We start from the raw sequence: 56367 nt of genomic DNA on the forward strand, positions 1-56367 counted from the left end.
AGGTCCGGTTTCGCCTGCGAAACGACCGGGACTACCCGTTCGCTCAGGTCGGCTCCGTCGAAACCGCCCGCACACTCAGCTCTTCGCAGGCTTGGCCTTCGCTCGCGCCACCGCGGGGCCGACCCAGGCGTTGAGGGACTCGGGGTCGGGGAGGTCGTCGGCGGCGACGAGCACGACGCCGCCCATGGTCCGCTCGCCCATCGTGGCCGGGCGGGCGCCGTTCGCGAGCGCGTCCGCGACACCGTCCGTGCCGACGTGCACCATCAGGTCACCCTCGCCGGCACCGACGGCCATGTGGGTGTTCACGGTCCAGCAGAGACCGCCGAACATCTTGATCTCGCGGTAGCCGTCCGGCCCGGCAGCCTCGTCGACCGCTGCACGGATCCGCTCGGCCAGGCCCTCGTCGTACGCCATGGCTGGTCTCCAGTCGCTCGCGGCCAGCGTAGCCGCGCCCGGCCCCGGCGGGCGGGCCGGAGACTGGTCGGGCTCGTACCCGTGCAGGTGCTGGGTCGTTGCCCACGCATGAGCCTGCACCGTCGTACCGTCCCCGGCGCCGCGCCCGCAGGTGTTCGTGCCCTGTCACCACGACAACTGGGCCTCGCCGATCACGGCCAACGCCGCCACCTACGAGCGACCGCTACAGCGAGCCCTCGACCGGCTGGGCACGGCAAGGCCCCGACTGGTGATGCTGCACGATCCGGACGACTACGTCCGACCCGACCGCCTCACCTTCCGGCTCTGAGTCGAGCCCCGCGCGAGCTCGCGAATCTGCCGATCAGTGGTGGAACATGTGCGACGCCTGCTCACGCGGCAGCGGTCCCGGCAGGCTGTCGAGGTAGCTCACGCTGCTGCGCACGCTGTCGAGCAGCCGGTTCGCGAGGTCCATGGACAACCCGTTGCGGACCACGACACGTTGCACGATGCGCTCCTCGAGATCGGCCGGCAGCGGATAGGCCGGCACCAGCCACCCTCGCTGGCGCAGCTGGTCGGAGAGGTCGTAGAGGTCCCAGTTGGAGGTGTAGTCCTTCTTGATCTCCCAGGCGAAGACAGGGATGTCCGAGGCGTCGTTCCACAGCGTGAACGGCCCCATCTTCTCGATCTCCTTCGCCAGGTGCTGGGCGACGTTGAGGCTCTCCTGCTGCACCCCGGTGTAGCCCTTCCGGCCCAGTCGCATGAACATGTAGTACTGCAGCAGCACCTGGGCGCCGGGTCGGGAGAAGTTCAGCGCGAAGGTGGGCATCTTGCCGCCCAGGTAGGAGACGTAGAAGATCAGCTCCTCGGGCAGGAACTCCTTGTTCTTCCACACCACCCAGCCGATCCCGGGGTAGACCAGTCCGTACTTGTGGCCGCTGACGCTGATCGAGTGCACCCGGTCCTGGCGGAAGTCCCACTTCAGGTCGGGCTGGACGAACGGCGTGATGAATCCGCCGGAGGCCGCGTCGATGTGGATCGGGATGTCGAGACCCGTGTCCTTCTGGATCTGGTCCAGGGCGTCGCTGATCTTGCCGACCTCCTCGTACATCCCCGTGTAGGTCACGCCCATGATCGGGACCACGCCGATGGTGTTCTCGTCGACGTACTTGTCCAGCTCGAACCCGTCCATGACCTTGTGCTCGTCGCTGATCGGGACCGTCCGGGTCTCCACGTCGAAGTAGTTGCAGAACTTCAGCCAGCACACCTGCACCGCGGAGCTCATCACCAGGTTGGGTCGCTCGGTGGACTTCCCCTCGGCGCGCCGGGCCTGCTGCCAGCGCCGCTTTAGGGCTAGACCACCCAGCATGCAGGCCTCCGAGGACCCGATAGTGGACGTCCCGATGGACTGCGCCGGGTCGGGTGAGTTCCACACCTCCGCGAGGATCCGCCAGCAGCGCTCCTCGATCGCCGCGGTCTGCGGGTACTCGTCCTTGTCGATCATGTTCTTGTCGAAGGTCTCGGCATAGAGCTTCGAGGCCATCGGATCCATCCAGGTGCCGACGAACGTGGCCAGGTTGAGCCGGGCGTTCCCGTCGAGCATGGCCTCGTCATGCACGAACTGGTACGCCGTCTCCGGCAGCATGGGTTCCTCCGGCATGGAGAACTGAGGAACGTCCTGGGACTCTCCGGGGCGGGTGAACAAGGGGTTCAAATTAAGTCGCTCGGCGTCGCTCACGTCGGCGGTCCTTCCAGGTCCAGCCATTGCGCAGCCCGAGGGAGTGCGTCGACGGACAGACGGACTCGACGCAACGACGACGATCAGGAGCACTCCACCGTCAACTGTGACACCGGTCACCACGCCGGCCTGGCCGGAGATCTCCCACGCGGGACGTGCGCGGCAGTGCCGGGAGATCCGTCTTGAGTGCCCCGTCTATCATCCCGGCATGAGTGGAAGAGTCGTGCACTTCGAGATCCCCTTCGACGACGCCGAGCGAGCACACAAGTTCTACTCCGAGGCCTTCGGGTGGTCGATCGAGGAGATCCCCGGGCTGCACTACTCGATCGTGCAGACCGGGCCCACCGGTGACGGCGGGTTCCCGACCAAGGCCGGCTACATCGGCGGCGGGATGCTCAAGCGGGAGAGCCCGGCGGACCGCCCGGTGATCACCATCGACGTCGAGGACATCGACGCGGCGCTCAAGCAGATCGAGGCGCTGGGCGGGATGACCGTGCTCGGGCGCCAGGACGTCGGCGACATGGGCTGGGCGGCGTACTTCAAGGACGTCGAGGGCAACCTGATGGGGCTGTGGCAGGCCCGCGGCGAGTGAGGCTCGCCCAGCTGCCCTGGCCGCAGATCCTGCTGCTGATCAGTGCCTGCCTCAGCGCTGCCGCCGGCGTGGTCCTGGTCGCGGGCGGGGAGTCCGCCGGGTACATCGTGGTCGCGGGCAGCGTGGTGCTCGCGGGTTTCGTGGTGGTCGAGCTCACCCGCGGGGCCGGTCGCCGAGAGTGAGCGACCGGACTGTCGGACCCCTGCGTTAGGTTGACCGGGTTCTGACAGCTTGGCGGGGGAGGCACGTGCGGTGAGCCTGATCGTCCACCGTGCTGCCCGGGCCGACCAGCTCGTCGAGGGCCTCGCCGGGCTCCTCCAGGACCCGTTGCCCGACCCGTTCGCCCAGGAGCTCGTCCTGGTCCCGGCCAAGGGGATCGAGCGCTGGCTCAGCCAGCGGCTCTCCCACCGGCTCGGCGGCGGCCCGGGCCGCGACGACGGCGTCTGCGCGGGCGTGCAGTTCCGCTCCCCGGGCAACCTGATGGCCCAGGTCCTCGGCACCACCGACCGCGACGTGTGGGCCCCCGACCAGCTGGTGTGGCCGCTGCTGCGGGTGATCGACGCGGTCGCCGCCGAGCCGTGGGCGAGGGTGCTCAGCGAGCACCTCGGCCACGGGATCGAGGACGAGGAGGAGTGCCGGCTGCGCCGAGGACGGCGGTACGCCGTGGCCCGTCGCCTTGCCGGGCTGTTCGCCGGATACGCCCTCCAGCGCCCCCAGCTGCTCATCGACTGGGAGAGCGGCGGGTCCGGCGACGGCACCGGCGGAGCGCTCGAGCACGACCTGGAGTGGCAGCCGCCGCTGTGGCGGGCGCTGCTCCAGGAGGTCGGCGAACCCAGCCCCGTCGTCAGGCACGCCCGTGCCGTGGAGGCCCTGCGGGCCGGGACCCTGGAGCTGCCGCTGCCCGAGCGGCTGTCGCTGTTCGGGCACACCTGGCTCAGCGTGACCGAGGCCGAGACGCTCAGCGCGCTCGGTGCCCACCGCGACGTCCACCTCTGGATGCCGCACCCCTCCGAGGCGCTGTGGCAGTCGCTGAAGGACGCCACCCCGACGCCGCGGCGCAGCGACGACCACTCCCACCTCGGGATCGAGCACCCGCTGCTGGCCGCGATGGGTCGCGACGTGCGCGAGACCGAGGCGGTGCTGCTGGGAGCCGGCGCCGTCGACGGCGGGGCGCTGCCCGCCCCCGAGCTGCCGACCACGGTGCTGGGCCACCTCCAGGCCGACCTCGCCGCCAACCGGGCACCGCGCCCCAGCGGCGTCGAGGACGACACCGTCCAGGTGCACGCCTGCCACGGGCCCTCGCGGCAGGTGGAGGTGCTCCGCGAGGTGATCCTCGGCCTGCTCGCCGACCACCCCGACCTCGAGCCCCGCGACATCCTCGTGATGTGCCCCGACATCGAGACTTACGCCCCGCTGATCACCGGGGCCTTCGGGCTCGGTGAGGCCGTCGCCGGCAGCCACCCCGGCCACCGGCTGCGGGTGATGCTCGCCGACCGGTCACCGACCCAGACCAACCCGCTGCTCGGGGTGCTCGCCAAGCTGCTCGACCTCGCCGACGGCCGTGCGGAGGCCAGCCGGGTGCTGGACCTGCTCGCCTCGGACGCCGTGCGCCGCCGGTTCGGGTTCAGCGAGGACAACCTGGAGACGATCACCCGGTGGATCACCCGGGCCGGAGTCCGTTGGGCCTGGGACCAGACCGGACGGGAGCGGTTCGGGCTCGCGGCCTTCCAGCAGAACACCTGGCGCTTCGGCCTCGACCGGGTCCTGGCCGGGGTCGCCCTCTCCGACGACTCCCACCTGTGGCTCGGCCCGACCCTGCCCCTCGATGACGTCTCCACCACCGACATCGCCCTGGCCGGGCGTCTGGCCGAGGCCGTGGACCGGTTGCAGGCGCTCACCGCCGAGCTCTCCGGGACCCACCCCGTCGACCACTGGCTCCAGGTGCTCCGCGACGGCGTCGAGCAGCTGGCTGACGTCCCCCGGGGCGAGGAGTGGCAGGTTGCCCAGCTCCACCGCGAGCTGGCCGCGCTCACCGGCTCCGCCCAGGGACCCACGCCGCTCGAGCTGCGGCTGCCCGATATCCGGGTGATGCTCGACTCCAAGCTGGCCGGGCGACCCACCCGCGCCAACTTCCGCACCGGCACCCTGACCGTCTGCACGATGACCCCGATGCGCTCGGTGCCGCACCGGGTGGTGTGCCTGCTCGGCGTCGACGACGGGGTGTTCCCCCGCGGCGGCTCCGTCGACGGCGACGACGTGCTCGCCCGCGCCCCGATGGTCGGCGAGCGCGACGTCCGCAGCCAGGACCGCCAGCTGTTCCTCGACGCGGTCCTCGCCGCGCGCGAGCACCTCGTCGTCACCTACACCGGGTTCCACGAGGCGACCGGCCAGCGCCGGCCCCCCGCGGTCCCCGTGCGCGAGTTCCTCGACGTGGTCGCCGAGACGACCACGGCCGTGGTCGAGCACGAGCACCGCTCCCAGGCGTTCCACCCCGACTACCTCGCCGCCCCGACACCGTTCTCCTTCGACCCCGACGCCGCCTCGGCGGCCCGTGCCGCGGCCGGGACCCGGGTGCGGCCGCAGCCGCTGCACGAGCTCGACCTCGGACCCGCCCCCGCCAGCGACACCATCGAGCTCAGCGACCTGATCGACACGGTGACCAGCCCGGTGCGCGCGTTCCTGCGCCGACGCCTCGAGCTGGACCTGCCGCGCGAGCAGGACGAGGTCGCCGACTCGATGCCGGTGTCCCTGGACGGGCTGGAGACCTGGCAGGTCGGCGACCGGATCCTGCAGGAGTTCCTCCGCGGCCGCGCCCTCGACGACGCCCTCCAGATGGAGTGGCGGCGCGGCACGATGCCCCCGGGCCGGTTCGGCTGGGAGCAGACCAAGACCGTCGCGCGGGCTGCCGGCCCGCTCGCGGAGATGTTCGAGACCTCCACCCAGGGCGCGCCGGCCCGGGTCCGCGAGATCAGCGTCGACCTCGGCGACGGCCGACGGCTGATCGGCGGCGTGCCAGGCCTCTACGACACCCGGCTGGTCCGGGTCGGCTACTCCCGGCTCAGGGCCAAGCAGCGCCTCGAGGCCTGGGTGTCCCTGGTCGCGCTCGCCGCGGCGGGGCCGGGCCCGTGGGTCTCGCGCGCCATCGGCCGGGCGGCCAAGGGCGACGCCCCGTCCCGCGCGACGTACTCCGCCCCGGCGGACCCGCACGCCGTGCTGCGCGAGCTCGTCGCGATCCACGACCAGGCGCTGACCCGGGTGCTGCCGCTGATGCCGGACACCGGTCGCCTGTGCGCGCAGACCAACAGCTCCTCGCGTCCGGGCTGGATGGTCGAGCGCGATCTGCAGGACTCCTGGCGCCAGGAGAACCGCGCCGTGGAGCTCCAGGTCGCCTGGGGCCGCCGCCCCAGCTGGCAGGACCTCACCGCCGCCCCCGCCGAGGGGTCCTGGCCGCACCTGTTCGGCGAGCTCTCCGAGCGACTGTGGCGCCCCGCGCTCACGGCGGAGGTGGAGTGATGGACACCTTCGACCTGCGGGCGGCGCTGCCCGCGCGCGGCGTCACCGTCCTGGAGGCGAGCGCCGGGACGGGCAAGACGTACGCCGTCGCCGCACTCGCCGCTCGCTTCGTCGCCGAAGGCGTGGCACCGCTGGACCGATTGCTGGTGATCACGTTCAGCCGGGCCGCCACCCAGGAGCTGCGCGACCGGGTCCGGGCGCTCCTGGTGGAGGCCGCGGAGGCGCTGCGCACCGGCAACCCCGGCCCGCACCCGACCCTCTACGAGGCGCTCACCACCCTCGACGGAGCGCCGGTCGACGACTCCGAGCGGGCCACCCGGCGGCAGCGGCTGCTCGACGCCGTCGCCAACTACGACGCCGCGACGATCGCCACCACCCACGAGTTCTGCCACGCGGTGCTGCGCTCGCTGGGCGTGGCCGGCAACTCCGACCCCGCGGAGCGGCTCCAGGACGACATCTCCGCGCTGGCCGGCGAGGTCATCGACGACCGCTACCTCGCGTCGTACGCCGACGTGCCGACCGCCGTCGTGGAGTTCAAGGAGGCCCGCCGGGCCGCGACCGCCGCCCTGGACAACCCGCACGCCCAGCTGCGCCCGGTCGGCGAGCCGGCCGACTCGCCCGCCGGGGCGCTGGCCGGGTTCGCGGCCGGCGTACGCACCGAGGTCGAGGTGCGCAAGCGCCGCACGGGCGTGTTCACCTTCGACGACGTGCTCTCCCGGCTGGCCACCGCCGTGGACCCGGACCGGTCGTCGGGTGGCCGCTCGTTCGCCGCCGAGCGGATGCGCGCGCGGTGGGACGTGGTGCTCGTCGACGAGTTCCAGGACACCGACCCGGTGCAGTGGGACGTGCTGCGCGGCGCCTTCGCCGAGCACGCCCGGCTGGTGCTGATCGGCGACCCCAAGCAGGCGATCTACGCCTTCCGCGGCGGCGACATCCCCACCTACCTGCGTGCGGTCGACGGCGCCACCATGAAGACCCTCGGCGAGAACTGGCGCAGCGACCCCGCGCTGGTCGACGCCCTGCAGGTGCTCACCCGCGGTGCCCGGCTCGGCGACGAGCGGATCACGGTGCACCCCGTCGCCGCCCGGCGGGACAAGACCTCGCTCACCGGCGGCGGCGAGCGGCAGGCCGGCGGCGTACGCCTGCGACAGGTGCGCCGCGACGGCTTCCGGGTGAACAAGTCCGGTGGCATCGGGATCGGCGTGCTGCGCGACCACATCGCCGCCGACCTCGCGGGCGACATCGCCGCGACCCTCGACTCCGGGGGGGTCTACGAGGCCCCCGACGGACCGCGTCCCCTCTCCGCGGGCGACATCGCCGTGCTGCTGCACTCGGTCAAGGAGGAGGCGCCCCGCATCCAGGCCCAGCTGGCCGCCCGCGGGATCCCCTCGGTGATCAACGCCGCGGAGAGCGTGATGCTCAGTCAGGGCGCGCGGGAGTGGGAGCGTCTGCTGGAGGCGATGGAGAAGCCGCAGCTGTCCGGTCGCGTCCGTGCAGCGGCGCTGACCTCGTTCTTCCCGACCACCCCGGCCGAGCTCGACGCCGGCGGCGACGAGCTCACCGACTCGCTGGCCGAGCGCGTCCGCAGCTGGCTCGACCTGTTCCGCTCGCGCGGGGTGGCCGCGGTGATCGGCGCCGCCCAGGCCGCCGGGATGGCGGCCCGGGTGCTGTCCCAGCCCGGGGGCGAGCGGTTGCTCACCGACCTCCACCACGTCGGCCAGCTGCTCCACCAGGCGGCCCAGCGCGAGCGCCTGGGACTGACCGGTCTGCTGGCCTGGCTCCGCGAGGCCGTCGAGGAGGGCAACCGCAACGACTCCCGGCGTCGCCGCCTCGACGTGGACGCCCAGGCCGTGCAGTTCGTGACCATCCACGGGTCCAAGGGTTTGGAGTACCCCGTGGTCTACCTGCCCCAGCTCTTCGACCGCGCGGTCAAGGACTGGCCGACCATCCACGCCTACCACGAGGGCGACCAGCGCTGCCTCGACGTCGCGGACTCCCCGGCGGCCAAGCGGCAGGCCCGCCGCGAGGAGGCCGAGGAGGAGCTCCGGCTCGCCTACGTCGCGATGACCCGGGCCAAGGCCCAGGTGGTGATGTGGTGGGCGCCGACGTACAACGGTCCCAACGCCGCGCTCACCCGGCTGCTGTTCGGCCGCCAGCCGGACACCCCCGAGGTGGAGACCCGCGCCGCCTTCGGCGAGACCGACGAGGAGGTCGACGGCGTACTGCGGCGCTGGGCCGACGCGGGCGCGTTCCGGCTCGAGACCACCCAGGTCGTGGACGCCCACGTCGACCCGCCCCCGCCGCCCCCGTCGCTGAGCGCCCGGCGCTTCGACCGCGGCATCGACACCGAATGGCGCCGGACCTCCTACAGCGGACTGATCCGGGTGGAGGAGCAGGTCGTCGGTGGTGCCGTCCAGGGGGCCACGAGCGAGCCCGAGCAGGCCGGCAAGGACGACGAGGACGACCTGGACACCACGACGGACGCCGAGCCCGACGCAGGCGTGGCCGACGACCTCGCCGACCTCGCCTCCCCGATGAACGGGCTGGTGGCCGGCGCGACGTTCGGGTCGCTGGTGCACGCCGTGCTCGAGCACGCCGACCCGCAGGCCGACGACCTCCGCGCCGAGCTGCTCGCCCGGGTCGAGGAGGAACGGCGCTGGTGGTCGGTGCCCGGCACGTCGGAGGAGCTGGCCGACGCGCTGCTGCCGATGCAGCACAGCCCGCTGGGACCGCTCGCCGACAACCGCACCCTGGCCGACCTGCCGCTGAGCGACCGGCTGCGCGAGCTCGACTTCGAGATCCCGCTCGCCGGCGGCGACCTCGGTGCTGGCGAGGGCCGGCTGCTCGGCGAGATGGCCGACGTCCTCGAGCAGCACCTGCCGGCCGAGGACCCGATGCGCGCCTACGCCGAGCGGCTGCGCAGCCCCTCCCTGGGCGGGCAGGCGCTCCGCGGCTACCTGAGCGGCTCCATCGACGTGGTGCTGCGCGTGGGCGAGCCCGGCCGGCCGCGCTACGTCGTCGTGGACTACAAGACCAACACGCTGGGGGAGCCGGGCCGCCCGCTGACCGCGCTCGACTACACCCCCGCCCTGGTCACCGAGGCGATGCTGCACTCCCACTACCCGCTGCAGGCGATGCTCTACTCGGTGGTGCTGCACCGCTACCTGCGCTGGCGCCAGCCGGGCTACGACCCCGAGGTGCACCTCGGCGGAGTGCTCTACCTCTACGTCCGCGGCATGGTCGGCGAGCAGACCCCGGTCGTCGACGGGCACCCGTGCGGCGTGTTCGCCTGGCAGCCCCCCACCGCGCTGGTGCTCGCGCTTTCCGCTCTGCTCGACGGCCGGACCGGGGAGGCGTCGTGATCGAGGACCCGACCAGCCGCCACCTCGCGCTGCGCGCCGAGCCCGAGCTCGCCGAGCTCAACCGGGCCGGTGTGCTCGACGCGGCCGACATCCACGTGGCCACCCGCGTTGCGGCGCTGACGGACGAGACCTCCCCGGACGTCCGGCTGGCTGTGGCGCTGGTGGTCCGGGCCGCCCGGCGTGGGGCCGTGTGCGTCGACCTGCTCGACCTGCCCTCGCCGGCGGAGCTGGCCGAGGACCCCGAGCTGATGCTCACCTGGCCCGACCAGGAGCCGTGGCTGGAGGCCGTACGCCGCAGCACGCTGACCGCCCGCGGGGTGCTCCGGCTCGAAGGACCGCTGCTCTACCTCGACCGCCACTGGCGCGAGGAGAAGCAGGTCTGCGACGACCTCCTCGCCCGGATGGCGCTGCGTCCTCCCGAGATCGAGGAGCTCCCGCTGCGCGATGCGCTGACGCGGATGTTCCCGCCCGGGTGGGAGGAGCAACGCGACGCCACCGAACGGGCGACCCGGCAGTGGACCACCGTGCTCACCGGCGGCCCGGGCACCGGCAAGACCGCCTCGGTCGCCCGGCTGCTGGCCGTGCTCAGCGAGCAGCACGAGGCCTCGGTGGGACGGCCCCCGCGGATCGCCCTCGCCGCCCCGACCGGCAAGGCCGCCGCCCGGCTCCAGGAGTCGGTCGCCCGCGAGCGGGAGAGCGGGCAGATGCCGCCCGAGGATGCCGCCCGGCTCCTCGGCATCGGCGCCAGCACCGTGCACCGGCTGCTGGGCTGGCGCCCCGACAACAGCACCCGGTTCCGGCACCACCGGGCCAACCCGCTGCCCTACGACGTCGTGGTCGTCGACGAGGTCTCGATGGTCTCGCTGACCCAGATGGCCCGGCTGCTGGAGGCGGTGCGGCCCACCACCCGGCTGGTGCTGGTGGGCGATCCCGACCAGCTGGCCTCGGTCGAGGCAGGGGCCGTTCTCGCCGACCTCGTCGCCGGTTTCGGCGAGCGCACCGACTCACCCGTCGTACGCCTGCAGACCACGCACCGCACGGCCAAGGACGACGGCGGCCGGGCCCTGGACGCGCTGGCCCGGGCGATGAGGGAGAGCGATGTCGAGGAGACCCTGGCCCTGCTCCGCTCGGGCCAGGAGTCGGTGCGGCTGGTCGCTCCCGAGGACCAGGTGGCGGCGGGCGTGCGGGCCGGCGTGGTGGAGCGGGCGGTCGCGATCGCCGACCGGGCCCAGGAGTCGCACACCGAGGAGGCGATGGAGCTCCTGGAGGAGCACCGGCTGCTCTGCGCCCACCGTGAGGGCACCTACGGCGTCTCCGGCTGGAACCGGCAGGTCGTCCACCACCTCGCGGAGAGCGCGGGGGTGGCCCACCTCGACGAGTGGTACGCCGGACGACCGGTCCTGATCACCGCCAACGACCGCGGACTGGGCCTGTCCAACGGCGACCTCGGCGTCACCGTGCGCGCCGAGGACGGCCGGCTGCGGGTGATGGTGCGAGTGGACGGACAGCTGAAGTCGTTCGCCCCGACCAGGCTGACCGGGGTGGAGACGGTCTACGCGATGACCATCCACAAGAGCCAGGGGTCCGAGGCGCGTGCGGTCACCGTGGTGCTGCCGCCGGAGGACTCGCCGCTGCTCACCCGCGAGCTGCTCTACACAGCCGTCACCCGGGCGCGCCAACGCGTCACGATCATCGGCACCGAGGACGCCGTGCGCGCGGCGGTCTCCCGCAAGGTCCAGCGGGCGTCGGGACTCGCACGACGGCTGCAGCCCTGACCCGCGCGGGCTGCGGTCCACATGCTGGTCCCGGGTGCACACTCTCAGGGTGACCGTCGACGACCCCGCTGCTGCGCCTGCAGAACGCCCCAACGTCCTGATCCTGATGTTCGACCAGGTCAATCCGAGCGCGCTGGGCTGCTACGGGAATCCGGTGGTCAAGGCCCCCACGATCGACCGGCTGGCCCGCGAGGGAGTGGTCTTCGACGCGGCGTACTCCAACAGTCCGCTGTGCACCCCGGCGCGCTACTGCATGATGACCGGCCAGCTGCCGTCCGCGACCCGCGGCTACGACAACGCCGCCTACCTGCCGAGCACGGTCCCGACCTTCGCCCACTACGCGCGCTCGGCGGGCTACCGCACCGTGCTCGACGGCAAGATGCACTTCGTCGGGCCCGACCAGCTGCACGGGTTCGAGGAGCGGCGGACCACCGACATCTACCCCGCTGACTTCGGCTGGACCCCCAACTGGCTGCAGCCCGACGAGCGCATCGACTGGTGGTTCCACAACATGGACGCGGTGAAGAAGGCCGGCACCGCGGAGGTCACCAACCAGCTGCTCTTCGACGACGAGGTCGGCCACCAGGGCGTCCGCGCGCTGCACGAGCTGGCCCGCGACTCCGACGAGCGGCCGTGGATGCTGGTGGTCTCCTTCACCCACCCGCACGACCCCTACGTCACCCGCAGCCGGTTCTGGGACCTCTACGACGGCGTCGACATCCCGATGCCGGTCCTCGGCGCCGACGACGTCGCCCTCGACCCGCACACCCAGCGGCTGCGCCAGGTGAGCGCGATGGACGAGGTCCAGATCACCGAGCGCGACGTACGCCGGGCCCGGCGCGCCTACTACGGCAACATCTCCTACCTCGACGAGTGGACCGCCCGGCTGATGGCCACGCTGAAGTCGCTGGGGGTGGCCGACGACACCGTGGTGATCCTGCTGGCCGACCACGGCGACATGCTCGGCGAGCGCGGGCTCTGGTACAAGATGAACTTCTTCGAGGGCTCAGCCCGGGTGCCGCTGATCGTGCACAGTCCGACCCGGTTCGCCCCCCGACGGGTCTCCGCACCGGTCTCGCTCGTCGACGTGCTCCCGACGATCACCGAGCTCGCCGGGGAGGGGGTCCCGGAGAGCGTCGACCCGCTCGCCGGCCGCTCGCTGCTCGACCTGTGCCGTACGCCGGCGGCCGATCCGGTCGAGCGCGAGGTGATCGGGGAGTACATGGGCGAGGGCGCCGTCGCGCCGATCGTGATGATCCGCCGCGGTGACCTGAAGTTCGTGCACTCCCCGGTCGACCCCGACCAGCTCTACGACCTCGCCGAAGACCCGCACGAGCGGGTCAACCTGGCCGAGGACGCCGACTGGTCGGCCAAGGTCAAGGAGATGCGGCTGGAGGTGGAGCGCCGCTGGGACCTCGAGGCGATCACCGCCGACGTGATCGACGACCAGGCGCGGCGACGACTCGTGGGAGCGGCGCTGCGCACCGGCGTGGTCACGCCGTGGGAGTACGAGCCGCCGGCCGAGGGACGCAACCACTACATGCGCAACCACCTCGACCTCAACGAGGTCGAGCGGCTGGCGCGGTTCCCGCTGCCGATCGAGGAGTAGCCCAGGATCAGGCCGGGCCTACTTCAGGCCCGACTCCGCGTCGGTGATCGCCGCGAACTCCTCCTCGGGGGCGCTCGCGACGAGGTGGTGGCGGCTGTAGAACCAGAAGTACGCCAGCGCCGCGACGAACACGGCGGCGGTGATCCCGGCGGCCCGCGGGTCGACCACGAACGTGGCGATCACCGCGACCACGCTGAGCACCAGCGCGACCCCGGTCGTGGCCACCCCGCCCGGCGTTCGGTAGGGACGCTCGAGGTCGGGCTCGCGGCGGCGCAGCATGATGTGGCTCAGGTTGAGCAGCACGTAGGAGACCGTCGCGCCGAAGACCGCGATGTTGATCAGGAGCGCACCCGCGTCGGCGCCCATGTTGGCTTCGAGGACACCGGCGAGGATGAAGCCGATGGTGCCGGGGACCAGCAGCGCCACCCACGGGGTGTTGCGCGAGGAGGTCAGCGAGAGGGCGCGCGGGAGGTAGCCGGCGCGGGAGAGCGCGAACAGCTGCCGCGAGTAGGCGTAGATGATCGAGAAGAAGCTGGCGATCAGGCCCGCCAGACCTGCCCAGTTGACGAAGTCGGCCAGCAGCGAGTCGTCACCGCGAACCGCGCGCAGCGCCTCGGGCAACGGGTTGTCGCTGGCGCGGATGGTCTCCGAACCCGCCGAGCCCGGCAGGATCAACAGGATCAGCGCCGCGAACAGCAGCAGCGTCGCCATCGCCGCGATGATGCCGCGCGGCATGTCGCGGGCGGGGTCGTTGGTCTCCTCGGCCGCGAGTGGGACGCCCTCGACGGCGAGGAAGAACCAGATGCCGTAGACCAGCGCCGCGACCACGCCGGCGAAGCCCATCGGCAGGAAGTCGCTCGCACCCGCCGCGCCCGTGGGGGTGATGTCGAACAGGTTGTCGGTCGAGAACGACGGCAGCAGCCCGACCAGGGCAGCGATCAGCGCCACCACGGCGATCGCGGTGATGGCGAACATCAGCTTCAGCGCCTCGCCGACGCCGTAGAGGTGGATGCCGATGAACACCACGTAGGCGATCGCGAACACCAGCCAGCCGCTGGTCAGGCCGAACAGCCCCAGCGCCTCGACGTACCCGCCGATGAAGACCGCGATCGCCGCGGGCGCCACGGCGTACTCGATCAGCACGGCCATGCCGGTCGCGAACCCGCCCAGTGGTCCCATCGACCTGCGGGCGAAGCCGTAGCCGGCCCCGGCGACCGGGAGCGCCGAGGACATCTCGGCCAGGCCGAACACCATGCAGGTGTACATCAGGCCCATCAGGAGCGTGGCGATCAGCAGGCCGCCCCAGCCGCCCTCGTCGAGGCCGAAGTTCCAGCCCGCGAAGTCTCCGGAGATGACGTAGCTGACGCCGAGACCGGCCAGCAGGATCCAGCCGGCCGCTCCCCTCTTCAGGGTGCGGTGCTCGAGGTAGTCCTTGTCGACGTTCTGGTAGTCCACACGAGATCTGGCCATGGTGTCCGTCCTCGGATGCGTCGGGTGGTTGGAAGTCTGGGGTGGCCCCTGCCCCCCGTCAAGGAATAGGGTGCGTGGCTAAGTAGTTACATCGTCAACTACTTCTTGGAGGAATCATGGAGTTCGGCATCTTCACCGTGGGTGACGTGACGACCGATCCGACGACGGGGCACGCTCCGAGCGAGCACGAGCGGATCAAGGCGACCATCGAGATCGCGCTCAAGGCCGAGGAGGTGGGCCTCGACGTCTTCGCGACCGGGGAGCACCACAACCCGCCGTTCATCCCGAGCGCGCCGACCACCACGCTGGCCTACATCGCGGCGAAGACCAGCCGGATCAAGCTCTCCACCAGCACCACATTGATCACCACCACCGACCCGGTGCGGATCGCCGAGGACTACGCGACGCTGCAGCACCTCTCCGACGGCCGGATGGACCTGATGCTGGGCCGCGGCAACACCGGCCCGGTCTACCCGTGGTTCGGCAAGGACATCCGCGACGGCATCCCGCTGGCCATCGAGAACTACGCGCTGCTGCGCCGGCTCTGGCGCGAGGAGAACGTGGACTGGGAGGGCAAGTTCCGCACGCCGCTCCAGGGGTTCACCTCCACCCCGCGTCCGCTCGACGGCGAGCCGCCGTTCGTGTGGCACGGCTCGATCCGCAGCCCCGAGATCGCCGAGCAGGCGGCCTACTACGGTGACGGGTTCTTCTCCAACCACATCTTCTGGCCGGCCTCGCACACCGCGCGGATGGTCGACTTCTACCGCTCCCGGTTCGAGCACTACGGCCACGGCAAGGCCGAGGACGCGATCGTCGGGCTCGGCGGACAGGTCTACATGGCCCGGACCCACGAGGAGGCCGTGCGGGAGTTCCGCCCCTACTTCGACAACGCCCCGGTCTACGGCCACGGGCCCTCGCTGGAGGAGTTCACCTCCCAGACCCCGCTCACGGTCGGCACGCCGGCCGAGGTGGTGGAACGCACGCTCTCCTTCCGGGAGTACGCCGGCAACTACCAGCGCCAGCTGTTCCTGCTGGACCACGCGGGCCTGCCGCTGAAGACGGTCCTGAACCAGCTCGACCTGCTCGGTGAGGTCGTCGCAGAGCTGCGCAAGCACGACGAGGAGGTCGCGGCATGAGCCTGCGTCTCGCCGGAGGGGCCGATGGCGGGCGGGTCGACGACGTACGCCGGATCGCGGTCGTCACCGCCGGCCTCTCCGAGCCCTCCTCGACCCGACTGCTCGCCGACCTGCTCGGAGCTGCGACCAAGGCCGCGCTCGTCGACGGCGGCCGCCAGGCGGAGGTCGAGGTGATCGAGCTGCGCCCGCTGGCGCACGCGATCACCGACGCCCTGCTCACCGGCTTCCCGGCCGGCGACCTGGAGGCGGCGGTGGCCACGGTCGCCGACGCGGACGCGGTCATCGCGGTCACGCCGGTGTTCAGCGCCTCGTTCTCCGGGCTGTTCAAGACGTTCTTCGACATCCTCGAGCAGGGCACCCTGGACGGGAAGCCGGTCCTCGTCGCCGCCACCGCGGGATCGGCTCGCCACTCGCTCGTCCTCGACCACGCCCTGCGCCCCCTGTTCGGCTACCTGCACGCGGTCGTCGTACCCACCGGCGTCTTCGCCGCCAGCGAGGACTGGGGCATGACGCACGGGGGCACCGGCGGCGCCGACGGTGCCGCTGGGGAGCTCCGCACCCGCATCGACCGCGCCGCCCGCGAGCTCGCCGACCTCGTCGCCGCCCGCCCCGCCCTCCACCGCGTGGACCCCTTCGGGGACGTGCCTGACTTCGCGAGCCTGCTGGGGTCGTGAGGGGCGTCCGGTTTCCCAGGTTATGAACCCGAACTGCCTCTTCACGCACCTCACGCCGTGTGTGAAGAGGCAGTTTGCTGTGTGAGGAGCGGGGCACAGTCCGTCTCGCGCCCGATCCCCTCGACCAGGAGACACCCACATGAGCCAGCCCTCAGGAGACTCGGGAGACGTTGCTCCGCCGAAGGGCGCGAGGGAGGAACCCGAGCTCGAGGAGACCTACGACCGGCTGGTCGAGGAGGGCCACGAGCGGCTGGACCGGCCGCTGCTCCCGCTGCTGAGCACCGGCTTCCTCGGCGGCATCGACGTGGGGATCGGGGTCCTGGCCTATCTCGTGGTCAAGGCCGAGACCGGCAACCCGCTGCTTGCGTCGCTCGCCTTCACCATCGGTTTCGTGGGCCTGCTGCTGTCCAAGAGCGAGCTGTTCACCGAGAACTTCCTGGTGCCGGTCATCTCGGTGGTCGCCAAGGTCGGCACGCTCGCCCAGCTGATCCGCCTGTGGGTGGTCACGCTCGCGGCGAACCTCGTCGGCGGCTTCGTGATGGCCGCGATGATCGTGGTGGCCCTGCCGCAGGTGCAGGAGGTCGCGCTCGAGTCGGGTGCTCACTTCGCCCACCTCGGGGTCTCGTGGAAGTCCTTCTTCCTCGCGGTGCTCGGCGGCCTGGTGATCACGCTGCTCACCCGGATGCAGACGGCGACCGACAGTCTGGGCGTCAAGCTGGTGCCCGCGGTGCTGTTCTCGTTCGTGCTCGTTGCCGGGCAGCTCTTCCACTCGGTGCTCGACTCGATCCTGATGTTCGCTGGCCTGCTCACGGGCAAGGCCGACTACGACTGGCTCGACTGGCTCGGCGCCCTCGGGTGGTCCACGTTCGGCAACCTGATCGGCGGGCTCGTGCTCGTCACCGGGGTCCGGCTGCTCCGGGTGCCGCACCGCGTCGCGGAGAGTCGCGAGGAGGGTCAGACCGGGTGAGCGGTACGCCGTACGCCTGACCTCACACAGGAAACTGCCTCTTCACACACCGCGTGACGTGTGTGAAGAGGCAGTTTGGGTTCATAACCTGGGAAACCGGACCGGGTACGCCGCCCCGCGTCACCGGCCGTTCGCGGAGAAGTGCTGGTAGTCCTTCAGGGAGTTCCAGGCGCCGCCCCACTGCCAGCCGATGTCGGCGAACGCGCGCACGACGGGGTCGCCGGCCGTGACCATGCCGGGGCGGACCCACCCGCGGTCGAGGTAGGACGACGCGAGCTCGGGCAGCACCACGTCGCCCTTCTCGTAGGGGTTCTGGAACGGGTTGAGGTCGATGGCCAGGCCGTAGGCGTGCTGGGAGTACGACGACCCGCCCGTCGTCGGCCGACAGGCGAGAGCGCCGGTGTTGTTGCCGTCGCCGGTCGGCGGGGCGTCCAGCTCGTCGCGGCGGGTGACCCGCAGCTCCTCGATCGGGAACTGCATGGCGTAGAGCCGGCGGAACACCCCGACCAGGTCGGTGGCCGCGGACCGGTTCACCAGCAGCTCGCCGGTGTGCCGGGCGCCGTCGAAGCCGTGGAAGGTGAGCCGGATCCAGGACAGGTCCGAGCGGGCAACGGGGCACCCCGGTTGCCAGGTGGACCGGGCGAGCACAGATCGAGGCGCGGGAGTCGTGATCCGGGAGGCGAACCCGCGACCGGGAAGAGCCGGGAGCTGGTCGGGCAGGGTGAACCGCCGCTGCACTAGCTCGGCTGGGGTACGCCGCACCTCGCCGTACCCGCCCGCGGTGCGGGGCAGCACCCGCTTGCCCAGCCAGGGGGGCGGTGCGCCGCCGAGGACAGGTCGTCCGCTCAGCGCTGGCCCGCTCGGGCTGGGGGTCGGGCTCGGCGTCGCGCTGGGCCGTGTGCTGGGTGGTGCGCTCGGGGCGGGTTGCGTGGCCGTCACCGAGGGCTGGGCGCCGGGCTTCGCCTGGACGGGCTCCTTCTCGCCGGTCGAGCCGCAGGCGACGAGGATCAGGAGCACCGGGGTCAGCGCCGCCGTACGCCGCAGCCGGTGCAGTCTGCCTCGATCACGGTCCATGTGGCTGACTCTAGGAGTCTTCACACAGGAAACTGCCTCTTCACACAGGGCGTGAGGTGTGTGAAGAGGCAGTTCGGGTTCATCACCTGGGAAACCGGACCACCGGACCCTCAGCCCAGCAGGGCCCCGGCGTGCGGCGGCAGGTGCAGCTTGCCGTCGGTGAGGGTGGGGGCGCTCGGCGTGCGGAACACCAGGTCGAGGTCCTCGTCGACTGCCACGGTGGCCGGTTTGTCGCCGAAGTTCACCGCCATCAGGACCCGGGTCTCGCCGGTGCCGCGCTGCATCGTGAACACCCGGGGGTCCTCGTCGACGGTGCAGGACACCGACCCGAAGGCGGGGTCGGTGAGCGCCGGCAGGGAGCGGCGCAGCTCGGCCAGCCGCTGGTAGGCGGCGAGCACGGTGGCGTGGCGGCCGGACGTGAGCTCGTCCCAGTCGAGCTTGGAGCGGTGGAAGGTCTCCGGGTCCTGGGGATCGGGTACGACGGCCGGGTCCCAGCCCATCGCCGCGAACTCCCTGATCCGGCCCTCCGCCGTGGCCTTGCCCAGCTCCGGCTCGGGGTGGGAGGTGAAGAACTGGAACGGCGCCGACGCCGCCCACTCCTCGCCCTGGAACAGCATCGGGGTGAACGGGCCGGCCAGGGTGAGCATCGCGGCGCAGACCAGCTGGTCGTCGTCGAGGTGTTCAGAGAGCCGGTCGCCGACGGCGCGGTTGCCGATCTGGTCGTGGTTCTGGTTGGCCACCACGAGTCGCCAGGTCGGCATCGTCGCGGTGTCGATCGGCGCGCCGTGGTCGCGGCCGCGGAAGCTGGAGAAGGTGCCGTCGTGGAAGAACCCGCGCTCGCACACCTTCGCGAGCGCTTCCAGCGGCTCGAAGTCGGCGTAGTAGCCGCTCGTCTCGCCGGTGAGCGCGACGTGCACCGCGTGGTGGAAGTCGTCGCTCCACTGCGCGTCGATGCCGGTGCCGCCCGCCTCGCGGGGGGTGACCATCCGGGCGTCGTTGAGGTCGGACTCCGCGATCAGCGTCAACGGTCGGCGCAAATGCGCGGAAAGTGCGGCCACCTCGACCGCCATCTCCTCGAGCAGGTGCACCTCGGAGTCGTCGGAGAGCGCGTGCACCGCGTCGAGGCGCAGGCCGTCGACGTGGAAGTCGGTGAACCACATCGCGATGCTGTCGAGGATGTAGCGGCGTACCTCCGCGGACCCCTCGCCGTCGAGGTTGACCAGCGATCCCCAGGTGTTCGCGCCCTCGGTCTTCAGGTAGGGCCCGAACATCGGCAGGTAGTTGCCCGACGGGCCGAGGTGGTTGTGCACCACGTCCTGGACCACGCCGAGGCCGGCGGCGTGGGCGGCGTCGACGAAGCGCTGGTACGCCGCCGGCCCGCCGTAGCTCTCGTCGACCGCGGACCACAGCACTCCGTCGTAGCCCCAGTTGTGGGTGCCGTTGAACGCGTTCACCGGGAGCAGCTCGACCAGGTCGACGCCGAGCGCGACCAGGTGGTCCAGCCGCTCGATCGCCGCGTCGAGGGTGCCCTCGGGCGTGAACGTGCCCAGGTGCAGCTCGTAGATCACCGAGCCGGCCAGCTGGCGCCCGGTCCACGCGGTGTCGGCCCATGCGTGGGCGCCGGCGTCGAAGGTCCGCGACCGGTCGTGCACCCCGTTGGGCTGGCGCCGTGCGCGGGGGTCGGGCAGCGGCGTCTCGTTGTCGTCGACCAGGTAGCCGTAGTCGACCTCTGTCAATCCGGGGCCCGACGGCACCGGCCCGGCCGGGGTCCACCAGTCGTCGTCGCCACGGGTCATCTCCACCACGTCGTCGCCGACGCTGAGCCGGAGTCGCTGGGGTCGGGGGGCCCACACGTCGAAGCGTCCGCGCATCAGTCCTCCTTCACCAGCAGGGCCACCGGCAGCTCGGCCAGCAGGTCGGCCACACGTACCTCGCCGGCGACCGGCGCCAGGTCGGCACCGAGCAGGTTGGTCCAGTCGCCCGCGGGCAGCGGGATCGTGGTGTCGCCCCAGCCACCGAGCTCGGCCAGCCCGACCGGCAGCCGGGTGACCACGGTGACCGCTCCGCCGCGGTCGAAGGCCAGCACGTGCTCGGACGCGGAGCCACTCGCCACGAGTGGGTCGTAGCCGGTGAACAGCTCCGGCTGGTCGCGGCGCAGCTGCAGCGCCTCGTGGGTGACCAGCAGCTTGGCCAGCCCCTCGTCGTCGACGGTCATCGGCCGGCTCACGGCCAGCTCGCCCGCCTCGAGGCCACCGAGCAGGTCGGCGCGCTGGTCGAAGTCCACCGGCCGCCGGTTGTCCGGGTCGACCAGGCTCTGCTCCCACAGCTCGCTGCCCTGGTAGACGTCGCACACCCCCGGGGCGGTGATCGCCACCAGCTTGGCGGCGAGCGCGTTGCTCCACCCTGCGGCCGCGACCCGGTCCGCCAGCTGGGTGAGCACGGCGTTGGTCCGGGTGTCGTCGAGGACCGCGTCCACCGCGGCGTGCACGGCTTCCTCGTACGCCGCGTCGGGCTCGGTCCACGTGGTGTTGTCGCCGGCCTCGCGCATCGCCTTCTCGGCGTACCCGTGCAGCCGCTCGCGCAGGTCCGCCGGCAGCTCGCCGTCCACGGAGGCGGGCCAGGCGCCGAGCACGGCCTGCCACAGGAGTGCGGCGAAGCCGGCGTCGGGCAGCGGGACCAGGGCGAGGAGGGCGTCGAGTGCGTCGGCCCACGCGTCTGGGAGCTCCGCTAGAGCGGTGATCCGGGCGCGGACGTCCTCGCCGCGCTTGGTGTCGTGGGTGGACAGCGTGATCATCGCGTGCGGCCACTCGCGCTGCCGGGTCGCCATCGCGTCGTGGAACTGTTCGGGGGTCACCGAGAAGACGCTCGGGTCGGCGCCGACCTCGTTGAGCGAGGTCAGCCGCGAGCTGCGGTAGAACGCGCAGTCCTCGACTCCCTTGGCCATCACCATCCCGCTGGTCTGCTGGAACCGGCGCGCGGCGGGTGCCTCCGGGTCGCCGAGGACCGGGGCGAGCTCGTCGAGGGTGGCGGCCAGGTCGGGCCGGGTACGCCGCGCCGCGCTCAGCGCCTCCTCGAGGTGCTCGCGCCCCTCGGGCAGGTAGGAGCGGTAGACCCCGAAGCACGCCAGCAGCTCGGCCACGGCGTCCTCGAGCGAGGACACGTCGGCGGTCAGCGCCGGCAGCTCGCGGACGATGCGGCGGGTCTCCGAGCGCAGGATGCCGTCGGCGACCTCGCGCTTGCGGTCGTGGACCATCTGCTGCCAGTCCAGGGGGGCGCCGCGCAGCCGGGTCTCCAGGGCGTCCAGCGGCTTCTCGCCGGAGGGGTCGGTGAGCACCCGGTCGAGCAGGGCGAGCACGTCGTACCCGGTGGTGCCGTCGGTCGCCCACGAGGTGGGCAGCTCCTCGCCGGGCTCCAGGATCTTCTCGACCAGCACGTAGGCGCCGCCGGTGAGCTCGGCGAGGTCGTCGAGGTAGGCCTTGGGGTCGCGCAGCCCATCGGGGTGGTCCACCCGGAGGCCGTCGACGAGGCCCTCGGTGAACCAGCGGCGGATCTCGGCGTGGGTGGCGTCGAAGACGGCACGGTCCTCGACGCGTACGCCGGCCAGGGTGTTCACCGCGAAGAAGCGGCGGTAGTTCAGCTCCGCGTCCGCACGGCGCCAGCCCACCAGCTCGTAGTGCTGCCGGTCGTGGACCGTGTTGGCGTCGGCCCCGTCGTCGGCCCAGTCATCGGCAGAGCCGGGAGCCAGGGGATAGCGGTTGTCGTGGTAGCGCAGCTCGGGCTCCTCGCCCGAGGTGTCCACGGTCAGGTTCTCGATGCGCCCGTCGGGGCCGAGGTCGTCGTCGCCGACCACCGGCACGCGCAGCCGCCCGCCGCCGAAGTCCCAGTCGATGTCGAACGCGTCCGCGTGCGGGGACTCGCGGCCCAGCCGCAGCACGTCCCACCACCAGGCGTTCTCGGCCGGGGTCGCCACCCCGACGTGGTTGGGGACGATGTCGACGAGCACCCCGAGGCCGAGGCGGCGGGCCTCGGCGGAGAGCGCGGCCAGCCCGGCCGCACCCCCGCGGGACTCGTCGATCCCCTCGAAGCCGACCACGTCGTACCCGTGGTTGCTGCCGGGCTCCGCGGAGAGCAGCGGCGAGAGGTAGACCCAGTCCGCGCCGAGGTCACGCAGGTAGGCCAGTCGCCGGGTTGCCTCGAAGAGGTCGAAGTCGGCGCTGATCTGCAGGCGGTAGGTGCTGGCGGGGACCCGCTTCCCCTTCGGTGACGGGCCGGGTGGACCGGGGCTGTCCTGCGGCGGGGGTACTGGGTGACTCACTGCGATCCTCCGTTGTAGCCGGCGAGCGAGGCCGCGACCGAGTGGTCGACGTCCTGTTCGGGCTCGCGGTGCTCGCGGAGCACGACCGTCGACCGGTGCTGCAGCACCAGGCGCTCGCCGGGGGCGTAGGACCGATCGTCGTCGGCCACGCCACCGGTGTCGATGATGACGTCCCAGCCGGCGGAGTACTCCTGCGGCGGAAGGGTCACCTCGATCTGGTCACCGACGTTGAAGTACAGCAGGAAGTGGTCGTCGACGATCCGGTTGCCGCGGGCGTCGCGCCCGGCGATGCCGTGGCCGTTGAGGTACATCCCCAGTGTCCGGCCGCCACCGTCGTCGTAGGGGCCGTCCCAGTCGCCGTTCTCCATCGCGCGGCCCTCGGGGTGCAGCCAGACGATGTCGTCGAGGCGTTCGCCGCTGCGCACCGCCGTACCGGTGAAGAACTGCTTGCGCCGGAAGGTGGGGTGCTCCTTGCGCAGCCCCATCAGGGCGGCCGTGAACTCGATCAGCGGCCGGTCGGCCTGCTCCCAGTGCACCCAGGAGATCTCGGAGTCCTGGGCGTAGGTGTTGTTGTTGCCGTCCTGGGTGCGGCCCATCTCGTCGCCGTGCAGCAGCATCGGCACGCCCTGGCTGAGCAGCAGTGTCGCCAGCAGGTTGCGCTGCTCGCGGGCTCGCAACGCCTGGATCTCGGGGTCGTCGGTGGGTCCCTCCGCGCCGTGGTTCCAGGAGCGGTTGTGGCTCTCGCCGTCGTTGTTGTCCTCCCCGTTGGCCTCGTTGTGCTTCTCGTTGTAGGAGACGAGGTCGCGCAGGGTGAAGCCGTCGTGGGCGGTGACGAAGTTGATGCTGGCGAACGGGCGCCGCCCGGAGTTCTCGTAGAAGTCCGAGGACCCGGCCAGTCGCGAGGCGAAGGCGCCCAGCGACGGCTCGCCGCGCCAGAAGTCGCGGACCACGTCGCGGTAGTCGCCGTTCCACTCGGTCCACTGCGGCGGGAAGTTGCCGACCTGGTAGCCGCCCGGGCCGACGTCCCACGGCTCCGCGATCAGCTTGACCTGGCTCACGACCGGGTCCTGCTGGACGAGCTCGAAGAACGTCGCCAGCCGGTCCACCTCGTAGAACTCGCGCGCCAGCGTGGAGGCGAGGTCGAAGCGGAACCCGTCGACGTGCATCTCGGTGACCCAGTAGCGCAGCGAGTCCATGATCAGCTGCAGGGAGTGCGGGTGGCGGACGTTGAGGGAGTTCCCGGTGCCCGTGTAGTCCATGTAGTACTGCGGGTCGTCCTCGACGAGGCGGTAGTAGGCCTGGTTGTCGATCCCCTTGAAGCTCAGCGTCGGACCGAGGTGGTTGCCTTCGGCCGTGTGGTTGTAGACCACGTCGAGGATGACCTCGATGCCGGCGGCGTGCATCGCCTTGACCATCGACTTGAACTCCTGGACCTGCAGGCCGAGCTGGTTGGGCTCGCTGGCGCTGCTGGCGTACGCCGCGTGCGGGGCCAGGAACGCCAGGGTGTTGTAGCCCCAGTAGTTGCGCAGGCCCTTCTCGAGCAGGGTGTTGTCCTGGACGAACTGGTGCACCGGCATCAGCTCGATCGCGGTCACCCCGAGCTTGGTCAGGTGCTCGGTGACCGCGGGATGGGCCAGTCCGGCGTACGTCCCCCGGAGCTCCTCGGGCACGTCGGGGTGCAGCTGGGTCAGGCCCTTGACGTGGGCCTCGTAGATGATCGTCTCGTTGTAGGGGATGTCCAGCGTGCGGTCACCCTCCCAGTCGAAGAACGGGTTGATCACCACGCCGTGGGTCATGTGCGCCGCGGAGTCCGCGTCGTTGCGCGAGTCCGGGTCGCCGAACTCGTAGCCGAACAGGGACTGGTCCCAGTCGATCTCGCCGGCGGTCGCCTTGGCGTAGGGGTCCAGCAGCAGCTTGTTGGGGTTGCACCGCAGCCCGTTGGCCGGGTCCCAGGGCCCGTGCACGCGGTAGCCGTAGCGCTGCCCGGGCTGGACGCTGGGCAGGTAGCAGTGCCACACGTAGGCGTCGATCTCGGTGAGCTCGACGCGTGTCTCCTGCATCCCCCCGCGGGGACCCACCTCGAACAGGCACAGCTCGACGCGCTCGGCGACCTCGCTGAACAGGGCGAAGTTGGTCCCGCTGCCGTCGAACGTGGCGCCGAGCGGGTAAGCCTTGCCGGGCCAGATCTCCACGGCGGTTCTCCTTGCGATGGTGAGTTGTTGGAACGATCAAACTACGGGGATATCCATACCCCGCGCGCGGCAGTCCACGCCTGCAGGCGGGGTGTACTCAGCAGTAATGTCCGTCACTAGGATGGGCGGCATGAAGCGCACGCTCTTTGACGACGACCACGACGCCTTCCGTTCCTCCGTCCGCGGGTTCCTCGACCGCGAGGTCACCCCGCAGTGGGAGAAGTACATCGAGAACAAGCAGTTCCCGCGAGAGATGTGGCAGGCCTTCGGCGAGCAGGGCCTCCTCGGCCTCGAGATCCCGGAGGAGTACGGCGGCTCCGCGGCCGGCGACTTCCGCTACAACGCCGTGCTCGCCGAGGAGCTCGCCCGGATCTCGATGGCGCTGGGCTCCTGCCACGGCATCCACGCCGACATCGTCGCGCCGTACCTCGTCGAGCTGACCACCGAGGAGCAGCGCGAGCGCTGGCTGCCCCGCTTCGTCACCGGCGACCTGCTCACCGCGATCGCGATGACCGAGCCCTCCGGCGGCTCCGACCTCGCCGCGCTGAAGACCACCGCGGTCCGCGACGGCGACGACTGGATCCTGAACGGCTCCAAGACGTTCATCACCAACGGCTACTCCGCCGACCTCGTCATCGTGGCCGCGCGCACCTCCCCGGAGAAGAAGGCCAAGGGCATCTCGCTGTTCGCGGTCGAGACCGGCATGGAGGGCTTCAGCCGCGGCCGCAAGCTGGACAAGGTCGGCCAGGACGAGTCCGACACCGCCGAGCTGTTCTTCGAGGACGTCCGGGTGCCGGGCAACAACCTGATCGGCGAGCTCGATCGCGGCTTCATCCACATGATGAACTGGCTGCCGCAGGAGCGGCTCTCCAACGCCGTGGGCAACCTCGCCCAGGCCGCGCAGATCCTTGACGAGACGCTGGTCTACATCAAGGAGCGCAAGGCCTTCGGCCAGCCGATCGGGTCGTTCCAGCACAACAAGTTCCTCGCCGCCGAGCTGGTCACCAAGATCGAGGTCACCCAGGCGTTCGTGGACCAGGCGGTGCTCGCGCACACCCAGGGCAAGCTCACCTCGGTCGACGCCGCGAAGGTGAAGTGGTGGGCCGCGGACATCCAGAACGACGTCCTCGACCACTGCGTCCAGCTCTACGGCGGCTACGGCTACATGAACGAGTACCGCGTCGGCCGCGCCTGGCGCGACGCCCGCGTCTCGAAGATCTGGGCCGGCTCCAACGAGATCATGAAGGAGCTCATCGGGCGCGAGCTCGGCCTCTAGCCACGCTGACCGGGCAGTTCCGTCACGCCGTAGCCCGCTGACCGGGCAGTTGTGTCACGCCGTAACGCGGTGAGCGGGCAGTTGTGTGCGGTCGGCCCATGCCCGCAGGCGACGGTGCCGGTGCGCGAACAGGGTGCTGACCAAGGGGCGCGCGATGCGACGTACGACGGGACGCTCGGCGAGCACCCGGGGCACGAACGTGAGCCGGTCGCTGACGAGACATTCGTCTGCAGCGAGGGGCCGGACGGTCCGCTCGTGCTCCCAGTGGGAGAGGGCGAGCATGTTCGAGCGTTCATGGAACGAGCGCCCGTCCTCGACGGCGACGAGCACCATGTCGTCGTACTCCACGGGGATCACGCCGAACAGCAGCAGCCAGGCCTTGCCGAGGGGCTGTCCCACCAGTTCACCGGCGTCGCTGATGGTGCGGCCGCGCAGTCGGGGCGGCATCGTCATCGACAGGAGTGGCCGCAGCTCGTCGCGGATGCCGGCGGGCGTGGTCACCCGGTCCCAGACGACAGCAGCGGCTACGGGCACGCGGGATGTCTGCTCGACGATGATCGGCTGCACGAAGGGGATCGTACGGACGTAACTGCCCGGTCGACGCCGTACGGCGTGACGGTTGTGCCCGCTCGGCGCGCTACCGCGAGACGCAATCGCCCGGTCAGCGTGCCACGGCGGTGGGGTGGAATGGGGGGATGCAGCGGATGTTCGTGGCGGTGGTGCCTCCCGAGGGCGCGATCGAGGACCTCGAGGAGTTCCTCGCGCCGCGACAGGAGGCGGCGCCGTTCCGGTGGACCTCCGCGGCGCAGTGGCACCTGACGCTGGCGTTCGCGGCGGGCGTCCCCGACCGGGCGTACGACGAGATGGTGGCCCGGCTCGCGGCGGCCGCTGCCAAGCGGCACCCGGTCACGGCCCGGATCGCCGGGGGAGGGGCGTTCCCCCACGTCGGCCGGGCCAAGGTCCTCTTCGCCGGCATCGAGACCGAGACAGACCCGCACACAGGCCCCGAGCTCGACCGGATGGCCACCGGGGCCCGGAACGCCCTGACCACGGCCGGGGTCGAGGTCGACGGCCAGCGGTTCCGGCCGCACCTGACGCTCGCCCGGATGGGCCGCCCGGTCGAGGCGACGAACTGGGTCCGCGTGCTGGACACCTACCGCGGGCCGCAGTGGCGCATCGAGGAGCTCGCCCTGGTCGCCTCGCACCTGCGGGAGGGCCCGCGTCGCGGCCCGCGGCACGAGGTCGTCGAGACGTTCACCCTCGGCCCCGCTGGTAGCGGTCCAGGGCGACCTGACGCTCCTCCGCGTGGTCGATGATCCGCCTCGGGTAGCCGTGCGCGTAGCCGTCCTCGGCGTCCCACGGCATGTGCACCGCCTTCCCCGCCAGGTGCGCCAGCTCGGGCACCCACCGGCGGACGTAGTCGCCGCTCGGGTCGAACTTGACCCCCTGCGTGATCGGGTTGAACACCCGGAAGTAGGGCGCCGCGTCGGTGCCGGTCCCGGCCACCCACTGCCACCCGTGGTTGTTCGACGCCAGGTCGCCGTCGACGAGGTGGTCCAGGAAGTGCCGGGCGCCCACGGGCCACCACACGTGCAGGTCCTTGGTCAGGAAGCTGGCAGTGATCATCCGCACCCGGTTGTGCATCCAGCCCTCGCTGAGCAGCTGCCGCATCCCCGCGTCCACGACCGGGAAGCCGGTTGTCCCCTGCTTCCAGGCCTCGATCGCGTCCTGCGGGTCGTCGTAGGTCAGCCCCGGCACCGGCCTGAGGTCGTTCCACGCCGAGGCGGGCTCGCGGAAGAGCACGTCGGCGTAGAAGTCGCGCCACGCCAGCTCGGTCTCGAAGGTGCGCGCGCCCTGGCTGCGTGAGGCAGACGTCTCGGCGAGCAGCTGCCGGGGGTGCACCACGCCCAGCTTGAGGTACGGCGAGAGCCGGGAGGTGCGGTCGGCCCCCGGGTCGTCGCGCTGCTCGGCGTACCCCGCGAGGTCCTGGTCCAGGAAGTCCCGGAACCGCTTCCAAGCGGCGTCCTCGCCCGCGACGGGCATCTGCTCGGGCGCCTCGCGCAGCGCGACGTCCAGAATCTCCGCGACCCGGGGATCGTCCTCGGCCCGGAGCCAGTGCACGTCGTCCGGCGCGGCCACGGGGTCCTCCCAGCCGTGCGCGCGCCAGGCCCGGCTGTACGGCGTGAACACCCGGTAGGGGTTGCCGGACCCGTTGACCACGCTCCCCGGCGGCACGGCGTACGGCGTCCCGGTGGCCACCCCGGCGACGCCCTCGGGCAGTGCTGCCACGACGGCGTGGTCACGGGCTCGGGCGTAGGGAGTGAACTCGTTCGCGACGTGCACCGACTCGGCGCCGGACTCCCCGACCAGCTCCGGCACCACGGCCGGGGCGCGGCCAATCCGCACGCACAGCCGTCCGTCCATCGTCTCGTCCAGCGAGCGCAGCGAGGCCGCCAGCCAGGCACGGCGAGCGGGACCGGCCGCCGCCCACAGCCCGGGATCGAGCACGAACACGCCGAGGACGGGCCCGGCGGCAGCCGCCGCCAGCAGGGCAGGGTTGTCCCGCAGCCGCAGGTCGCGCCGGAACCACATCAGCGATGCCATTCCTCGACCCTATGAGCCGGGGTGTGAAACAGGCCACGCCCAGGTTTGGCTGGTCCCGTGCAGGGCTAGCCTCATGCAGATGCGACGCCTCGCCCTCCAGATGCGCCACGTGCTCTGGGACATGACCCCGCGGGACCACCGACAGTCCGAGCGCGACTTCCGGCGCCGGCAGGTGGTCAGCGTCGTGGTCCTGGCGGTGGGAGCGGTCGCGCTGGGGTTCTCGCTGCGGATCGAGCCGGGGAGCCCGTGGTTCTACCCCGCCACCGGCGGTCTCGCCGTGATCTGGGCCGTGGGGGCGTTCGCCTCCGGCCCCCTCCACCTCGGCCGGGTCGGCCAACCCGCGGCTCCCGACCTCACCGCCCCGAGGCCGTTCATCCAGCCGGTCCTGGTCGGCGCCGCGCTTGCGGTGGTGTTCGTCCTCGGCGCGTTGGTCGTGCGGGAGATCCCGTGGATGGAGGTGACAGGCGGCCGGTTCGACCTCACCGAGCAGGTGCGCACGATCCTGCGGCACGCCCAGCAGGGGCACGGGGCGATCCTGCTGCTGGTCACGGTGCTCAACGGCATCGCCGAGGAGCTGTTCTTCCGGGGCGCGATGTACGCCGCGATCCGCAAGCACCAGGTCGCGATCACCACCGTGGCCTACACCGTGGCCACGCTCGCCACCGGCAACTTCATGCTCGGGTTCGCGGCGATCCTGCTCGGCTTCGTGGTGGGGCTGCAGCGCCGCGCCACCGGGGGCATCCTGGCGCCGATCATCACCCACCTGGTGTGGTCGGTCTCGATGCTCTACGCGCTGCCCGCGATCTTCCTGGGCCAGCCGACCTGACCGAGCGGCTCAGCTGTCCGCGGCGAGCGCGCGGCGAACCGCCTCGCTGTACCCGATCGGCTCGCCCGGCACGATCTCGCGGATCCGCTGCTCGGTGACCAGCACCTCGACCCCCATCGAGTCGATCAGGTTGCGCCCGGTGGTCACGTCGACGTCGGTCACCAGCGCGAGCCAGTACGACGACAGGCGCGGCGTGAGCACCGGGACCTCGAGGATCCTCGAGCCGCGCCCGGCGCCGGCCTGGGCAGCGATCTTCAGCATCTCGACGTAGGTGAGCTGGTCGGGGCCGCCGATCTCGTAGATCTGGCCGTACGCCGCCTCCTGCCCGCACACCCCGACGAGGTAGCGGACCACGTCGTCGACCGCGATCGGCTGGGTCTTGGTGCTGGCCCACCGCGGCACCACCATCACCGGGAGGTTCTTGACCAGCTGGCGGGTCAGCTCCCAGGAGATCCCGCCGGCGCCGACCACGACCGCGGCCCGCAGCACGGTGACCGGCACTCCCGCCTCCGCGAGCAGCGACTCCACCTCCCGGCGCGAGCGCAGGTGGGCGGAGAGGTTCTCGTCGGCGCCGAGCCCGCCCATGTAGACGATCTGGCGCACCCCCTGCTCGGCGGCGGCGCTGGCGAACGCGCGCGCCGCCTCGGCATCCTTGCGCTCGAAGTCCGCGTCGTCGAGCGAGTGGACGAGGTAGTAGGCCACGTCCACGCCCTCCAGCGGCCCCAGCAGCGAGTCCCGGTCGTCGACGTTCCCCGCGACCGGGTCACCGGGTCCGTCGTACGCCTCCGGGCGGCGGGTCATCGCGCGTACGTCGTGGCCCTCCGCGATCAGGGCGGGGACGAGGCGACGGCCGATGAAGCCGGTGGCGCCCGTGACGAGGATGCGGCTCATCTGCTCACCCTAGACACCGGCTGCACGCGCGTAGGGGCTCGTTTCCGGTGGTGCGACGTCATCGGGGAGAAACACCGGTTGGTTATGGTCAGCACATGTCCTATCTGCTCCGCGTCGAGCTTCCCGACGTCCCGGGCTCGCTGGGGCGCCTCGCCTCGGCGATCGGTTCCGTGGGCGGCAACATCGACGCGATCGAGATCGTGGAGCGGTACGACGGCCGCGCCATCGACGACGTCTTCCTCGCCGCAGAGCAGGGGGTGATGCCCGACAGCATCGTCTCCGCGTGCACCTCGCTCCAGGACGTGCAGGTCCTGTGGATATCGCACTACGGCGCCGGCTCCAACCTCACCCGGGACCTCGAGGTGGTCGAGGCGATGACCTCCGACCCCGGGGCCGCCTTCGACACGCTCGTCGACCTGCTGCCTGCGACCTTCGTGGTCGACTGGGCGGTCCGGGTGCAGCGGGTGGGCGACGGGGCCAAGATCCTGCACGGGTCCCCGGCGGCGCCCTCGGAGATCCCCGACGACCTCCACTGGCCCCTCGACCTGGACCGCGGCCGCAGGATCGAGGTGCCCGAGCGCATCTCGGACCTGCTCCTCGCCGGCTGCTCGATCGAGGCGGACCAGATGATCGTGATGGCCCGCCGCGGTGGCCCCGAGATCCTCGACTCCGAGATCGCCCGCCTGTGCCACCTGGCGGCGCTGGCCTCCTCGATCTCGCGCTGACCGGCCGGCCCCATCCTCGGTGAACCTCTTCGGGGCGCACCGAGGACGGTTCAGTCGATCGGGGTCAGCTTGAAGACCGGGATCTCGCGATCGGTCTTCTTCTGGTACTCCGCGTAGGTGGGCCAGGTGTCCACGGCGTACTGCCAGAGATCGGCGCGCTCCTCGCCGTGCACGATCTCGGCGCGGTAGGTCTTCTTCACGGCCTTGTCCTGGAGGTCGACCTCCGGGTGGGCCACGAAGTTGTAGTACCACTCCGGGTTGTCGTCGGCGCCGCCCTTGGAGGCGATCGCGACGTAGATCCCGTCGCGCTCGACCCGCATCACCGGGTTCTTGCGCAGGTTGCCCGACTTGGCGCCGCGCGAGGTGATCACCACGATCGGGTAGTCGGTGCCGGGCAGGGTGTCGGCCTCGGCGCCGTCGGTGGCCTCGTAGGTCTCCACCTGGTTGCGGACCCACTCGGACTGGCTGGGGACGTATTCACCTTCAAGACTCATGGCTCTAGAAGACCACGGCGGTGGTGGCGAACGCACCCTCACTAGGGTTCGACTCATGAGTGCCATCGACGGAGTCAGCGAGATCTTCGACCCAGCGGACTGGGACGAGGTCCCCGGTTTCGAGGACCTGACCGACCTCACCTACCACCGCGCCCGCGCCCACGGAACGGTCCGGATCGCCTTCGACCGACCCGACGTGCTGAACGCGTTCCGGCCGCACACGGTCGACGAGCTGCTGAGGGTCCTCGAGCACGCGCGCACGTGGAGCGACGTGGGCTGCGTCCTGCTCACCGGCAACGGCCCGAGCGAGAAGAACGGCAAGTGGGCGTTCTGCACCGGCGGCGACCAGCGGATCCGCGGGCGTGCCGGCTATCAGTACGCGGAAGGGGAGACCGCGGAGACGGTCGACAAGGCCAAGCTCGGCAGGTTGCACATCCTGGAGTGCCAGCGGCTGATCCGGTTCATGCCCAAGGTGGTGATCTGCCTGGTCAACGGCTGGGCCGCCGGCGGCGGTCACTCGCTGCACGTCGTCTCCGACCTGACTCTGGCCAGCGCCGAGCACGGCCGGTTCAAGCAGACCGACGCGGACGTGGGCAGCTTCGACGGCGGGTTCGGCTCGGCGTACCTCGCCCGGCAGGTGGGCCAGAAGTTCGCCCGCGAGATCTTCTTCCTCGGCGAGGAGTACTCCGCCGAGGAGGCCCAGCGCATGGGCGCGGTGAACCGGGTGGTCCCGCACGCCGAGCTGGAGAAGGTCGCCCTGGAGTGGGGCGCCAAGATCAACGGCAAGAGCCCGACGGCCCAGCGGATGCTGAAGTACTCCTTCAACCTGATCGACGACGGGCTCGTCGGCCAGCAGCTGTTCGCCGGGGAGACCACGCGGCTGGCCTACATGACCGACGAGGCCCAGGAGGGCCGCGACCAGTTCCTGGAGAAGCGCGAGCCGGACTGGTCGCCGTACCCCTGGTACTACTGAGCCGCCGCGCGGCCCCGGCGGCTCAGGTGCTGCTCGGGCGGGACTCCGCCCGCAGCCGCACCCAGTCACGCACCGCCCGGTCGAGCAGCCCGGTCACCTCCTGCGCCTGCTGGAACTGCATCACCTCGTACTCCACCGGGGCGGTGTAGCCGGCGGCGTGGAGCTGGTGCAGCAGCCCGCCCACGTCGACGGATCCAAGCCCGAGGTCGGTACGACGCGGGGGAGTGCCGGGCTCGGCGGTCACCCCGCACACCTGGACGACCAGCAGGTCCTCGACCGCGTCCGCCACGGTGGTCTCCAGGTCCGCGTCCCACCAGGAGTGGAACAGGTCGAGGGTCAGGCCGGCGCCCGGCAGGCCCGCGATGGCGCTCCGTGCGGCCGAGAGCTGGTTGATGCACCCCTTGTCCGGCAGCCCGAGCGGGTGGATCGGCTCCAGCGAGAGCCGTACGCCGAGGCTCGCGGCGCGGTCGGCCAGCGCCTCGAGGGCGGACTGGGCGGCTCGTCGCGCCTCGGCCACCGTCACGGCCTGCCCGGTCGCGCGCGCGTCGTCGACCCCGCCCGGGATCACGTTCAGCGGCACCTGCAGCTGGCTCGCCCACTCCAGCAGCCGGGAGTCGAGCTCCCGCTGGGCGCGGGCGCGATCGAGGTCGGCGTGCAGGAAGTAGCCGGCGCTGTTCAGCGAGGTGGCCACGAGGTCGTGCGCCGCCAGCAGCGAGCCCACCTGCGCAGGCGTCCGGTCCACGAGTGCGCGCGCGGTCAGCCCGATGCCCCCGATGCCGCGCTCGGCGAGCATCGCGCAGAAGCGCTCGAGGCTGCAGTCGTCGGGAGCGGCGTAGAAGCTCACGGCGAGACCGCGCAGCACCGCGTCAGGAGAGGTCACGACTCACCGCCGACGGCCGGGTGCGCCGGTCCGGGCGGCGCCGCGACCGCGCCCGTGGCGGTACGCCGCGCAGTGAGCCCGATGCCGATCGCACCGAGGACCGCGATCACGGCGGTGACCCGCCAGGCCGCGTCGTAGCCGGCCGTCCCGGCGAGGTAGCCGAACACGCTCGGACCCACGACGCCACCGCAGTAGAGGCCGGCCTGCGTGACCCCCGTCGCCGCGGCAGGCGCGCTCGGGTTCGCTCGCACGATCGCCAGCGTGAACACGCCGTTCCACCCCCAGATCCCCAGGTACGACACGACCGCGGCCACGGCCACGAGCGCCGGGTCCGCGGTGACGGAGAGGCCGACCAGGCCGGCGGCCCCGACTGCCAGCATCATGCTGACAGCAGGCAGCAGCGGGAAGCTGCGGGCGTCGACCAGGGAGCCCACGGCGACCCGCACGAAGACGCTCGACAGGCTGCCGACCGCCAGCAGGATGCCGGCGCTCGCCGGCGAGAAGCCGTCGGAGACGGTCGCGTCGACGAGGAACGCCGCCAGGGTGTTGGCCGCGAAGGTGCCGAGCGCGGCGCTGAACGCGAGCACGGCGAGGGCGCGCAGCGTCATGTCCGCGCGTCGGCGAGGACCCTGGCGCCGCGTGCGAGCGGGGGTGCTCGAGCGCAGGCCCGGTGTCCGTGCCGCCCACACCCCGAACGCCAGGGGCAGCACGGCACCCGCGAGGAAGGCCCACCGCCACCCCACGGTCAGCCCGGCGAGGGGTACGGCGAGACCGGCCACGACGGTCGCGCCGGGGACGGCTGCCTGCTTGATCCCGAAGGCGATCCCCTGGCGCCGGGCAGGTACCGCCTCGGCGAGAGCGAGGTTCGAGGCGACCTGGCCGATCGCGTTCGCGAGCCCGCCCAGGGCGACCCCGGCTGCGATCCCGACCCAGTGGGTGGCCAGTCCTGCGACCGTCAGGGAGAGCGCACCGGCGAGTGCGCCCAGCGCCATTCCCCGCCCGGATCCAACCCGTTCGACCAGTCGCCCGGCCGAGGGTGAGGCGAGCGCGGAGAGGGCGAAGAAGCCGGATACGCTCACACCCAGAGCGACCTTGCTGAGGGGGACATCAGCACGGACCTGGACCACCAGGGCGCTGAGCAGGTAGACCGGCAGCACTCCCAGAGCGGTGGCAGCGGCGGCGGCAGACACGGCTGCCACGGGGTGCAACGAGCGTGATTCGCGCCGTTTCACGGGGCTCGCACGACCACTCATCTGACTTGGCCGGGTGCCGTTGACCTCACAAAACATATCGTATACGTTATCGAAACATATCGTATACGGTATCGAAATACGGGCTGCGTAACGTCCCCGGACAAGCCCGAACCACCCCCCGTGAGGAGTCCGATGTCGCCCGCTGAGACTGGAGAGCCCGCCGCCTCGTCCGGCATGCGCATGCACCACGTGGGCTGGGCGGTCGAGTCCCTCGACGCACACGCCGACCACTTCTCCCGTCAGCTCGGCCTGCCCTACCAGGGGGTCGAGGAGTTCCCGACCGTGAAGGTGGCCTTCTACGACGCCGGCGGCTGCCTGGTCGAGCTGCTCGAGGCCACCGACGAGAGCGACGACGTGGCGGAGTTCATCTCCCGCCGCGGCGAGGGGATCCACCACTTCGCCTACGAGGTGCCGGACGTCGCCGCGGCCCTCCGCGACGCCGAGGAGCGCGGCCTCACCCTGCTCGACCGGGTGCCCCGTCCCGGGGCGCGCGGCACCCTGATCGGCTTCGCCGACGGGGGCCGTCCCGACGGCGTGCTCGTCGAGTACGTCCAGCTGCCCACCACCGAACTCACGGGAGACAACTGATGGTGGCATCGCCGACGGTCCTGTCCACGCTCACGGAGAAGATCGACCCGGACCGCACCGCGCTCGTGATCATCGACATGGTCAACGACTTCGTGCACCCGGAGGGCAAGACCGCTGTGCGGGCCGGTCGCAAGGTCGAGCACGCGCACCGGGCCATCCCCCAGCAGCAGCAGCTCCTGGCCGGCGCCCGCGCCGCCGGAGTGCCGGTGATCCACGTCCAGCACACGACGCTGCCCGACCACGCCAGTGACTCCGGCGCCTGGCTCGACGCGCGCTCCCGGGCGACGTACTCCGTGGTCGACATCTGCATGGACGGCACCTGGGGCCAGGAGATCGTCGAGGAGCTGCAGCCCGCACCCGGGGAGACCGTGGTGAAGAAGTACCGCTACAGCGGCTTCGCGGGGACGAACCTCGACCTGGTGCTCCGCAGCATGGGACGCGAGAGCGTCATCTGCTGTGGCGTGTCCACCAACGTGTGTGTCGAGGCGACCGCCCGCGAGGCCTTCAGCCTCGACTACTACGTGGTCATCCCCGAGGACGCCTGCGCGTCCTGGGACATGTCGCTGCACGAGAGCGCGCTCGCCTCTGCCGGACACCGCTACGCCACGGTCTGCTCGACGGCGGACCTGATCCAGACCTGGGAGGCCGGTCATGGATCTACAGCTGGCTGACGCCCTGGTCGTGGTGACCGGGGGAAGCGCCGGCATCGGCCGCGCGACCGCCCTCGAGCTCGCCCGCGAAGGTGCCCGCGTCGTGGTCGGCGCCCGCAACGAGGAGGCGCTGGCCACCCTCGCCGAGGAGCTGGCCGGCATCGGCGGCGGGCACCTCACCGTGCCCGGCGACCTCACCACCGTCGAGGGCGTCACCGCGCTCGTCGACGCGGCGCGCTCCCACGGCGGACGCATCGACGGCCTGCTGGCGACCGTGGGATCGACCCCGGTGGGCCACTTCGACGAGCTCGACGACGAGACCTGGCAGCGCTCCTTCGACGGCAAGTTCCTGGCCTCGGTCCGCGCGGTCCGGGCCGTGCTGCCGGACATGCGCGCCCAGGGCACCGGCCGGATCGTCGTCGTGGCCGGCAACAGCGCCCACGGGCCCGGCTCCACGATGTCCACCTCGGGCGCCATGAACGCGGCCTTGGTGAACCTTGTCGCCAGCACCGCCCAGCACGTGGCACCGGACGGCATCGGCATCAACTGCCTGAGCCCCGGCCCCACGGCCACCGCGCGCTACGAGGGCCTGCGGGCGAGCGTGATGCGACGTGAGGGCGTCGACGAGCAGGGTGCCGGTGACCACATCGTCTCCGGGATCCCGGCCGGCCGCGTCGCCGAGCCGGACGAGGTGGCCCGCGTCGCGGCGATCCTGCTCAGCCCCACGACCGCGCACGTCAACGGAACCAACGTCGTCATCGACGGCGCGCAGACCTCGTTGAGCTAGCCCTTCCGACGAGGCACGACCCCACAAGCAACCAAACCAACATCACTCAACCCCCAAGAGGAGCACTCGATGCGGACACGACGGACCAGCCTGGTCGCGGCAATGGCGACGGGCTGCCTGCTGCTCGCCGGTTGCGGCGCCATCTCTTCTGAGAACGACAGCGGGTCGAGCTCGTCCCGCGACAAGAACGACGCGCTCGAGATCGGAGCCGTGCTGCCTCTCGCCGGTCCCGCGGCGTACTTCGGGGTCGCTGCGCGGAAGGGCGCCGAGCTCGCCGTCGACCAGGTCAACGCGGACGGCGGGATCAACGGCAAGCCGATCAAGGTCAACTTCTCCGACAGCCAGTGCACCCCCCTCGGGGCGAAGCAGGCCGCCGAGAAGGTGATCGCCGACGGCGCCAACGCCATCCTCGGCGACGAGTGCTCCAGCTCGACCCTCGGCATGATGCCCGTCCTCACGCAGGAGGAGATCCCCGGTGTGACCCCGGGGTCCTCGGCGAAGGCTGTGACGGACCCGGGTGACCCCTGGATGTTCCGGATCATGCCCAACGAGGTCATGCAGGGCGCCGACATCGCGTCCCAGGCCATCGAGAAGATGGACGCCAAGACCGCGGTGATCCTGCACGAGAACACCGACGCCGGCATCGGCAACGCCGAGGTCTTCAAGGAGTTCTTCGAGAAGGACGGCGGGAAGGTCCTCGACACCATCGGCTTCGACCGCGAGGTCCAGGACTTCACCTCCATCGCCACCCGGGTCGCCGCGCTCGGTGACGTCGACGTCATCCCGACGTACACGATCGAGGGCCAGGGCGTGAACATCACCAACTCGCTGGCGCAGGCTCGCGTCACCAAGGGCGGTGGCGGAAGCGCTGTGCAGATCAGCACGATCTGGCTGCCGATGGGCTTCGAGGACAAGGTCGCGAAGGGTGCGGCCGAGGGCTTCGTGCGCATCGTGCAGTTCGACCCCAACGACCCGAACGCAGCAGCGACGCAGTTCCTCAAGGACTTCAAGGCGAAGTTCAAGGAGGTCCCCAACCACATCTCGGCCCACACCTACGACGCGGTCATGGTCATCGCCGAGGCGGCGAAGTCCCAGGAGAGCACCGCGCCCGCCGACATCCAGGCCGGCCTGCTGGAGCTGGAGGGTTTCGAAGGGGTGACCGGCACGGTGACCTTCGAGAAGAACGACGAGGACACCTGCTCCTGCCCGAACGAGCAGCAGAACATCGAGATGGACACGATCCACTACGTCCAGACCAAGGCGGACGGCTCCCTCGTCTCGCTCGACTGGTGACCGCGTCCTTCCCCGTCCGGTGACCTTGGAGATTCCATGACGACCTTGTTGCAACAACTCCTCAACGGCCTGATCCAGGGCAGCCTGTACGTCATCGTGGCCCTCGGGCTCACGCTGATCTACGGGGTGCTCGTCCAGATCAACTTCGCCCACGGCGAGTTCCTGATGCTGGGAGCCTTCGCAGGCTTCCTCGGCGTCGACCAGCTGAACCTGCCGTATGCACTCTCCGTGGTGATGGCGACGGTCGTCGGCGGCCTGATGGGCGTGCTGATCGAGTTCTCCATCTTCAGACCGCTACGAAAAAAGAAGACCGACCAGCTCAGACCCTTGGTCGCCACGGTCGGGGCCTCGATCCTGCTGCAGAACCTGGCGCTGCTGTTCTTCGGCCCCAACCCGAAGCAGTACGCCAGCCCCTACACGCAGTCGACCATCGAGATCGGTGGGCTCTACCTGAGCTACCAGCGGGCCATCATCTTCGTGGTCTCGGTCTCCGCCATCGTCGCGCTGTTCGTCTTCCTGCGCTCCACGGCGACGGGACGAGCGATGCGGGCAGTCAGCCAGGACGCTCCGGCGGCCTCGCTGATGGGGGTGAACGTCTCCCGGATCATCTTGATGACGTTCATCATCGGCTCGGCGCTCGCCGGCCTCGGTGGCAGCCTGCTCGGTCCGCTGCTGGTGATCGAGCCCCTCGTGGGCGCGAACATCATCGTGCTGGCCTTCGCCACCGTCATCATCGGCGGCTTCGGCAACGTCAACGGCACCATCATCGTCGGCCTGCTGGTCGGCGTCATCGAGTCCCTGGTGACGGGATACCTGCAGGCGGGGCTGTCCAGCCTGGTCATCTTCAGCATCCTGCTGCTCACCCTGGCCGTCCGGCCGACGGGACTCATCGCCGAGAGGGTGGACGAGAATGTCTGAACTGCTGTCACGCCACGCCTGGATCCGCAGCTCGCTGCCGATCATCGGCGCGCTGGTGATCGTCATGGCCCTGCCCTCGCTGATCACCGGCTCGTTCTGGCAGCAGGTGGTCATCATCGCCCTGCTGAACGTGACCCTGGCGATGTCGCTGAACCTGGTGGTCGGCTACACCGGCCTCCTCGCCCTGGGGCACGGCGCCTTCTTCGGCGTCGGCGCCTACACCTTCGCCATCCTCACCACGACCTACGAGTGGTCCTTCTGGGCCGCGTTCCTCGTCGGTGGTCTGGCAGCGGGGGTGTGTGGCATGGTCCTGGCCGCGTTCACGCTCCGGCTCAAGGGGCACTACCTGGCGATCGCGACCATGGGGTTCGCCGTCATCGTGTACTCCACGCTGATGAACTGGATCTCGGTCACCCGTGGCCCGCAGGGCATCCCCGGCATCCCCGGACCGCCGGACATCCCGCTGGGCGGTGGCATGTCACTCGACTTCGGGGTGAAGGCCGCCTACCTGCTCCTCGCCGGGGTCTTCGCGATCTTCTGGTACGTCGTGATCCGGCGGATGATCAAGTCGCCCATGGGTGACGCGCTCACCGCGATCCGCGAGGACGAGGTCTCGGCCCTGTCGCTCGGGATCCGCAGCTTCGCCTGGAAGAGCTTCGCCTTCACCCTCTCCGCGGTCATCGCCGGACTCACCGGCGGCCTGTACGCCGGGTACGTCGGGATCCTCGAGCCGTCGTCGTTCATCCTGACCGTCTCGTTCACGCTGCTCGCGATGGTGATCGTCGGAGGCTCCGGGACGCTGGTGGGCCCGGTGCTGGGTGCACTCGTGCTGACCATCGCCCCCGAGGCGCTCCGCGAGGTCGGGACGGAGTACCGGCTGATCGTGTTCGGCCTGGCCCTGACGCTCACGGTGCTCTTCTTCCCCCAAGGGCTCGCCGGCATCGGCGCCCTGGTCCGCTCGAAGCTCGGCTGGTCACGAGCCGGGGCCGACGACCTTCCACCGCCCACCTTCAAGAACACCGAGGAGGTGTCCTATGGGACTCCTTGAGGTCTCCGAGGTCAAGAAGCGCTTCGGTGGCGTGACCGCCATCGACGGGGTCTCGTTCACTGTGGACGAGGGCCAGGTGCTCGCCCTGATCGGTCCCAACGGCGCCGGCAAGTCGACCATGTTCAACCTGGTCAGCGGCACCTACCAGCCCACGGCCGGGACACTGCGGTTCGACGGCCAGGACGTCACCGACGCCAACGCCATCGCGATGAGTCGTCGTGGCGTGGCCCGCACGTTCCAGAAGATCCGCCTGTTCAAGGCGCTCTCGGTGATGGACAACGTCGTGATCGGCGCGCAGTCCTCCGCGACACTGCCGCCGTGGCGGCACCTGTTCGGCGGACGGGCGGTCCGTGAGGCTGTCGCGGAGACGCGGGAGTCCTCGCTGGCCCTCCTGGACCTGGTCGGCCTGCGGCACCTCCAGGACGCCCAGGCCGACACCTTGTCCTACGGCCAGCAGCGCATGCTCGAGATCGCTCGGGCGCTTGCCACCAAGCCCAAGCTGCTCTGTGTCGACGAGCCGGGTGCGGGGCTGAACCTCGCCGAGGCCGAGCACCTGGTCGACCGGCTGCGGCAGATCCGCGACATGGGGATCACGATCATGCTGGTCGAGCACAACATGGACCTGGTGATGGACGTCGCGGACAAGATCGTCGTGATGAATTTCGGCAAGAAGCTCGCCCAGGGGACCCCAAGCGAGATCCAACAGGACCCGGAAGTCATCCGGGCCTACCTGGGCGAGGAGGTCGTCGGATGAGTCGGCTACTGACGGTCGAGGGTGTCACCCTCGCGTACGGCAACGTGGTGGTCTGCGAGGACATCACCTTCCACGTCGACCAAGGTGAGGTCGTCACCCTGATCGGCTCCAACGGAGCCGGCAAGACCACCACCATGGCCGCGGTCGCCGGGCTGATCCCGGTCAAGTCCGGCCGGATCACCTTCGACGGGACGGACATCACCCACCTCCCCACGCACAAGCGGGTCGAGCTCGGCCTGACCCTGGTGCCCGAGGGGCGGCACGTCTTCCCGTTCATGAGCGTGCGCGAGAACCTGATGATGGGCGGATTCAGGCACCGGGAGAACCGGAAGACCCTGACGAAGGCCGCGAACGAGGTGCTGGAGCGCTTCCCGCACCTCGGTCGCCGGGCCGACTCCAACGCCGGGACGATGAGCGGTGGCGAGCAGCAGATGCTCGTCGTGGGCCGCGCGATGATGTCGCGTCCCAAGCTGGTCTGCCTCGACGAGCCCTCGCTGGGACTCGCGCCGCTGATCGTGGCCGAGATCTTCGACATCATCAAGGAGATCAGCGCCCAGGGGACGACCGTGCTGTTCGTGGAGCAGAACGCGCAGTACGCACTGCGCACCGCCGAGCGCGGCTACGTCCTGCAGACCGGGAAGATGATGGCGGAGGGCACCTCCGAGGAGCTCCACCACGACACACGTGTCCGGGAGGCCTACCTCGGCAAGGCGCGCGGGTGAGCACCTCGTCCGCAGCCGGACCCGCTGCCGGGAAGGCGATCGAGCACGCGCTGGCCGGTGACCTGCCGGCGCTGCCCGAGCTCCGGGGACGGCGCCTGGTCATCTGCCCGGTCATCAACGTGGAGACCTGGCCGTTCGACCGGCCGATGCCGCGCAAGATCATCTCGGCCCCGCACGGCACGGAGAACATCCCCGACGTGCCGAACTTCAGCTGGGTCGAGTACGGCATGCGGGCAGGTCTGCCGCGGATGCTCAAGGCCTTCGCCGAGCGCGGCCTGCCGGGCGGCATCAGCATGAACGCCGCGGTGGTGCAGGACTACCCCCGCGCCTTCGAGGTGCTCCTCGCCAGCGGCTGGGAGTTCATCGGGCACGGCGTACGCCAGGAGTCCCTGCACGGTGCGGCGGACGAGCGCGAGGTCATCGAGACCTCGCTGTCGATGCTGGCCGAGGCCACCGGGGTGCGTCCCCGAGGGTGGCTCGGGCCCGGGCTGCAGGAGACGTTCCGGACGCCCGACCTGCTGGCCGAGGCCGGGATCGACTACGTGCTCGACTGGTGCGTCGACGACGTACCGACGGTGGTGCGCACCGCGTCCCGCCCCCTCGTCGCGGTGCCCTACAACCTCGAGCTCAACGACAGCGTGGTCTTCGCGGTCGAGAAGCAGACCGCCACCGAGTGGGCCCAGCGGGTCCGGGACACGTTGGACGTGCTCACCGCGGAGCTGGCGGACGGTCCCCGGGTGCTCGCGCTCCCGCTCCACCCGCACCTGCTGGGCGTGCCGCACCGGTTCCCCTACCTGCTCCAGGTGCTCGACGCCCTGCAGGCCAGGGACGACACCGTCTTCGCCACGCCTGGCGAGGTCTACGACTGGTACGCCGCGGCGTCCTCGCTGGACTGACGCTCGTCGGCCGCCCGCAGCACTGCTGTCAGGGCGGCCACGGGCGCACCGGCGAGCAGCTCGTCGACGGCCCCCGCCAGCGCTGCCGGGAGAGTGGCGTCGTCCGACCAGGCTGCGAGCAGCCGTGCGGTCTTGCGTCGTACGTCGGACAGCGACAACGGCCGCGCCGGGTCGCCGAGCGCCTCGTCACGGGCCACGGTCAGCGTGCGCGTAGGGGTGGTCACGACGACCGTGGCGCCCCAGGCGACCGGGTAGGCGGCCTCGAGCGCCGGGTCGACCCGCAGCACTACCCGCTCGCGCAGCGCGGCGACGTCGGGGCGGGACAGCAACGGCTCGTCGAAGGCGGGCAGCTCCAGCTCACCGTCGAGCAGCGCGCACGCGATCACGTGCTGCAACGAGAACCGGGCCTCGCCGCTGGTCGTGGGCACCGGCCGGTCGCAGAAGGCCAGGGCGTCGGCGTACCCGGAGACCTCGACGTGCTCGATCGGCTCGCCGGCGAGGCCGGTGCGGAGCTCCAGGGCGGCGTCGATCGCCGGGTGGGCGTGGCGGCAGCAGGCCCAAGGCTTCAGCGACGACTCGTGGATCAGCCAGGGACCGTCGGGCGCCGCGGTGATGGCAGCGGGGTCCGCGTCGGGTGCGGTCGCGGCGTACAGGCCGCGCTCTCCCTCGAGCACGTGTGCCGGTGCGGTGAGCCCGGCAGCGGCGAGCCGTGCCGAGGTGATCCCCGCCTCGGCGGCGCGACCGGCGTGCGCCAGCTTCGCCGTCGCCTGCTCCATCCGGACCTGCCAGAAGCCGCCGGCCGTGGTGCCGGCGAGGCCGAGCGCGTGCGTGGTCTGCTCCTCGTCGAGGCCGAGGAGCGACGCAACCGCCGCCGCTGCCCCGAACCCGCCGCACGTCGAGGTGTTGTGGAAGAAGTGGTAGTGCCCGGGGCCGACCGAGCGGCCGACCCTGACTGCGGCCTCGTAGCCGCGCACGATCGCGTCGAGCAGCGCCGTCCCGCTCGCCCCGGTCGCCTCGGCGGTCGCGAGGGCAGCGGCGATCACGACCGGTCCGGCGTGCAGCTTGCCCTCGCGGTCATTGGAGTCGAGCTCCAGGGCGATCGCGAGGGCCCCGGTGTGGAAGGCCGCGCTCGCCTCGCTCGCCTCCCCGGCGCCGAGCGCCGTCGCTCCCGCCCCGCGCTGTGAGCGGGTGTAGGCGACGACGGCCTGCCCCTCGGGGCGAGTCAGCGCAGCGGCGACGGCACCCACCCAGTCCTCGAGGTGCACGGCAGCGAGGGCACGGTCCTCCGCGCTCACGGGTCGGGCGAGTACGGCGGCGAGCTGACGGGTCAGCGAAGGGAGGTCCGGCATGTCATATGTGATATCACATCGGACCGCTGTGGCGCGTGGTCGCCGTCAGGCCAGCACGGCCGCGAACCGCCAGTCGAGCACCGGTGTCTCGTCTCCGCCGGGCTGCGACCGGCCCGTCACCCGGGAGCGGAGCTGGACCAGCCGGCCGTCGGGCAGCGGCGAGACCTCCTCCACCTCGACCGTGCTCGTCAGCGTGTCCCCCTCGTGGACCGGGCCGAGGTGGTCGCAGCTGCGCCAGCCGACCACCGTGACGAGGTCGGGCAGGGCGCGCAGCACCTGGTTCAGGGCGATCCCGATCGTGTGCCCGCCGTAGACGAGCCGGCCCTCGGGGCCGGCGGCGTCGTCGTGGTGCGTGCGGGCGACGTTCGTGGTCAGCCGGGCCAGCTCGGGAGCACTGGAGACGACGTCGCCCCCGGCCACCTCCCAGACGTCGCCGGCGCGGACCTCGACCTGTCCCTGCGCCGGCACCGCGTCCCGGAACGCGTCGAGACGCCAGGCCGCGGTGGGACCGGTCCACTCCGATCCGCCGGGCACGACCGCGTCGGACCCGACCAGGGCCAGGTCGTCGGCGTACCCGGTGACGACCTCGGGGTCGCGGAGCGGGAGCATCGCGCAGCGCCAGAAGTCGAGCACCAGGCGGTCGTGCTGGTCGACGGTCGTGATCCGCAGTGCGGCCAGCCCGGTCGGGCGGCGCCCGGGCCGCACGGTGTTCTGCCGCAGCGCGACGACCTCGGTGCGGGTGTGCAGGGTGTCGCCGAGCAGCGGTGCCCGGCGCAGCACGAGCCCGCGGTAGAAGAGGTTGGCGACCACGTGGTGCGTGACGGTCGTCGAGGAGCCGATCGCCACGTCCCAGACCAGTGCGGGCGGGGCGAGCGGCTGCGTCTCGCCGGTCACGCGGCGGCTGAGGTCGTGGTCGAGCGCCAGGCGCATCCGGCTGCCGACGACCGCCTGGTGGGCGGCGGCCAGGCCGTCGGTCAGGGTGACGGCCGGTGCCCGGTCGAAGACCTGACCGGGGCGTAGCTCCTCGAACCAGGGCCCCTCGGCGACGAGGCGCGCGCCGGCGGCGCTCATGCCGGCACTCCGGCCGAGGCGAGCACGCGGCGCGCGGAGACGGCGAGGGCCTCGTCGAGCATCTGCCCGTCGAGGGCGACGGCTCCGGCGCCGTCCTGGTCCGCCGCCTCCAGGGCTGCGATGACCGCCCGCGCGTGCGTCACCTCCTCGGCCGAGGGGGAGAGCAGCTCGTTGATGGCGGGTACCTGCGCAGGGTGGATCGCCCAGCGCCCGTCGAAGCCCAGGGCACGGGTCTGTCCGACCGCGGCGCGGAAGGGCTCGTCGTCGCGGATGCCGAGGTGGGGGCCGTCGATGGCCTGCAGCCCCGCCGCGCGCGCCGCGACCAGCACGGCGGACTGCACGGGCAGCCACAGGGCCGCGAGCTCGTCTCCCTCGGCACGCAGGCCCAGGGAGGCGGCGAGGTCGGCATAGCCCAGCAGCAGCGCCTCCAGCCGGCCGCCGGCTGCGGCGATCTCCGACACCCGGGCCACGCCGCCCGCGGTCTCGACGAGCGCCTGCACGCCGATCCGGTGCCCGGTACCGGCTGTCGCCTGCGCGCCGTCGAGCAGCCGCTCGACGAAGGCCAGGTCACCGGCGGACTCCACCTTGGGCAGCACCACGCTCCCGGGCGGGCGCGTCAGACCGGCCACGGCCAGCAGGTCGAGGTGGCACCACGGCGTGCCGGGCGCGTTGACCCGCACCGCGATCTGCGCCGGGTCCCGCAGCTGCTGGCTCTCGAGGATCTCCACCACTGCGTCGCGGGCACTGTCCTTCGCGCCCACCGCCACGGCGTCCTCGAGGTCGATCACCACCTCGTCGGCTTCGGAGGCGAGCGCCTTCTCCACCTTGCGCGACTCGCTCCCGGGGACACACAGGGACGAACGGCGACGACGGGGGAGCAGTGGTCCGGTGGTTGCCACGGCGGGCTCCTTCGGCGGGTGTTGGGCGGGTTGACACATCTACAATCAGATATATTATACAGAAATGCCTACGACCTGTACTCACGCATGACGAGTCTGCCGCTGGCCGGCATCACCGTGGTCAGCCTGGAGCAGGCCGTCGCCGCTCCCTTCGCCACTCGTCAGCTGGCCGATCTCGGCGCCCGAGTCATCAAGGTGGAGCGGCCCGGGGTGGGCGACTTCGCCCGCGCGTACGACGAGACGGTCGGCGGCGAGGCCAGCTACTTCGTGTGGCTCAACCGGTCCAAGGAGTCCGTCACCTGTGACGTGAAGTCACCGGGCGGGCGGGCCATGCTGGAGCGCCTGCTCGGGACCGCGGACGTCTTCGTGCAGAACCTCGCCCCCGGCGCCACCGAGCGCCTCGGGCTCGACGCCGCATCGCTCGCCACTCGGTTCCCCGACCTCATCGTCTGCGACGTGAGCGGCTACGGCAGCGACGGGCCCTGGTCGGACCGCAAGGCCTACGACCTGCTGGTCCAGTGCGAGGCCGGACTGGTCTCGCTCACCGGCACTCCGGAGCAGCCGGCCAAGGTCGGCATCTCCGTGGCCGACATCGCGGCGGGCATGTACGCATTCAGCGGCATCCTCACCTCCCTCTACGCCCGCGCGACAGCCGGAGCGGCCCGCCGGGTGGAGGTCTCCCTGTTCGAGTCCCTCGCCGAGTGGATGGGCGCCCCGGCGCACTACACCGCGGGCTCGGGGACGCAGCCGGCGCGCGTGGGGATGGAGCACGCCACCATCGCGCCGTACGGCCCGTTCACCACCGGCGACGGCTCGACCGTCCTGCTCGCCATCCAGAACGAGCGCGAGTGGGTCTCGTTCTGCGCGACCGTGCTCGAGGACCCGGCCGTCGCGGTCGACCCCCGCTTCTCGCGTGGATCGGCCCGCGTGGCCAACCGGGTCCCGCTCAACGAGCTGATCAGCCAGTGCTTCGCCGACCTCGAGGGGTCGGTGGTGCTCGAGCGGCTGGAGCGCGCGGCGGTGGCCTCGGCTCGGGTCAACGACGTACGCGGCCTGCTGGACCACCCCGTCCTGGAGGGCCGCGACCGGTGGCGCACGGTGCAGACGCCGAGCGGCCCGGTGCAGGCCCTGCTCCCGCCCGGTTCCACGCCTTCGGCCGAGGCCCGGATGGACCCCGTGCCGGCCCTCGGTGAGCACACCGACGCTGTCCTGACCTCCCTGGGCTACACCGCCGAGCAGGTCATCCGGCTCCGCGAGGTCGGCTCGGTGTGAACCGACGCCCGCCGCCGGGCCTCGCCCGCGGCCACCACCGCTTCTCCTGCATCACCACGTCCTGAGCACGCTGCCACCACCACCCGGAGGAATCCCCATGACCGACCTCAATGAGGAGGAGCAGGCCATCCTCGCGACGGTCCGCGACTTCGTCGACCGCAAGGTGCGCCCCATCGCCTCGGAGCTCGAGCACGCCAACGAGTACCCCGAGCAGCTGATCGAGCAGATGAAGCAGCTCGGCATCTTCGGCCTCGCCATCCCGGAGCCGTACGGTGACGTCGAGGTCTCCACCGTCTGCTACGCGCTCGTCACCGAGGAGCTGTCCCGCGGGTGGATGAGCCTGGCCGGCGCCATGGGCGGGCACACCGTCGTCTCGAAGCTCCTGCTCGCCCACGGCACCGAGGAGCAGAAGCAGCGCTACCTGCCGAAGATGGCGACCGGCGAGATCCGGGCCACGATGGCGCTCACCGAGCCGGGTGGCGGATCGGACCTCCAGGCGTTGCGCACGGTGGCGGCCAAGGACGGCGACAGCTACGTCGTCAACGGCTCCAAGACCTGGATCACCAACGCCCGCCGCTCCCAGCTCGTGGCGCTGCTGTGCCGCACCGACCCCACGGCCGTTCCGGCCCACCGGGGGATGAGCATCCTGCTGGTCGAGAAGGGGCCGGGGTTCGCCGTCTCCCGCGACCTGCCCAAGCTCGGCTACAAGGGCGTGGAGAGCTGCGAGCTGTCCTTCGACAACTTCCGCACACCGCTCACCTCGCTTCTCGGCGAGGAGGAGGGCAAGGGGTTCACCCAGTTCATGAAGGGGCTGGAGGTGGGCCGCATCCAGGTGGCGGCACGTGCCACCGGCGTTGCCCGGGCCGCTCTGGACGACTCCTTGCGGTACGCCCAGGAGCGGGAGAGCTTCGGCAAGCCCATCTGGAAGCACCAGTCCGTCGGCAACATGCTCGCCGACATGGCGACCAAGCTCGTCGCCGCCCAGCAGCTGGTCCTGCACGCTGCCCGCAAGTACGACGCCGGTGAGCGCAGTGACCTCGAGGCCGGCATGGCCAAGCTGTTCGCCTCGGAGGCGGCTGCCGAGATCACGCTGTCGGCGATCCGGGTGCACGGCGGCTACGGCTACTCCACCGAGTACGACGTGGAGCGCTACTTCCGCGACGCCCCGCTGATGCTCGTCGGCGAGGGCACCAACGAGATCCAGCGCAACGTGATCGTCAACCAGCTCGTTGCCCGCGGCCTGGGCTGAGCGGGCCGGGAGGGACGCCTAGCGTCCCTTGCGGACAGGCGGCTCCGGCTTCTTGTCCGCCTCGGCCCGGAAGTGGTCCGCGAGCAGGTTGCCCGCGTTGAGGATGTGCTGCCGCATGCCTTCGCGGGCGGCCTCCGCGTCGTTGGCCTCCATGGCCGAGAACACCTTGTCGTGGTCGTGGACCGCGGCCGAGACCCAGCCCTCGATGGTGTTGAAGAACGGCTGTGGCACGTAGCGCACCGCCACGCTCAGCAGGAACGACAGCTTGGGCGCGGCCGCGAGCACGTTGATGGTGCGGTGGATCTGGTGGTTGAGGTCGACGACGTCCTCGCTGCGCCCGTCGGAGGTGGCCTGGTCGAGCTGGGTCTGGAGCCGTCGCAGCTCCTCGACCACCTCGGGGGTCGAGGCGACGGCTGCCCGTGCGGCCAGCTCCCCGGCGATGTCGGCCTGGACGAGGAACAGGTCCTCGATGTCGTCGGGGGACAGCGGCGCCACCACGAAGCCGCGCCGTGGCTCGAAGTCGAGGAAACCCTCACCGCGCAGGGCGTGCAGCCCTTCGCGCACCGGGGTCGCGCTGATCCCCAGGTCGTCCGCGACCTTCTCCAGCCGGACGAACTCCCCGGGCTGCAGCTGGCCGGACATGATCTGCGCCCGGACGTGGGCGGCCACCTCGTCGCTCAGCGGCAAGCGGTTACGACGCCGTGCGGCGGAGGACGTGTTCGGTGGCATTGGCCAGCCTTCCTCAACATCATATATCGTGTGTACAGTACGACTTGAGGTCATCGTCTCATGGGAGCACCGGAGCGCCAACCGGCGTCTGGCTCCCGACTTCCCCATCCAGCCCACGGAGGCACAGCCTTGTCGACCCCGGAGCAGCCATGACGACCACCCGAGAGCTCGCCCGCGGGCTGACCCAGCTGAGCAGGTCCGGACTGAGTCCGACGGTTCGCGACGAGGCCACCCGGTCCCTGCTGAACGTGCTCGGCACCTCGATCGGGGCGTCGGGCTACGAGGCGATCGACATCCTCGTCGCGACGTCCCTGGGCACCGACACGACGCAGCGCAACTGCCCGGTGCCCGGCCGGCGCGAGCGGCTCGACGCCATGGGCGCAGCGCTGGCGACAGGCTCGGCCGCCCACCTCGACGACTTCGACGACACCCACCTCGCGACGGTCGTCCACCCCGCTGCGGCCGTGCTGTCCGCCGCGCTGCCGCTCGTCTCCCGCCAGGACGTGCCGGGTGTCGAGCTCATCGACGCGGTGGCGCTCGGCATCGAGGCCCAGCTGCGGGTCGCCGTCGCGATGACCCCGTGGCACTACGACCAGGGATGGCACATCACCGGCACCGTCGGCGGGATCGGCGCCGCCGTCACCGCCGGCCTGTTGCTGCACCTCGACGACGAGCAGCTCGGGCACGCGATCGCCATCGCGTCGAGCCTCTCCCTGGGCCACCGCCAAGGGTTCGGGACGATGGTCAAGCCCTTCCACCCGGGCAAGGCCGGCGCCAACGGGCTGCTCGCCGCGAGCCTGGCCGCCGAGGGCTTCACCGGCTCGCCGACCGCCCTCGAGGGCCCGCGAGGCTACTACGCCTGCCTCACCCCGAAGGTCGACCTGACCCGGCTGACCGACGGCCTCGGCGAGCGCTGGGAGCTCCTGGACAACACCTACAAGCCCTACCCGTGCGGCATCGTCAGCCACCCGGCGATCGAGGCCGCCGAGCGGCTGCACGCCGTGCTCGATGGCGCGGAGCCCGTCGCTGTCCGGGTGCGCTGCCACCCCCTCGTCGTCGAGCTCACCGGCAACCCGACGCCCGAGACCGGGCTCGCTGCGCGGTTCTCCACGATCCACGGCGTCGCTGCCGGACTGGTCGACGGCGTCGTCGGCCTCCGGCAGTACGACGACGAACGAGTCCGCGCGGACGAGCTCGTCGAGATGCGCTCGCGGACCACCCTGGTGCCCGACGAGAGCACTGCCCGCGCAGCCGCGACCGTCGAGGTGGACCTCGCCGACGGCCGGGTCGTCGCCGAGAGCGTCACCGACGCGCGCGGCAGCCTGGAGCGGCCGATGACCGATGCCGAGCTGGACGCCAAGACCACGGCGCTGGTCGACCAGGCCATGCCCGGGTGCGCACCGCAGATCATCGAGGCGACCCGCTCCCTGGTCACCTCTTCCACCGTCACCGCCCTGCTGACCGCCATCACCCCGGAGGACTCATGACCGACGCACGAGCGGTGACCGAGGAGCTGGCCCGCTTCGCCAGCGAGCTGACCTGGGACGACGTCCCGGAGACGACCCGGGCAGCGGCGCGCCGTACCGCGGGCAACGTGGCCGGACTCGCCGTTGGCGCCAGCCGCCACGACGCGGTGGAGCGGACCCTGCGCACCCTGGCCGGCCTCGGCCTCCAGGGGAACAGCTCGGTGCTGGGTCGCTCCGAGCGGCTCGGGATCACCTGGGCGCCACTGGTGAACGGTCAGGCGATGCACGTCGAGGACTTCGACGACACCCACCTGCGCACGGTGCTGCACCCCGGTGCGCCGGTCGTCCCCGCCGCGCTCGCCGTCGCCGAGCAGCAGGGCCGCTCGGGGCAGGACGTCCTCACCGCCGTCGTGGTGGGCGTGGAGGTCGCGAGCCGGGTCGGCAACGGGCTGGGCACGCCGCACTTCGACCGCGGCTGGCACGTCACCGGGACGATGGGACACCTCGGGGCCGCCCTCGCCGCCGGCCGCCTGCTCGGCCTGGACCCGGAGCGGATGGGGCACGTCCTCGCCCTCGCCGCGACCCAGGCATCGGCCCACACCGAGCAGCTCGGCTCGATGACCAAGTCGCTCCACCCCGGCAAGGCAGCCGCCGACGGCGTCGAGGCCGCCCTGCTCGCGGCCGGCGGCTTCACCGGTCCCGACGCCGCGATCGAGGGCCGGCGTGGACTCGCTGCCCTGATGTCGCCGAGCTTCGACCTCGACGAGATGGTGCGCGACCTCGGCACCACCTGGGAGACCGACGACAACGCGTTCAAGCCCTACAGCTGCGGGATCGTGAGCCACCCCGTCATCGACGCAGCCGTCGTCCTGCGCGACCGTGGGATCGATCCCTCGCGGATCGTGTCGGTGGAGGCAGTGGTGCACCCCGTCGTGCTCGACGTCATGGGGGTCCAGGAGCCCGAGTCCGGCCTGCGCAGCAAGTTCTCCGTCTACCACTGCTTCGCCATCGGACTGCTCGACGGCGCGGCCGGACCGGCGCAGTACACCGACGAGCGGGCCGCTGACCCGCAGGTGGTCGAGCTGCGCCGCAAGGTCAGCGCCACCCTGGACGCCTCGGTGGCCAAGGATGCCTGCACGGTGCGGGCCGAGCTCGTCGACGGCACCATCGAGGAGGTCGTGATCGAGCACGCCACCGGCAGCACCGCGAAGCCGATGACCGACGAGCAGCTGCGGGCCAAGCTGGACCTGGTGGTGCGTCCCGTCCTCGGCGACCGGACCGACGGCTTCGCCGACCTCGCGTTCGCGCTCGACCAGCAGGAGACGGTGGACGGCCTGTTCGCCGCCTCCCGGCCCGCCTAGACATCAGCCTTGGGCGCGGCAGCCGCGCGGGCTCGCGCCGTAGGCTGCCGGGCGTGAGTCGTCGAGGCAACGGTCCTGTCCCCGGCCGGACCGGTGACTGGCTGGTCGCGGTCTCCTGCGCGGTGATCTCGGTCGCCGCGCTGGCGGCCGCGCCCGTGCTCGACGCGGCGGACCCCGTGTCGGCGCTGGTGCTGCCCGAGACCGGTGGGCTCGGCTGGTGGCTGGGGGTGGTGACGCTCCTGGTGCAGGGCGCCCTGCTGCGGTGGCGGCGTACGTCGCCCCGTGCCGTGCTGCTCGCCGTGGCCGCCGGCGTCCCCGTGGCCGCTGCCTGCGGACTGGGTGACGCGACCGGCGTGGCCACGTTGGCGGTGCTCGTCGGGGTGCTCTCGGTCGGGCTCCGGTACCCGGTCTCCAAGGCCTGGCCCGTGCTCCTCGGCGCCGCAGCACTCGTCGTCGCCGGCGTCACGGCGGCCGCGCTGCGGACCGGGGACGGTCCCGGCGCCGCCATCGGTGCGGGTCTGCTCCAGGGGCTGAGCACGATCGGCCTGCCGCTCGTGGTCGCGGTCCTCCTCGTGGCCCGCCGCGAGACCCGGCTGGCGCGGGAGAGCCAGGTCGCTGCGCTCGCCCGCGAGCGGGACGCGCTGGTGCAGGCCGCGGTCGCCCGGGAGCGCACCGCGATGGCCCGCGAGCTGCACGACATCGCGGCCCACCACCTCTCCGGGATCGCGGTGATGACCGCGGCCATCGGCACCCAGATCGACTCCGACCCCGCCGGCGCCAAGGACGCGGTCGCGCAGGTACGCCGGCAGAGCACCTCCGTGCTCCGCGACCTGCGGCGGCTGGTCGGCCTGCTGCGGGAGCAGGACGCCGACTCCACCGACCCCACCCGGACCCGCCCGGAGTCGCTGGCCGGCGTCTCCGCGCTCGTCGAGGACGCCACCGCGGCCGGCCGTGACGTCGGCCTCACCGTGCTCGGTGACTCCAGGACGACCGGTGTCGGCCCGCTCGCCCAGCTCGCCGCCTACCGGATGGTCCAGGAGGCGCTCTCCAACGCCGCGCGGCACGCACCCGGCGCACGCGCCGAGGTCGTGGTCGACCACCGCGACCCGCACGCGGTGCTGGTCTCGGTGCGCAACGAGGCCCCCGACGTGGCCCCGGCCCCCGCGAGCAGGGAAGGATTCGGGCTCGTGGGGATGCGCGAGCGGGCCGAGCTCACCGGGTCGAGCCTGGAGCACGGCTCCACGGCCGACGGCGGCTGGCAGGTCACGCTCCGGATCCCGCGGGAACACGACTTCGAGGCCGGCCCGGACGGGCCCGAGCGGGAGAGCGAGGACGCATGATCCGGGTCGTGGTCGCCGACGACCAGCCGCTGGTGCGCGCCGGGCTGGGCACCCTGCTGGGCGCCGAGTCCGACATCGAGGTGGTGGCGCTCGCCGCCGACGGGCACGAGGCGGTCGCGGCGGCGCGCAAGTGGCGTCCCGACGTCGTGTGCATGGACGTGCGGATGCCCGGGCAGGACGGCATCAGCGCCACCCGGGAGCTGTGCGGGCCGGGCGTCGCGGACCCGGTCCCGGTGCTGGTGCTCACCACCTTCGACATCGACGACTACCTGTTCGGTGCGCTCGAGGCCGGTGCGTCCGGGTTCCTGCTCAAGGACGCCGAGCCGGAGGTGCTGGTCGCCGCCGTACGCACCGTCGCCCGTGGCAACGGCACCCTCGACGACGCCCTGACCAAGCGGGTGCTGCGCGAGGTGGTCACCCGACGCGAGACCCGGTCGGTGACCGCGGGGCGCGCCTCCGAGCTGCTCACCGCCCGCGAGCTCGACATCCTGCTGCTCCTCGCCCAGGGCATGTCCAACGACGAGATCGCCGCAGAGCTGTTCCTGGAGACCTCCACGGTGAAGTCCCACCTGGCCCGGATGATGCCCAAGCTGGGCGTGCGTTCCCGGCTTCAGGCTGCAGTCTGGGCCTACCAGAACAAGGTCGCAGCAGTCCCCGACTGAGCCGCTTGCATCGAAGGATGCAACCTCACGATCTCCATCCAACGGCTCTCGCGGGACACCGGTGCGGATCCCTAGCGTCGAAGGCGTACCCAGACCTCGACCCAGGAGTCCCCGATGACTGCCTCCACCCCCGCCCACACCGGCACCACGGCCGGCACCCAGACCGGCACCCAGACCGGTGTCAGGACCGGCCCACCACCCACGTCAGGTGTCGCCGTCCGGCTGTTCGACGTGCACAAGCAGTACGACGGGGCCGCCGAGCCGGTGCACGCCCTGCGCGGCGTCTCGCTGAGCCTGCCCACCGGATCGTTCACCGCCGTGATGGGCCCCTCCGGCTCCGGGAAGTCCACCCTGCTCAACTGCGCCGCCGGCCTCGACGTCCCCACCAGCGGCCGGGTGGCCGTCGGCGAGCGCGACATCAGCACGCTCTCCCCGGACGCGCTGACCCGCTTCCGCCGCGAGCACGTCGGCTTCGTGTTCCAGTCCTACAACCTGGTCGCGCACCTCAGCGTCGCCGACAACGTGCAGCTCCCGGTGATGCTGGCCGGTCACGAGCCGGACCTGCGCTGGCAGGCAGAGCTGCTCGACGCCGTCGGCCTGTCCGGGATGGAGGACCGACGCCCCGGCGAGCTCTCCGGCGGGCAGGCACAGCGGGTCGCGATCGCACGGGCGCTGTTCTCCCGGCCGACGGTCGTCTTCGCCGACGAGCCGACGGGCGCGCTCGACTCGCGCACCGGCACGGTGGTGCTGGCGCTGCTGCGCGAGACCGCCCGCCGGCTGGGGCAGACCGTGGTCGTGGTGACCCACGACGCGCAGGTCGCCGCCACCGCGGAGCGGGTGCTCTTCCTCGCCGACGGCCACCTCGTCGACCAGCTCGAGGACCCGACCGCCGAGCAGGTCACCGCCCGCATGCTCGGTCTGGGGCGGTGAGCACGATGTGGCGTCTGGCTCGCTCCGGGGCCCGGGCACATCTGCCCGCGCTGGCCGGAACCTTCCTGGTCCTCACCCTCGCCGGCCTCCTGCTCTCGGGCACCGGTGCCCTGATCGAGGCCGGCACCCGCGCCGGCGAGGACGGCGCGATGCTGGTCGCCCTGGCCACGTCGTTCTCCGGGACGGCGGTGCTGCTCGTGGTCTTCGTCGTCTCCGCGACCGTCTCGCTCAGCCTGCGCCAGCGGCAGCGTGACTTCGCCCTGCTGCGCGCGGTCGGTGCGACCCGCCAGCAGGTACGACGACTGGTCGGCTACGAGGTCGTGCTGATCACCCTGGTCGCCGCACCCCTCGGCGCCGTACCCGGCCTGCTCGGGGTCCGGCTGCTCACCCCGATGCTCGCCGACGGCGAGATCGTGGACCCCGGCTTCGAGATGGCCATCACGCCCATCCCCGTCCTGGGGGCGACGCTGCTCCTGCTGCCGGTCGCATTCGTGGCCGCCCGGCTCGCGACCCGCGAGACGCTGCGCACCCCGCCGACCACAGCCGTCCGCCAGAGCGTGGTGGAGCCGGCCGGCATCGGGCCGGTCCGCCGGACGGCGGCCGTCGTCGTGGCGGTCAGCGGGCTCGTCGCCGCGTTCAGCCCACTGGTGGTGCCCGGCGCGATCGGCAGCGCCGCGGCCGCGGTCTCGGCGTTCCTGCTGGTCGGCGCCGCCGCCCTCGGCGGGCCCGTGCTGGTGGCGTGGGTCCTCGGCGCCACCGGCAGGGTCCGGGGCCGACCGGCCACCCGGCTGGCCCTGGCCAACACCCGTGGCTTCTCCCGCAGGCTGACCACCGCGGTGGTCCCGCTCGCCCTGGTGATCTCGGTGGGTGCGGTGCAGAGCACGGTCGACGACACCGTCTCGGCCGCCGCTGTCCGGCAGCTCCAGGACGGTCTGCGCGCCGACCTGGTCGTCACCGGCGGCGACCTCGAGGACCGGCTTCCCGAGCTCACGGCGCTTCCCGGCGTCACCTCGGTGGCCCCGTTGGCGACGGTCCCCGCGGAGGTGCGCGTCGATGACGAGGACGTCCCCGGGTTCTCCGCACTCTCCTGGGAGGCCGTGCAGGCCCGCGCCCTGCCCGCCGAGGGCGTGCACAAGACGCTCGACCCCGGGGTCGTCGAGGGCGACCTCGACCGCCTGGACGAGAAGGACACGGTCGCGATCAGCCGGGACGCCCGCCTGGAGAGCGGCAAGGACGTCGGCGAGAAGCTCATGCTCCGCTGGGGCGACACCGAGTCCGCAGCGACGGTGGTCGCCGTCTACGACCGCGGCCTGGGCTTCGGTTCCTACCTCGTCGGCGAGGGCACACCCACGGCCCACGGGGTCGAGGTGCAGCCCGACACGGTGCTGGTCCGCACGAGCGGCCCCGGCGCCGGAGCCGCGGTCGAGGACCTCGGGCTGACCGCACTCACCGAGAGCCAGTACGTCGACGCCGCGACCGTCGAGGGCGACGCCGGCCGCGACCTGTCCACGTTCCTGCTGCTCGCGCTGCTCCTGTTCGTGGGCATCGCCGCCGCGAACGCCCTGGTGCTGACCACGGCCGGACGGCGTGCCGAGCTCGACCTGCTGCGGCGCACAGGCGCCACCCGCCGCCA

49 protein-coding genes (1 of these 49 running past the window's edge) are annotated in these 56367 nt (G+C 71.6%); 32 read left to right on the forward strand and 17 right to left on the reverse strand.

Features of this window, described 5'->3' with window-relative positions; translation table 11 throughout:
• Nucleotides 1-75: 75 nt before the first annotated feature.
• Complete coding sequence (locus tag AC4BGB_RS12865) at nt 76-414, reverse strand: TfoX/Sxy family protein (protein ID WP_490547274.1); 339 nt, start codon at nt 412-414, stop codon at nt 76-78.
• Between the two features lie 157 nt (nt 415-571).
• Here AC4BGB_RS12865 and AC4BGB_RS12870 point away from each other — a divergent pair, with 157 nt between their 5' ends.
• Entirely contained in the window at nt 572-742 is a 171-nt protein-coding gene (locus AC4BGB_RS12870) for a hypothetical protein (protein ID WP_490547275.1), read from the forward strand.
• Between the two features lie 33 nt (nt 743-775).
• On the opposite strand, the gene gad is transcribed toward AC4BGB_RS12870, so the two are convergent.
• Nucleotides 776-2149 carry a glutamate decarboxylase gene (gene gad / locus AC4BGB_RS12875; protein ID WP_490547276.1) on the reverse strand — a complete coding sequence of 458 codons (1374 nt, stop codon included), beginning with the start codon at nt 2147-2149 and terminating at the stop codon, nt 776-778.
• A gap of 208 nt (nt 2150-2357) precedes the next feature.
• Here gad and AC4BGB_RS12880 point away from each other — a divergent pair, with 208 nt between their 5' ends.
• From AC4BGB_RS12880 to betC, 6 genes are all read left to right on the forward strand, one after another.
• Nucleotides 2358-2741, forward strand: coding sequence for a VOC family protein (locus AC4BGB_RS12880; protein WP_490547277.1), 384 nt, complete (start codon nt 2358-2360; stop codon nt 2739-2741).
• Entirely contained in the window at nt 2738-2923 is a 186-nt protein-coding gene (locus AC4BGB_RS12885) for a hypothetical protein (RefSeq protein WP_490547278.1), read from the forward strand. Before AC4BGB_RS12880 ends, AC4BGB_RS12885 begins: the two co-directional genes overlap by 4 nt.
• Nucleotides 2924-2993: 70 nt before the next feature.
• Nucleotides 2994-6254, forward strand: a complete 3261-nt coding sequence (gene recC / locus AC4BGB_RS12890; RefSeq protein WP_490547279.1) for an exodeoxyribonuclease V subunit gamma — start codon at nt 2994-2996, stop codon at nt 6252-6254.
• Nucleotides 6254-9616, forward strand: a complete 3363-nt coding sequence (locus AC4BGB_RS12895) for a UvrD-helicase domain-containing protein (RefSeq protein WP_490547280.1) — start codon at nt 6254-6256, stop codon at nt 9614-9616. Before recC ends, AC4BGB_RS12895 begins: the two co-directional genes overlap by 1 nt.
• Entirely contained in the window at nt 9613-11391 is a 1779-nt protein-coding gene (gene recD, locus AC4BGB_RS12900) for an exodeoxyribonuclease V subunit alpha (protein WP_490547281.1), read from the forward strand. Before AC4BGB_RS12895 ends, recD begins: the two co-directional genes overlap by 4 nt.
• 49 nt (nt 11392-11440) lie before the next feature.
• A complete protein-coding gene (gene betC, locus AC4BGB_RS12905; protein ID WP_490547282.1) occupies nt 11441-13000 on the forward strand; it encodes a choline-sulfatase in 1560 nt (519 codons plus the stop codon).
• Between the two features lie 18 nt (nt 13001-13018).
• On the opposite strand, the gene eat is transcribed toward betC, so the two are convergent.
• The gene (eat, locus tag AC4BGB_RS12910; RefSeq protein WP_490547283.1) at nt 13019-14470 is read right to left on the reverse strand and encodes an ethanolamine permease; all 1452 of its coding nucleotides are present in this window, start codon (nt 14468-14470) and stop codon (nt 13019-13021) included.
• A gap of 116 nt (nt 14471-14586) precedes the next feature.
• Between eat and AC4BGB_RS12915 the strand changes: the two genes are divergently transcribed.
• The 3 genes from AC4BGB_RS12915 to AC4BGB_RS12925 all read left to right on the forward strand — a co-directional run bounded on the left by AC4BGB_RS12915 (nt 14587) and on the right by AC4BGB_RS12925 (nt 17247).
• Complete coding sequence (locus AC4BGB_RS12915; protein WP_490547284.1) at nt 14587-15606, forward strand: CE1758 family FMN-dependent luciferase-like monooxygenase; 1020 nt, start codon at nt 14587-14589, stop codon at nt 15604-15606.
• Nucleotides 15603-16280, forward strand: coding sequence for a CE1759 family FMN reductase (locus AC4BGB_RS12920; RefSeq protein ID WP_490547285.1), 678 nt, complete (start codon nt 15603-15605; stop codon nt 16278-16280). Before AC4BGB_RS12915 ends, AC4BGB_RS12920 begins: the two co-directional genes overlap by 4 nt.
• A 139-nt stretch (nt 16281-16419) precedes the next feature.
• A complete protein-coding gene (locus AC4BGB_RS12925; protein ID WP_490547286.1) occupies nt 16420-17247 on the forward strand; it encodes a formate/nitrite transporter family protein in 828 nt (275 codons plus the stop codon).
• Between the two features lie 120 nt (nt 17248-17367).
• Here AC4BGB_RS12925 and AC4BGB_RS12930 read toward each other — a convergent pair whose 3' ends face one another.
• The 4 genes from AC4BGB_RS12930 to glgX form a co-directional block, all read right to left on the reverse strand.
• On the reverse strand, nt 17368-18321 hold the full coding sequence (locus AC4BGB_RS12930) for a M15 family metallopeptidase (RefSeq protein WP_490547287.1): 954 nt from the start codon (nt 18319-18321) through the stop codon (nt 17368-17370).
• Between the two features lie 110 nt (nt 18322-18431).
• Nucleotides 18432-20192 carry a malto-oligosyltrehalose trehalohydrolase gene (gene treZ, locus AC4BGB_RS12935; RefSeq protein WP_490547288.1) on the reverse strand — a complete coding sequence of 587 codons (1761 nt, stop codon included), beginning with the start codon at nt 20190-20192 and terminating at the stop codon, nt 18432-18434.
• The gene (treY, locus tag AC4BGB_RS12940) at nt 20192-22636 is read right to left on the reverse strand and encodes a malto-oligosyltrehalose synthase (RefSeq protein WP_490547289.1); all 2445 of its coding nucleotides are present in this window, start codon (nt 22634-22636) and stop codon (nt 20192-20194) included. The genes treZ and treY overlap by 1 nt, the downstream gene beginning before the upstream one ends.
• The gene (gene glgX, locus AC4BGB_RS12945) at nt 22633-24828 is read right to left on the reverse strand and encodes a glycogen debranching protein GlgX (RefSeq protein ID WP_490547290.1); all 2196 of its coding nucleotides are present in this window, start codon (nt 24826-24828) and stop codon (nt 22633-22635) included. Before glgX ends, treY begins: the two co-directional genes overlap by 4 nt.
• Before the next feature lie 130 nt (nt 24829-24958).
• Between glgX and AC4BGB_RS12950 the strand changes: the two genes are divergently transcribed.
• The gene (locus tag AC4BGB_RS12950; RefSeq protein ID WP_490547291.1) at nt 24959-26104 is read left to right on the forward strand and encodes an acyl-CoA dehydrogenase family protein; all 1146 of its coding nucleotides are present in this window, start codon (nt 24959-24961) and stop codon (nt 26102-26104) included.
• Nucleotides 26105-26158: 54 nt separating this feature from the next.
• On the opposite strand, the gene AC4BGB_RS12955 is transcribed toward AC4BGB_RS12950, so the two are convergent.
• Nucleotides 26159-26671: a hypothetical protein gene (locus AC4BGB_RS12955; RefSeq protein WP_490547292.1), complete on the reverse strand. Its 513-nt coding sequence runs from the start codon at nt 26669-26671 to the stop codon at nt 26159-26161.
• Nucleotides 26672-26799: 128 nt separating this feature from the next.
• On the opposite strand from AC4BGB_RS12955, the gene thpR reads away from it, so the two are divergent.
• The gene (gene thpR / locus AC4BGB_RS12960) at nt 26800-27420 is read left to right on the forward strand and encodes an RNA 2',3'-cyclic phosphodiesterase (protein WP_490547293.1); all 621 of its coding nucleotides are present in this window, start codon (nt 26800-26802) and stop codon (nt 27418-27420) included.
• Here thpR and AC4BGB_RS12965 read toward each other — a convergent pair.
• Nucleotides 27359-28708 (reverse strand): cryptochrome/photolyase family protein, encoded by a 1350-nt coding sequence (locus AC4BGB_RS12965; RefSeq protein WP_490547294.1) that lies wholly within the window; start codon nt 28706-28708, stop codon nt 27359-27361. The genes thpR and AC4BGB_RS12965 overlap by 62 nt on opposite strands.
• A 79-nt stretch (nt 28709-28787) precedes the next feature.
• On the opposite strand from AC4BGB_RS12965, the gene AC4BGB_RS12970 reads away from it, so the two are divergent.
• Nucleotides 28788-29534: a CPBP family intramembrane glutamic endopeptidase gene (locus tag AC4BGB_RS12970; RefSeq protein WP_490547295.1), complete on the forward strand. Its 747-nt coding sequence runs from the start codon at nt 28788-28790 to the stop codon at nt 29532-29534.
• Nucleotides 29535-29543: 9 nt separating this feature from the next.
• Here the strand turns inward: AC4BGB_RS12970 and AC4BGB_RS12975 are convergent, their stop codons facing one another.
• The gene (locus AC4BGB_RS12975) at nt 29544-30425 is read right to left on the reverse strand and encodes an NAD(P)H-binding protein (protein ID WP_490547296.1); all 882 of its coding nucleotides are present in this window, start codon (nt 30423-30425) and stop codon (nt 29544-29546) included.
• A gap of 95 nt (nt 30426-30520) precedes the next feature.
• Here AC4BGB_RS12975 and AC4BGB_RS12980 point away from each other — a divergent pair, with 95 nt between their 5' ends.
• Entirely contained in the window at nt 30521-31150 is a 630-nt protein-coding gene (locus AC4BGB_RS12980) for an ACT domain-containing protein (protein ID WP_490547297.1), read from the forward strand.
• A 50-nt stretch (nt 31151-31200) separates the two neighbouring features.
• Here AC4BGB_RS12980 and AC4BGB_RS12985 read toward each other — a convergent pair whose 3' ends face one another.
• Nucleotides 31201-31644 (reverse strand): nitroreductase family deazaflavin-dependent oxidoreductase, encoded by a 444-nt coding sequence (locus AC4BGB_RS12985; protein ID WP_490547298.1) that lies wholly within the window; start codon nt 31642-31644, stop codon nt 31201-31203.
• A gap of 55 nt (nt 31645-31699) precedes the next feature.
• On the opposite strand from AC4BGB_RS12985, the gene AC4BGB_RS12990 reads away from it, so the two are divergent.
• A complete protein-coding gene (locus tag AC4BGB_RS12990) occupies nt 31700-32617 on the forward strand; it encodes a 1,4-dihydroxy-2-naphthoyl-CoA synthase (RefSeq protein WP_490547299.1) in 918 nt (305 codons plus the stop codon).
• A 22-nt stretch (nt 32618-32639) separates the two neighbouring features.
• On the opposite strand, the gene AC4BGB_RS12995 is transcribed toward AC4BGB_RS12990, so the two are convergent.
• On the reverse strand, nt 32640-33497 hold the full coding sequence (locus tag AC4BGB_RS12995) for a sugar phosphate isomerase/epimerase family protein (RefSeq protein ID WP_490547300.1): 858 nt from the start codon (nt 33495-33497) through the stop codon (nt 32640-32642).
• Nucleotides 33494-34696 carry an MFS transporter gene (locus tag AC4BGB_RS13000; protein WP_490547301.1) on the reverse strand — a complete coding sequence of 401 codons (1203 nt, stop codon included), beginning with the start codon at nt 34694-34696 and terminating at the stop codon, nt 33494-33496. Before AC4BGB_RS13000 ends, AC4BGB_RS12995 begins: the two co-directional genes overlap by 4 nt.
• A gap of 186 nt (nt 34697-34882) precedes the next feature.
• Between AC4BGB_RS13000 and AC4BGB_RS13005 the strand changes: the two genes are divergently transcribed.
• The 9 genes from AC4BGB_RS13005 to AC4BGB_RS13045 all read left to right on the forward strand — a co-directional run bounded on the left by AC4BGB_RS13005 (nt 34883) and on the right by AC4BGB_RS13045 (nt 42406).
• Nucleotides 34883-35338, forward strand: a complete 456-nt coding sequence (locus AC4BGB_RS13005; RefSeq protein WP_490547302.1) for a VOC family protein — start codon at nt 34883-34885, stop codon at nt 35336-35338.
• A complete protein-coding gene (locus AC4BGB_RS13010; RefSeq protein WP_490547303.1) occupies nt 35338-36009 on the forward strand; it encodes a cysteine hydrolase family protein in 672 nt (223 codons plus the stop codon). The genes AC4BGB_RS13005 and AC4BGB_RS13010 overlap by 1 nt, the downstream gene beginning before the upstream one ends.
• Complete coding sequence (locus tag AC4BGB_RS13015; RefSeq protein ID WP_490547304.1) at nt 35990-36775, forward strand: SDR family oxidoreductase; 786 nt, start codon at nt 35990-35992, stop codon at nt 36773-36775. Before AC4BGB_RS13010 ends, AC4BGB_RS13015 begins: the two co-directional genes overlap by 20 nt.
• Before the next feature lie 69 nt (nt 36776-36844).
• Nucleotides 36845-38068, forward strand: coding sequence for an ABC transporter substrate-binding protein (locus AC4BGB_RS13020; protein WP_490547305.1), 1224 nt, complete (start codon nt 36845-36847; stop codon nt 38066-38068).
• A gap of 36 nt (nt 38069-38104) precedes the next feature.
• Nucleotides 38105-38986: a branched-chain amino acid ABC transporter permease gene (locus AC4BGB_RS13025; RefSeq protein ID WP_490547306.1), complete on the forward strand. Its 882-nt coding sequence runs from the start codon at nt 38105-38107 to the stop codon at nt 38984-38986.
• A complete protein-coding gene (locus tag AC4BGB_RS13030) occupies nt 38979-40034 on the forward strand; it encodes a branched-chain amino acid ABC transporter permease (RefSeq protein WP_490547307.1) in 1056 nt (351 codons plus the stop codon). The genes AC4BGB_RS13025 and AC4BGB_RS13030 overlap by 8 nt, the downstream gene beginning before the upstream one ends.
• Nucleotides 40021-40788 carry an ABC transporter ATP-binding protein gene (locus AC4BGB_RS13035; protein WP_490547308.1) on the forward strand — a complete coding sequence of 256 codons (768 nt, stop codon included), beginning with the start codon at nt 40021-40023 and terminating at the stop codon, nt 40786-40788. Before AC4BGB_RS13030 ends, AC4BGB_RS13035 begins: the two co-directional genes overlap by 14 nt.
• Nucleotides 40785-41510 (forward strand): ABC transporter ATP-binding protein, encoded by a 726-nt coding sequence (locus tag AC4BGB_RS13040; protein WP_490547309.1) that lies wholly within the window; start codon nt 40785-40787, stop codon nt 41508-41510. The genes AC4BGB_RS13035 and AC4BGB_RS13040 overlap by 4 nt, the downstream gene beginning before the upstream one ends.
• Complete coding sequence (locus AC4BGB_RS13045; protein WP_490547310.1) at nt 41507-42406, forward strand: polysaccharide deacetylase family protein; 900 nt, start codon at nt 41507-41509, stop codon at nt 42404-42406. The genes AC4BGB_RS13040 and AC4BGB_RS13045 overlap by 4 nt, the downstream gene beginning before the upstream one ends.
• Here the strand turns inward: AC4BGB_RS13045 and AC4BGB_RS13050 are convergent.
• From AC4BGB_RS13050 to AC4BGB_RS13060, 3 genes are read right to left on the reverse strand one after another with little or no spacing between them, the layout of a single operon-like run.
• Nucleotides 42370-43755, reverse strand: coding sequence for an MmgE/PrpD family protein (locus AC4BGB_RS13050; RefSeq protein WP_490547311.1), 1386 nt, complete (start codon nt 43753-43755; stop codon nt 42370-42372). The genes AC4BGB_RS13045 and AC4BGB_RS13050 overlap by 37 nt on opposite strands.
• Nucleotides 43756-43800: 45 nt before the next feature.
• Entirely contained in the window at nt 43801-44826 is a 1026-nt protein-coding gene (locus tag AC4BGB_RS13055) for a MaoC family dehydratase (RefSeq protein ID WP_490547312.1), read from the reverse strand.
• Nucleotides 44823-45725 (reverse strand): HpcH/HpaI aldolase/citrate lyase family protein, encoded by a 903-nt coding sequence (locus tag AC4BGB_RS13060; protein WP_490547313.1) that lies wholly within the window; start codon nt 45723-45725, stop codon nt 44823-44825. Before AC4BGB_RS13060 ends, AC4BGB_RS13055 begins: the two co-directional genes overlap by 4 nt.
• An 87-nt stretch (nt 45726-45812) precedes the next feature.
• Here AC4BGB_RS13060 and AC4BGB_RS13065 point away from each other — a divergent pair, with 87 nt between their 5' ends.
• Entirely contained in the window at nt 45813-46997 is a 1185-nt protein-coding gene (locus AC4BGB_RS13065; RefSeq protein WP_490547314.1) for a CaiB/BaiF CoA transferase family protein, read from the forward strand.
• 97 nt (nt 46998-47094) lie between these two features.
• Entirely contained in the window at nt 47095-48246 is a 1152-nt protein-coding gene (locus AC4BGB_RS13070) for an acyl-CoA dehydrogenase family protein (protein ID WP_490547315.1), read from the forward strand.
• 18 nt (nt 48247-48264) lie between these two features.
• Here the strand turns inward: AC4BGB_RS13070 and AC4BGB_RS13075 are convergent, their stop codons facing one another.
• On the reverse strand, nt 48265-48975 hold the full coding sequence (locus tag AC4BGB_RS13075) for a GntR family transcriptional regulator (protein WP_490547316.1): 711 nt from the start codon (nt 48973-48975) through the stop codon (nt 48265-48267).
• Between the two features lie 149 nt (nt 48976-49124).
• Here AC4BGB_RS13075 and AC4BGB_RS13080 point away from each other — a divergent pair, with 149 nt between their 5' ends.
• The 6 genes from AC4BGB_RS13080 to AC4BGB_RS13105 all read left to right on the forward strand — a co-directional run.
• The gene (locus AC4BGB_RS13080) at nt 49125-50462 is read left to right on the forward strand and encodes an MmgE/PrpD family protein (RefSeq protein ID WP_490547317.1); all 1338 of its coding nucleotides are present in this window, start codon (nt 49125-49127) and stop codon (nt 50460-50462) included.
• A complete protein-coding gene (locus AC4BGB_RS13085) occupies nt 50459-51802 on the forward strand; it encodes an MmgE/PrpD family protein (protein WP_490547318.1) in 1344 nt (447 codons plus the stop codon). The genes AC4BGB_RS13080 and AC4BGB_RS13085 overlap by 4 nt, the downstream gene beginning before the upstream one ends.
• A 53-nt stretch (nt 51803-51855) precedes the next feature.
• On the forward strand, nt 51856-53142 hold the full coding sequence (locus tag AC4BGB_RS13090) for a sensor histidine kinase (RefSeq protein ID WP_490547319.1): 1287 nt from the start codon (nt 51856-51858) through the stop codon (nt 53140-53142).
• A complete protein-coding gene (locus AC4BGB_RS13095) occupies nt 53139-53804 on the forward strand; it encodes a response regulator (protein ID WP_490547320.1) in 666 nt (221 codons plus the stop codon). The genes AC4BGB_RS13090 and AC4BGB_RS13095 overlap by 4 nt, the downstream gene beginning before the upstream one ends.
• Nucleotides 53805-53918: 114 nt before the next feature.
• Nucleotides 53919-54734, forward strand: coding sequence for an ABC transporter ATP-binding protein (locus AC4BGB_RS13100; protein WP_490547321.1), 816 nt, complete (start codon nt 53919-53921; stop codon nt 54732-54734).
• Nucleotides 54735-54739: 5 nt separating this feature from the next.
• A protein-coding gene (locus tag AC4BGB_RS13105) for an FtsX-like permease family protein (RefSeq protein ID WP_490547322.1) crosses the window boundary here: on the forward strand, nt 54740-56367 show its 5' portion. 223 nt of this gene lie beyond the right edge of the window; only the first 1628 of its 1851 coding nucleotides appear in the window; the start codon lies at nt 54740-54742; the stop codon falls past the right edge of the window.

The organism is Nocardioides sp. Z30_9, assembly GCF_058215735.1.

What these genes read in the sequence shown, in the direction of transcription:
- eat (WP_490547283.1), bottom strand. Translation starts at nt 14,470, where the DNA reads ATGGCCAGATCTCGTGTGGACTACCAGAACGTCGACAAGGACTACCTC.
- AC4BGB_RS13100 (WP_490547321.1), top strand. Translation starts at nt 53,919, where the DNA reads ATGACTGCCTCCACCCCCGCCCACACCGGCACCACGGCCGGCACCCAG.
- AC4BGB_RS12880 (WP_490547277.1), top strand. Translation starts at nt 2,358, where the DNA reads ATGAGTGGAAGAGTCGTGCACTTCGAGATCCCCTTCGACGACGCCGAG.
- AC4BGB_RS13015 (WP_490547304.1), top strand. Translation starts at nt 35,990, where the DNA reads ATGGATCTACAGCTGGCTGACGCCCTGGTCGTGGTGACCGGGGGAAGC.
- AC4BGB_RS13095 (WP_490547320.1), top strand. Translation starts at nt 53,139, where the DNA reads ATGATCCGGGTCGTGGTCGCCGACGACCAGCCGCTGGTGCGCGCCGGG.
- AC4BGB_RS12925 (WP_490547286.1), top strand. Translation starts at nt 16,420, where the DNA reads ATGAGCCAGCCCTCAGGAGACTCGGGAGACGTTGCTCCGCCGAAGGGC.
- AC4BGB_RS12980 (WP_490547297.1), top strand. Translation starts at nt 30,521, where the DNA reads ATGTCCTATCTGCTCCGCGTCGAGCTTCCCGACGTCCCGGGCTCGCTG.
- AC4BGB_RS13075 (WP_490547316.1), bottom strand. Translation starts at nt 48,975, where the DNA reads ATGCCACCGAACACGTCCTCCGCCGCACGGCGTCGTAACCGCTTGCCG.
- AC4BGB_RS12930 (WP_490547287.1), bottom strand. Translation starts at nt 18,321, where the DNA reads ATGGACCGTGATCGAGGCAGACTGCACCGGCTGCGGCGTACGGCGGCG.
- AC4BGB_RS12970 (WP_490547295.1), top strand. Translation starts at nt 28,788, where the DNA reads ATGCGACGCCTCGCCCTCCAGATGCGCCACGTGCTCTGGGACATGACC.
- AC4BGB_RS13050 (WP_490547311.1), bottom strand. Translation starts at nt 43,755, where the DNA reads ATGCCGGACCTCCCTTCGCTGACCCGTCAGCTCGCCGCCGTACTCGCC.
- AC4BGB_RS13010 (WP_490547303.1), top strand. Translation starts at nt 35,338, where the DNA reads ATGGTGGCATCGCCGACGGTCCTGTCCACGCTCACGGAGAAGATCGAC.
- AC4BGB_RS13055 (WP_490547312.1), bottom strand. Translation starts at nt 44,826, where the DNA reads ATGAGCGCCGCCGGCGCGCGCCTCGTCGCCGAGGGGCCCTGGTTCGAG.
- AC4BGB_RS13080 (WP_490547317.1), top strand. Translation starts at nt 49,125, where the DNA reads ATGACGACCACCCGAGAGCTCGCCCGCGGGCTGACCCAGCTGAGCAGG.
- AC4BGB_RS13035 (WP_490547308.1), top strand. Translation starts at nt 40,021, where the DNA reads ATGGGACTCCTTGAGGTCTCCGAGGTCAAGAAGCGCTTCGGTGGCGTG.
- AC4BGB_RS13030 (WP_490547307.1), top strand. Translation starts at nt 38,979, where the DNA reads ATGTCTGAACTGCTGTCACGCCACGCCTGGATCCGCAGCTCGCTGCCG.
- AC4BGB_RS13070 (WP_490547315.1), top strand. Translation starts at nt 47,095, where the DNA reads ATGACCGACCTCAATGAGGAGGAGCAGGCCATCCTCGCGACGGTCCGC.
- AC4BGB_RS12950 (WP_490547291.1), top strand. Translation starts at nt 24,959, where the DNA reads ATGAAGCGCACGCTCTTTGACGACGACCACGACGCCTTCCGTTCCTCC.
- AC4BGB_RS13065 (WP_490547314.1), top strand. Translation starts at nt 45,813, where the DNA reads ATGACGAGTCTGCCGCTGGCCGGCATCACCGTGGTCAGCCTGGAGCAG.
- AC4BGB_RS12920 (WP_490547285.1), top strand. Translation starts at nt 15,603, where the DNA reads ATGAGCCTGCGTCTCGCCGGAGGGGCCGATGGCGGGCGGGTCGACGAC.
- AC4BGB_RS12865 (WP_490547274.1), bottom strand. Translation starts at nt 414, where the DNA reads ATGGCGTACGACGAGGGCCTGGCCGAGCGGATCCGTGCAGCGGTCGAC.
- thpR (WP_490547293.1), top strand. Translation starts at nt 26,800, where the DNA reads ATGCAGCGGATGTTCGTGGCGGTGGTGCCTCCCGAGGGCGCGATCGAG.
- AC4BGB_RS12990 (WP_490547299.1), top strand. Translation starts at nt 31,700, where the DNA reads ATGAGTGCCATCGACGGAGTCAGCGAGATCTTCGACCCAGCGGACTGG.
- AC4BGB_RS13085 (WP_490547318.1), top strand. Translation starts at nt 50,459, where the DNA reads ATGACCGACGCACGAGCGGTGACCGAGGAGCTGGCCCGCTTCGCCAGC.
- AC4BGB_RS12985 (WP_490547298.1), bottom strand. Translation starts at nt 31,644, where the DNA reads ATGAGTCTTGAAGGTGAATACGTCCCCAGCCAGTCCGAGTGGGTCCGC.
- AC4BGB_RS12965 (WP_490547294.1), bottom strand. Translation starts at nt 28,708, where the DNA reads ATGGCATCGCTGATGTGGTTCCGGCGCGACCTGCGGCTGCGGGACAAC.
- AC4BGB_RS12895 (WP_490547280.1), top strand. Translation starts at nt 6,254, where the DNA reads ATGGACACCTTCGACCTGCGGGCGGCGCTGCCCGCGCGCGGCGTCACC.
- treZ (WP_490547288.1), bottom strand. Translation starts at nt 20,192, where the DNA reads ATGCGCGGACGCTTCGACGTGTGGGCCCCCCGACCCCAGCGACTCCGG.
- AC4BGB_RS13025 (WP_490547306.1), top strand. Translation starts at nt 38,105, where the DNA reads ATGACGACCTTGTTGCAACAACTCCTCAACGGCCTGATCCAGGGCAGC.
- AC4BGB_RS13040 (WP_490547309.1), top strand. Translation starts at nt 40,785, where the DNA reads ATGAGTCGGCTACTGACGGTCGAGGGTGTCACCCTCGCGTACGGCAAC.
- AC4BGB_RS12975 (WP_490547296.1), bottom strand. Translation starts at nt 30,425, where the DNA reads ATGAGCCGCATCCTCGTCACGGGCGCCACCGGCTTCATCGGCCGTCGC.
- AC4BGB_RS12915 (WP_490547284.1), top strand. Translation starts at nt 14,587, where the DNA reads ATGGAGTTCGGCATCTTCACCGTGGGTGACGTGACGACCGATCCGACG.
- AC4BGB_RS13005 (WP_490547302.1), top strand. Translation starts at nt 34,883, where the DNA reads ATGTCGCCCGCTGAGACTGGAGAGCCCGCCGCCTCGTCCGGCATGCGC.
- AC4BGB_RS13020 (WP_490547305.1), top strand. Translation starts at nt 36,845, where the DNA reads ATGCGGACACGACGGACCAGCCTGGTCGCGGCAATGGCGACGGGCTGC.